This is a genomic window from Streptomyces sp. UW30, from assembly GCF_008042075.1.
Classification (GTDB): Bacteria; Actinomycetota; Actinomycetes; order Streptomycetales; family Streptomycetaceae; genus Streptomyces.
This window is the reverse complement of the sequence record NZ_RDBN01000005.1, coordinates 1,262,029-1,309,612: the sequence shown is the minus strand read 5'-3', so window position 1 is coordinate 1,309,612 and position 47,584 is coordinate 1,262,029. Positions and strand designations below refer to the sequence as shown.

Annotated in this window: 37 protein-coding genes and 1 pseudogene; 10 read left to right on the top strand and 28 right to left on the bottom strand. The window is 70.3% G+C overall.

Going from position 1 to position 47,584, the window contains the following annotated elements; translation table 11 throughout:
- The 4 genes from EAO75_RS47095 to EAO75_RS07620 form a co-directional block, all read right to left on the bottom strand.
- On the bottom strand, positions 1-1,190 hold a 1,190-nt coding region (locus EAO75_RS47095; RefSeq protein ID WP_261989172.1), incomplete at its 3' end, for an ATP-binding cassette domain-containing protein.
- Positions 1,191-1,352: 162 nt separating this feature from the next.
- Complete coding sequence (locus tag EAO75_RS07630; protein WP_126395568.1) at positions 1,353-2,111, bottom strand: NUDIX hydrolase; 759 nt, start codon at positions 2,109-2,111, stop codon at positions 1,353-1,355.
- 254 nt (positions 2,112-2,365) lie between these two features.
- On the bottom strand, positions 2,366-4,282 hold the full coding sequence (locus EAO75_RS07625; RefSeq protein WP_147994336.1) for a glycogen debranching N-terminal domain-containing protein: 1,917 nt from the start codon (positions 4,280-4,282) through the stop codon (positions 2,366-2,368).
- A gap of 659 nt (positions 4,283-4,941) precedes the next feature.
- Positions 4,942-6,624 carry a DUF4192 domain-containing protein gene (locus EAO75_RS07620; protein WP_147994180.1) on the bottom strand — a complete coding sequence of 561 codons (1,683 nt, stop codon included), beginning with the start codon at positions 6,622-6,624 and terminating at the stop codon, positions 4,942-4,944.
- Positions 6,625-6,776: 152 nt separating this feature from the next.
- Here EAO75_RS07620 and EAO75_RS07615 point away from each other — a divergent pair, with 152 nt between their 5' ends.
- A complete protein-coding gene (locus EAO75_RS07615; protein ID WP_147994179.1) occupies positions 6,777-8,942 on the top strand; it encodes a RecQ family ATP-dependent DNA helicase in 2,166 nt (721 codons plus the stop codon).
- A gap of 313 nt (positions 8,943-9,255) precedes the next feature.
- Positions 9,256-9,891 (top strand): hypothetical protein, encoded by a 636-nt coding sequence (locus EAO75_RS07610; RefSeq protein WP_147994178.1) that lies wholly within the window; start codon positions 9,256-9,258, stop codon positions 9,889-9,891.
- A gap of 408 nt (positions 9,892-10,299) precedes the next feature.
- Here EAO75_RS07610 and EAO75_RS07605 read toward each other — a convergent pair whose 3' ends face one another.
- From EAO75_RS07605 to EAO75_RS07595, 3 genes are all read right to left on the bottom strand, one after another.
- Complete coding sequence (locus tag EAO75_RS07605; RefSeq protein ID WP_147994177.1) at positions 10,300-10,941, bottom strand: hypothetical protein; 642 nt, start codon at positions 10,939-10,941, stop codon at positions 10,300-10,302.
- Between the two features lie 68 nt (positions 10,942-11,009).
- Positions 11,010-11,711 carry a ribonuclease HII gene (locus EAO75_RS07600; RefSeq protein ID WP_147994176.1) on the bottom strand — a complete coding sequence of 234 codons (702 nt, stop codon included), beginning with the start codon at positions 11,709-11,711 and terminating at the stop codon, positions 11,010-11,012.
- 82 nt (positions 11,712-11,793) lie between these two features.
- The gene (locus tag EAO75_RS07595; RefSeq protein WP_147994175.1) at positions 11,794-12,417 is read right to left on the bottom strand and encodes a TetR/AcrR family transcriptional regulator; all 624 of its coding nucleotides are present in this window, start codon (positions 12,415-12,417) and stop codon (positions 11,794-11,796) included.
- Between the two features lie 187 nt (positions 12,418-12,604).
- Here EAO75_RS07595 and EAO75_RS07585 point away from each other — a divergent pair, with 187 nt between their 5' ends.
- The gene (locus EAO75_RS07585; RefSeq protein ID WP_147994174.1) at positions 12,605-14,152 is read left to right on the top strand and encodes an MFS transporter; all 1,548 of its coding nucleotides are present in this window, start codon (positions 12,605-12,607) and stop codon (positions 14,150-14,152) included.
- A gap of 348 nt (positions 14,153-14,500) precedes the next feature.
- On the opposite strand, the gene EAO75_RS07580 is transcribed toward EAO75_RS07585, so the two are convergent.
- The 3 genes from EAO75_RS07580 to EAO75_RS07570 all read right to left on the bottom strand — a co-directional run bounded on the left by EAO75_RS07580 (position 14,501) and on the right by EAO75_RS07570 (position 16,806).
- Positions 14,501-15,412: an ADP-ribosylglycohydrolase family protein gene (locus EAO75_RS07580; protein WP_147994173.1), complete on the bottom strand. Its 912-nt coding sequence runs from the start codon at positions 15,410-15,412 to the stop codon at positions 14,501-14,503.
- Between the two features lie 12 nt (positions 15,413-15,424).
- The gene (locus EAO75_RS07575; protein ID WP_147994172.1) at positions 15,425-16,084 is read right to left on the bottom strand and encodes a histidine phosphatase family protein; all 660 of its coding nucleotides are present in this window, start codon (positions 16,082-16,084) and stop codon (positions 15,425-15,427) included.
- 119 nt (positions 16,085-16,203) lie between these two features.
- Entirely contained in the window at positions 16,204-16,806 is a 603-nt protein-coding gene (locus tag EAO75_RS07570) for a DUF4937 domain-containing protein (protein ID WP_147994171.1), read from the bottom strand.
- Between the two features lie 156 nt (positions 16,807-16,962).
- On the opposite strand from EAO75_RS07570, the gene EAO75_RS07565 reads away from it, so the two are divergent.
- Complete coding sequence (locus EAO75_RS07565; RefSeq protein ID WP_147994170.1) at positions 16,963-17,496, top strand: TerD family protein; 534 nt, start codon at positions 16,963-16,965, stop codon at positions 17,494-17,496.
- A gap of 159 nt (positions 17,497-17,655) precedes the next feature.
- On the opposite strand, the gene EAO75_RS07560 is transcribed toward EAO75_RS07565, so the two are convergent.
- A complete protein-coding gene (locus EAO75_RS07560; RefSeq protein ID WP_147994169.1) occupies positions 17,656-20,547 on the bottom strand; it encodes a vitamin B12-dependent ribonucleotide reductase in 2,892 nt (963 codons plus the stop codon).
- Positions 20,548-20,713: 166 nt separating this feature from the next.
- Positions 20,714-21,283 (bottom strand): transcriptional regulator NrdR, encoded by a 570-nt coding sequence (nrdR, locus tag EAO75_RS07555; protein ID WP_147994168.1) that lies wholly within the window; start codon positions 21,281-21,283, stop codon positions 20,714-20,716.
- 563 nt (positions 21,284-21,846) lie between these two features.
- Here nrdR and lexA point away from each other — a divergent pair.
- The gene (gene lexA / locus EAO75_RS07550; protein ID WP_093911680.1) at positions 21,847-22,626 is read left to right on the top strand and encodes a transcriptional repressor LexA; all 780 of its coding nucleotides are present in this window, start codon (positions 21,847-21,849) and stop codon (positions 22,624-22,626) included.
- A 199-nt stretch (positions 22,627-22,825) separates the two neighbouring features.
- Here the strand turns inward: lexA and EAO75_RS07545 are convergent, their stop codons facing one another.
- The 7 genes from EAO75_RS07545 to EAO75_RS07515 form a co-directional block, all read right to left on the bottom strand.
- Positions 22,826-24,814 (bottom strand): ATP-dependent DNA helicase, encoded by a 1,989-nt coding sequence (locus EAO75_RS07545; RefSeq protein WP_147994167.1) that lies wholly within the window; start codon positions 24,812-24,814, stop codon positions 22,826-22,828.
- A 477-nt stretch (positions 24,815-25,291) separates the two neighbouring features.
- Positions 25,292-26,170, bottom strand: coding sequence for a GNAT family N-acetyltransferase (locus EAO75_RS07540; protein ID WP_261989170.1), 879 nt, complete (start codon positions 26,168-26,170; stop codon positions 25,292-25,294).
- Positions 26,171-26,209: 39 nt separating this feature from the next.
- Entirely contained in the window at positions 26,210-28,141 is a 1,932-nt protein-coding gene (locus EAO75_RS07535) for an IucA/IucC family protein (protein WP_261989192.1), read from the bottom strand.
- 395 nt (positions 28,142-28,536) lie between these two features.
- Positions 28,537-30,291, bottom strand: a complete 1,755-nt coding sequence (locus EAO75_RS07530; protein ID WP_147994165.1) for a diaminobutyrate--2-oxoglutarate transaminase family protein — start codon at positions 30,289-30,291, stop codon at positions 28,537-28,539.
- A 264-nt stretch (positions 30,292-30,555) separates the two neighbouring features.
- Positions 30,556-31,005 (bottom strand): hypothetical protein, encoded by a 450-nt coding sequence (locus EAO75_RS07525; protein WP_147994164.1) that lies wholly within the window; start codon positions 31,003-31,005, stop codon positions 30,556-30,558.
- A 97-nt stretch (positions 31,006-31,102) separates the two neighbouring features.
- Complete coding sequence (locus EAO75_RS07520; protein ID WP_147994163.1) at positions 31,103-31,315, bottom strand: hypothetical protein; 213 nt, start codon at positions 31,313-31,315, stop codon at positions 31,103-31,105.
- A complete protein-coding gene (locus EAO75_RS07515) occupies positions 31,312-32,691 on the bottom strand; it encodes an APC family permease (protein WP_147994162.1) in 1,380 nt (459 codons plus the stop codon). Before EAO75_RS07515 ends, EAO75_RS07520 begins: the two co-directional genes overlap by 4 nt.
- Positions 32,692-32,764: 73 nt before the next feature.
- On the opposite strand from EAO75_RS07515, the gene EAO75_RS07510 reads away from it, so the two are divergent.
- The 3 genes from EAO75_RS07510 (at position 32,765) to EAO75_RS07500 (ending at position 36,839) form a co-directional block, all read left to right on the top strand.
- On the top strand, positions 32,765-33,778 hold the full coding sequence (locus tag EAO75_RS07510) for a GlxA family transcriptional regulator (protein WP_147994161.1): 1,014 nt from the start codon (positions 32,765-32,767) through the stop codon (positions 33,776-33,778).
- Between the two features lie 414 nt (positions 33,779-34,192).
- A complete protein-coding gene (locus EAO75_RS07505; RefSeq protein ID WP_147994160.1) occupies positions 34,193-35,413 on the top strand; it encodes a trypsin-like serine peptidase in 1,221 nt (406 codons plus the stop codon).
- A 223-nt stretch (positions 35,414-35,636) separates the two neighbouring features.
- Entirely contained in the window at positions 35,637-36,839 is a 1,203-nt protein-coding gene (locus EAO75_RS07500; protein WP_147994159.1) for a trypsin-like serine peptidase, read from the top strand.
- A 119-nt stretch (positions 36,840-36,958) separates the two neighbouring features.
- Here the strand turns inward: EAO75_RS07500 and hflX are convergent, their stop codons facing one another.
- The 6 genes from hflX to miaA all read right to left on the bottom strand — a co-directional run bounded on the left by hflX (position 36,959) and on the right by miaA (position 45,388).
- A complete protein-coding gene (gene hflX, locus EAO75_RS07495) occupies positions 36,959-38,452 on the bottom strand; it encodes a GTPase HflX (RefSeq protein WP_147994158.1) in 1,494 nt (497 codons plus the stop codon).
- Between the two features lie 188 nt (positions 38,453-38,640).
- Complete coding sequence (locus tag EAO75_RS07490) at positions 38,641-40,224, bottom strand: M1 family metallopeptidase (RefSeq protein WP_147994157.1); 1,584 nt, start codon at positions 40,222-40,224, stop codon at positions 38,641-38,643.
- A 129-nt stretch (positions 40,225-40,353) separates the two neighbouring features.
- Positions 40,354-42,525 carry a RelA/SpoT family protein gene (locus tag EAO75_RS07485; RefSeq protein ID WP_147994156.1) on the bottom strand — a complete coding sequence of 724 codons (2,172 nt, stop codon included), beginning with the start codon at positions 42,523-42,525 and terminating at the stop codon, positions 40,354-40,356.
- A 297-nt stretch (positions 42,526-42,822) separates the two neighbouring features.
- Positions 42,823-43,692: a diaminopimelate epimerase gene (gene dapF, locus EAO75_RS07480; RefSeq protein ID WP_147994155.1), complete on the bottom strand. Its 870-nt coding sequence runs from the start codon at positions 43,690-43,692 to the stop codon at positions 42,823-42,825.
- A gap of 145 nt (positions 43,693-43,837) precedes the next feature.
- On the bottom strand, positions 43,838-44,341 hold the full coding sequence (locus tag EAO75_RS07475) for a hypothetical protein (protein ID WP_147994334.1): 504 nt from the start codon (positions 44,339-44,341) through the stop codon (positions 43,838-43,840).
- A gap of 108 nt (positions 44,342-44,449) precedes the next feature.
- Positions 44,450-45,388 carry a tRNA (adenosine(37)-N6)-dimethylallyltransferase MiaA gene (miaA, locus tag EAO75_RS07470; protein ID WP_147994154.1) on the bottom strand — a complete coding sequence of 313 codons (939 nt, stop codon included), beginning with the start codon at positions 45,386-45,388 and terminating at the stop codon, positions 44,450-44,452.
- A gap of 182 nt (positions 45,389-45,570) precedes the next feature.
- Here miaA and EAO75_RS07465 point away from each other — a divergent pair, with 182 nt between their 5' ends.
- Together EAO75_RS07465 and EAO75_RS07460 are read left to right on the top strand one after the other, a co-directional pair.
- Positions 45,571-45,861: a hypothetical protein gene (locus EAO75_RS07465; RefSeq protein WP_147994153.1), complete on the top strand. Its 291-nt coding sequence runs from the start codon at positions 45,571-45,573 to the stop codon at positions 45,859-45,861.
- Positions 45,862-45,885: 24 nt separating this feature from the next.
- Positions 45,886-46,155: an antitoxin gene (locus EAO75_RS07460; RefSeq protein WP_147994152.1), complete on the top strand. Its 270-nt coding sequence runs from the start codon at positions 45,886-45,888 to the stop codon at positions 46,153-46,155.
- 85 nt (positions 46,156-46,240) lie between these two features.
- On the opposite strand, the gene EAO75_RS07455 is transcribed toward EAO75_RS07460, so the two are convergent.
- From EAO75_RS07455 to EAO75_RS07445, 3 genes and pseudogenes are all read right to left on the bottom strand, one after another.
- Positions 46,241-46,963 (bottom strand): class III extradiol dioxygenase subunit B-like domain-containing protein, encoded by a 723-nt coding sequence (locus EAO75_RS07455; RefSeq protein ID WP_147994151.1) that lies wholly within the window; start codon positions 46,961-46,963, stop codon positions 46,241-46,243.
- Between the two features lie 10 nt (positions 46,964-46,973).
- The gene (locus EAO75_RS07450) at positions 46,974-47,264 is read right to left on the bottom strand and encodes a hypothetical protein (protein WP_147994150.1); all 291 of its coding nucleotides are present in this window, start codon (positions 47,262-47,264) and stop codon (positions 46,974-46,976) included.
- A gap of 45 nt (positions 47,265-47,309) precedes the next feature.
- A pseudogene (locus EAO75_RS07445) lies at positions 47,310-47,584 on the bottom strand (tRNA (N6-isopentenyl adenosine(37)-C2)-methylthiotransferase MiaB); the annotation flags it as partial.

Below are 47,584 nucleotides of genomic sequence, written 5' to 3'. Positions count from 1 at the left end.
AGGTCGGGCAGGTCGTCGWCGGGCGAGACGGACGAGACGGACGAGCGCGAACCGTCGGCCTTCGACGAAGGCTCGTCCTCAGCCTCCTGCGGACCCGCAGCAAAGGGCTCGCGCGCTGCGGTCCCGGCCCGCTCGCCGCCGGCCGTCCGCGGCATCTCGGACGTCGCCGCAAGATCACCGGCCGCGGCCTGCCCGTCGCCCCGCTTCGGCGCGCGGGTGACCCTGCGCCTGCGATCGCCGACTGCGTCGCCGTACGTATCCTGCGGCGCCTCGTCGGTTCGCGGCTCGATCGAGTCGGGGTCCGGCTCGGTGTCCGGCCCCATGTCCCCGATCTCGTCGGCGAGTTGATGTACGAGGATGCCGTTGCGGAAGGCGATCTCGCCGACGTCGGCGCAGTTACTGCCGTACACCGAGAGGCGGTTGCCGCTCTCTCGTACGACCTCGACGGAGCGGTGGGCGGTGCGCGCCTGCTTGGTGAGCAGGGCGGCGAGGCGCGAGGCGTGGGGGGTGCGGACGGCGACGCGGGGGCGCAGGCGGGTGCGCGCGAACTCGGCGGCGTCCTGGTCGGCGATGAGCCTGCCCCGCTCCAGCGTGACGACGTGGTCGGCGGTGCGTGCGGCCTCCTTGGAGTCGGCCGTGGTCAGCAGGACCGTGCCACCCTGGGCCGCGTGTGCGCGCAGCGCGCCGTGCAGCCAACGGCGCTCGCGGGTCGTGAGCCCGTCCGCGGGATCGTCGAGGACGAGCGTGTGTGGATCGGCAAGGAGCGTGCAGGCCAGACCGAGGCGGCGGTCCATGCCGCGCGAGAGAGTGCCGAGGCGTTCGTCGCGCAGGCTGACGAGGCCGACCACCTCCAGGACCTCGTCGGCACGCCGGGCCGGCACACCCGCCGCAGCGCACAGCATGCGCAGATGACCGCGCACCGAGCGCGCCGGATGCCCGGGGACATCGCCGAGGAGCACGCCGACCTCCCGCGACGGATGCGCCATGCGGTGCAGGGGGCGTCCCCTGAAGAAGGTGATACCACGGCCCTGTTGGAGTTCGAGCATGAGTCTGAGCGCCGTCGTCTTGCCCGCTCCCGCCGCTCCGAGCAGCGCGGTGACGCGTCCCGCACGAGCCTCGAAGGACACATCGTCGAGGGCGGGGGGAAACTCCTTGCGAGGGTTGCTGGTCAGTCCGATCGCCTGGATCACCCGCAGCAAGATAGCGCGCTATGTCCGTTTTTTCCGGTAGGGCAAGGCCCGCTACGCCGACGGTAATCCGCCCGGTCGGGCCCGGTTCGTCTTTCGGCCCCGGCCCCGGACACGTCGAACCCACCCCCGGACCGGTGTTGTGTTGCGCCTCCGGCTCCCGCGTCAGACCTCGGGGCGCAGCATCGGCGGGTTGAGCAGCGTGGCTCCGCCTGCCCGGAAGAGCTGAGCGGGGCGGCCTCCCTGACGGGTGGTTGTACCGCCGGTGGGGACGAGGAACCCCGGCGTGCCCGTCACCTTGCGGTGGAAGTTGCGCGGGTCCAGCGCCACGCCCCACACCGCCTCATAGACGCGGCGCAGCTCCCCGACGGTGAACTCGGTCGGGCAGAACGCCGTGGCCAGCGACGAGTACTCGATCTTCGACCGGGCGCGCTCCACACCGTCGGCCAGGATCTGCGCGTGGTCGAAGGCGAGCGGCGCGACCGGTTCGCCGTCGCGGCCGTATCCGCCCTGCTGCAACAGCTCGTCGACCGGAGCCCAGCGGGCATTGCTGGCGTCGCCGCCCGCGCGGGGCGCCGGCAGATCCGGGGCCAGCGCCAGGTGGGCAACACTCACCACCCGCATCCGCGGATCCCGCTTGGGGTCACCGTAGGTCGCGAGCTGCTCCAGGTGAGCGCCGTTGTCCTGGACGGGGACGGCGGGGTCGTGGGCCCGCAGCCCGGTCTCCTCGGCCAGTTCACGCGCGGCGGCCTGCGCCAAGTCCTCGTCGGCCCGCACGAACCCGCCTGGCAATGCCCAACGCCCTTGAAACGGCGGTTCCCCCCTGCGCACCGCCAGCGCGCACAGGGCATGGCGGCGCACGGTCAGCACGACCAGGTCCACGGTGACGGCAAAGGGCGGGAAGGCTGACGGGTCGTAGGGCATGCGGCGATCATAGTCGTCTGCCTGACGATAAACACTCCCTTCGTCGAGCCCAGCGGCTGTTGATCCAATTCGGGTCCGGTGTGAGCGTCACCGGCCCTGGACGCGGCTTTGTCCGCTCGTGCGGCGCGTGTGTCGCGTGCGGTCACGTCACGCGTCGTACGTGGTCCCGTCGTGCATCGTGCGAGGTCAGGGCATGTTCTCGTGCCAAGTCAGGTCACGTGTCGTACGGGGGTCGCGCCATCCGCCGCACCCCTTCACGCTCGCAGCTGCAGCCCGCCGGCCGCCTCCTCGACCATGGCGAGACCGAGCCGGCTGACGCGTACGGCGAAGGGTGCTCCGGCAACCCGAAGGCCGGTCAGGACGATCTCGCCCAGCGGCGCGGCGCGCATGGGCCGCAGAGTGACCGTCCCCGCCGGGGCGTCCGGGCGTATGCCGGCGAGCGTGGCGAGCAGCAGCACCCCGGCTGCCGCGGACGTGGCCGCCGGGCGGCAGGCCGCCGGGTGCGGGAGGGGAGCGCCTCCTTCGCTGCGCGCCTCCCCCGCGTACATGTCCGGGAGCCGGTGGCCGAACGCCTCTGCGGCCGCCAGTACGCCCCGCAGCAGCGCGCTCGCCTCTTTCTCGTAGTCGGCAGCGGCGAGGCCGGCCACGGCGACCGCCGTCTCATGGACCCTCACGGCGCCGCTGCGGTGGCCGAAGGGGTTGTGCCCAGCCTCTTTCGCGCTCAGTCCACGCAGTCCCCAGCCCGAGTCCATGGCCGGACCGCCGAGCAGCCGGGCGACTTGCTCGGTCTGCACCTTGTCGAGCAGACCGGGGGCTTGTTCTCCCCCGCCCAGCAGGCCGGTGTCGAGGAGGTGGGCGGCAGCGGCCCCCAGGTACGGCACGGGGCGTCCGTCCGGTGTCCGGGCGGCAGCTGGCCTGCCACCGCCCAAGTCGTCGAGCCAGAAGTCCGCTCGGAACGCCGTCCGAAGTGCCCTGGCCCAGTGCCGCAGCTCGGCACCTCCCGGTCTGCCGCAGGAGTCGAGCAGATCGGCGCCGAGCAGCGCCGCACGGTGGGCATGAGCCTGGGTCTCGCAACGGACGGGACCGCCGGGATGCGGGTCGGGCAGATACGTGCCGTCGCCCACGGTGGTCCGCAGCCAGCTCAGGCACCGCTCAGCCGTCGGCAGGAGTTCCTCGGCCTCGGGTTCGGGCAACCCCCAGCGTCTGGCTTCCGCGAGCAGCGCGGGGAAGAGCAACGTGGCCTCCGTGCCGGTGCATCCCGGTGGCAGATGCGTTCCCGCGTCCCGTCTCGGTCCGGGGATCATGCCGGACTGCGGTCCCTTGTCGCGGAGTTGGGTGCGGGCGAGTGTGCGCAGAGTGCCCGCGGCGAGCCGGGTGCCCAGGGGCAGGGTCATCCGGGCGGCGGCGAGGGCCTCGGCCGGGGCCAGTCCACAGCGCCAGGGCGCCCCGGCGGCCAGGTGAGTGTCGGAGGGGTGGGCGGGGTCGCGCAGGAGGAGACCCTGAAGGTCGTCGATGCTCGTCCGCAGCAACGCCTCGACTCTGGGATCGTCGCCCGCCGCCCGCGCGGGAGCCAGCGGGCTGGTCGCCACCCGGCCCACGGCACGCACGGGTCCGGCTCCGTCCGGTCGCACCCGCAGCTCGATGTTCGCGGTGCCTCCAGGGGGCAGCTCGAACTCCCAGCGCAGCAGCCCTGCCGAGGCCAGCGCGTCGGTGGGCGGCGGGTCGGCCGTCACCGTCGAGTTCCCTCTGGCTGACGACCAGCGCAGGCCGGAGTCGTGAACGCTGGCCGGCAGCTCCGGTCCGGTGTTGCCGCACGCGATGGCACCGAGGTCGGCAAGGTCCGTGGCCAGCGCGACCTCGACCGGCAGACGCAGGGGGCGGACGGCCGCGCTGCGCAGGGTGATCCGCTCGGTGCCGTCCGCGTGACGAGTGCGCTCGACGACGACGTCCGGGTCGGGGCCGTCCTGCGGGGAGGTGCGCAGCGTGCCCACGAAGCGGACACGGTCGGCCGCGGTCATCCGGGCCTGGACCGCGAGCGGTTCACGTCCGGCGACGCGAACCTGGCAGCGCGAGAGCAGGCGCCGCCCTGCGCGGTAGAACCCGTCGAGACCTCGGCCGGTCAACTGGCCCTGCTCCGTGGAGATGGCGAGGCCCGGGAGGGCGACGCAGATCAAGGCGTTGTGGGTGGGGGGTAGTGCGGCGGAGCGACGGGCGGTTGGTGGCTGAGTGGGGGAGCCGGCGCGTTGAGCTGGTTGAACCGGAGTGGACTTGGATTGATCTGGAGGGGCTGTGACCTGTGGTCCGGAGAGGGCGCTCCGGGGCGGGTACGGTCGCAGTTGTGCGTGGTCGGCGTCTGGCGATGACGTCGGGGCCTGGATCGTTGTTGACGCGGGTGAGGGGCTCGGCCTTGTCGGCCTTGTGGGCTGCTGTAGGAGTCGGGCCTGCTGTTCCTGTGGGTCAGGGGGACCGGCTTTATCCGGTGTGCGCCACCAGGTAGGTCGTGGAATCCGGCCACGAGGCGGTCCCGTGTCCTGCCGTTGGGACGGCACCGGCCCACTGGCTGTCGAACGATCGGCGGCGGCCGGGGAGGTCGGAGTCGGCTGTGGCATCGTGCGGCTTCCTCTGCGCTCATCGCGCCGCGGGTCAGTGCGGCGCCGGCTGGGGGATCCGGAGTGACAGGGGCGGTTCGACGGCACGGCCGGCCCAGGCGTTCCGCCACTCAGGTGAACGGGGTGGGATCCCTCCAGGTCACGCCCGGCATGAGGTAACCCGGTCGAGGCGGGGGCTCGTTCAGCTCGATGACGCTCTTCAGGGCTCTGCACGCGACGGCTCACGTTTCCCCCTCCACGCCCGCGTGCCCGGGGCGCACGCCGTCGGTGCCGGGCCCGCTCCGACGCACGGCTCCCTTCTTCGAAGCGCGCGCAGGGGTCTTCGCCGTGCGCTCAGCGGCGCTCTTCGAGATTCCTGGCGCGTTGCCGCCAGGCCGCGGGCCGCCCGGATGTGCACCGGACGCCGGACGCCGCCCCGGGCGCGAAGCACTCGTCCCACGCTTTCGCCCGAGGGCCCTCGTGACCCGGTGGAGACCGCTGGTCGAACCCGTGGAGTGCCGGGACCGGCGATGGTCCCCCGCGTCAGACTCCGACGCGCGCTTCGTCACGTCATCCCGCACCGGCTCCTCCACATCTCCCGGCCTGCCTGGCCGACCCGCATCCGTCGTCTCACGCCCGACGCGCTCGGAACGCAGGCAGCGGCGGATCGACTCGACGTCCAGCCCTTCGTTGCAGGCTTGGTGCAGCAGACGGGCGAAGAGATAGTCGGCGTCGGCGCCGAGCGCCATGGCAAAGGCCTCTCGGGCCTCCAGCTCATCGCCGGTGGACCAGGCGACCCAGCCGGCCAGGGTGAGAGGCGCCGCTCCGTGCTCCCGGTACGGCCCGACGCAGCGGCGGGCAAGTGCTCGCCAGAGCCGTAGGGCGGGAGCAGCCTCGTCGCCCTCCATCCACTCGGCCAAGCGGTCGCGTGTCGCTCGGTCCTGCAGGCCCAGAATCAGCCTCGCGGCTTCCTCGTGACCGAGCAGTTCGTCGTCACGGCGATCCGCGGTGAGCGTTCCGGACGCGGCCGGCGTCGCGGCGAACCGGGCCCAGAGGCTCTCGGCCAGTTCCAGCGTCTCCTCCGCCACGCCCGCGCGTTCCTCGTCGTCGAGGATCCTGGGGACCAGCGCCATCCCGGCGTTGTCCAGAGCGCGCTCCTGCTCGACGGCGGCGGTCTCCCAAGGCAGCAGCCTGGCCCGCAACTCGCTCAGCGTGCCCCGCACCTGAACTCCGGCATAGGCCGCCGCGGCCGCCAGCACCGACGTACCGGGCAGGCCCATCGGCCGTCCCTCCGCCGGACAACACTCCGTCCTGTCGCAGCAGTACGACCAGAACCGACCGCCCGAGATGCACAGCGCCTCGACCACCGGCACGTCCAGGCTGCCGCACGCCAGCCGCGTCCTTTGGGCCAGCGGTCGCAGTCGCTCCATCACCTGCCGACCCGTCTCGCCCTGGGCCGGTTCCTGGCAGAGGAAGACAACGATCTGTTCCGGCCGGGCTCCCCTGCGCTCGCTGCCCGTCACCAGTCCGTGGGCCAGCTGTGTGGCCGCGGAGTCCCAGTCGTCCGTGCTCGCGGGAATGCCGAGCCGTGCCCGGCCGCCGAACCGGCCGCGGCCGTCCCTGTCGTGCAGAGCGGCGAGCACGATGCTGTCCTCGGGGCGGTAGCCGAGGAGATAGGGCAGGGCGTCGGCGAGCTCCGCCGGGGTGCGCAAGGTGACCTGGTGCTCGGGCAGCTGCCCTTCGTACGCCGTGCAGTCGAGTGGGTTCTGATGTGGCGCGCCTCCTCGGTTCTCGTCGTGTCCGGCGGGCAGCGCCCTCATGTCATCCGCGTCGTTCGGGTCGGTTGCGCCAGGGGCGGCATGCTGCTCCTGGCCCGTGGTGCCGTCGCTTTCGGGAGATCCGGTCGCTTCGCTGTGGTTCGTCATGCGGAGACGATCTCGCGGATCTTGAGACTCCGCTTTGCCCTGTGGATAACTCCGACCAGGGACACGACAACCCGGGTTCGGTAGAGGCGGCCCACGCCGCCGCCCGACCCGACCGGCCGCCGATGTCAGTGCGGTCCTGTTGTATGGAACCCATGGAGCACACGAGCAACGCGGATCTCCGGGCCGCCGCCGACGCGGTCCTCGCCCGCCTCGTCGGGGACGACACCGGCACGGCCCGGCTGCGCGAGGACCAGTGGCGGGCGATCGAGGCACTGGTCGCCGACAGACGCCGGGCACTCGTGGTGCAGCGGACGGGGTGGGGCAAGTCCGCGGTCTACTTCGTGGCCACGTCTCTGCTGCGGTCACAGGGCAGCGGCCCCACCGTGATCGTCTCCCCTCTACTCGCGCTCATGCGCAACCAGGTCGATGCCGCCGCGCGGGCCGGTATCCATGCCCGGACGATCAACTCCTCCAACACCGAGGAGTGGGACACGATTCAGAGCGAGATCGCCGCGGGCGACGTCGACGTGCTGCTCGTCTCCCCGGAGCGCCTCAACAACCCGGATTTCCGCGACCAGGTACTGCCCAAGCTGGCTTCGGCGACCGGCCTTCTCGTGGTGGACGAGGCGCACTGCATCTCGGACTGGGGCCACGACTTCCGGCCGGACTACCGGCGGCTGCGCACCATGCTGTCCGATCTCCCGCCCGGAGTGCCCGTGCTGGCGACCACTGCCACCGCCAACGCGCGCGTGACCGCCGATGTCGCCGAACAGCTCGGCACCGGGGGCACCTCGGACGCCCTGGTGCTGCGCGGTCCACTGGACCGGGACAGCCTGAGCCTGAGTGTGCTGCGTCTGGCGGACGCCGCCCACCGGATGGCCTGGCTCGCCGACCACCTCGATGAGCTGCCGGGCTCGGGGATCATCTACACGCTCACGGTGGCCGCCGCCGAGGAGGTCACGGCCTTCCTGCGGCAACGCGGACACACGGTCGCCTCCTACACCGGCAAGACGGAGAACGCCGACCGCCAGCAAGCCGAGGACGACCTGCTCGGCAACAGGGTCAAGGCCCTGGTCGCCACCTCCGCGCTCGGCATGGGCTTCGACAAGCCCGACCTGGGCTTCGTGGTGCATCTCGGTTCGCCCTCCTCCCCCATCGCCTATTACCAGCAGGTCGGCCGCGCCGGCCGTGGCGTCAAGCACGCCGAGGTGCTCCTCCTTCCGGGACAGGAGGACGAGGCGATCTGGCAGTACTTCGCCTCGCTCGCCTTCCCCTCGGAGGACCTCGTGCACCGCACGCTCGACGTCCTCGCGCGGTCGGACAAGCCCCTGTCGCTGCCCGCCCTGGAGCCTCTGGTCGAGCTGCGCCGCTCCCGCCTGGAGACCATGCTCAAGGTCCTGGACGTGGACGGCGCGGTCCACCGGGTCAAGGGCGGCTGGATCGCCACCGGACAGCCCTGGGTGTACGAGGCCGAGCGGTACGAGTGGGTCGCCCGGCAGCGCAAGACCGAGCAGCAGGCGATGCGCGAGTACGCCTCGACGACGGGCTGCCGCATGGAGTTTCTCCAGCGTCAGCTCGACGACGAGGGAGCCAAGCCCTGCGGCCGCTGCGACAACTGCGCGGGCGCGCGCTTCACCGCCGATACGTCCACCGTCGCTCTGGACGCCGCGCGCGTCGACCTCGGCCGAGCAGGGGTCGAGGTGGAGCCGCGCCGTATGTGGCCGACCGGTCTCCCGGCGATCGGCGTCGACCTCAAGGGGCGTATCCCTGCGGGCGAACAGGCCGCACCGGGCAGGGCCTTGGGGCGACTGTCGGACATCGGCTGGGGCAACCGTCTGCGACCGATGTTCGCGCCGCACGCCCCGGACGGACCCGTCCCCGACGACGTGGCGAAAGCAGTCGTGGGCGTCCTGGTCGACTGGGCCAAGGGACCGGGCGGCTGGGCCTCCGGGGCTCAGGACGCCGCACCGCGCCCGGTCGGCGTGGTCACCATCGCCTCCCGCACCCGTCCGCAGCTGATCAACTCACTGGGCGCGCGTATCGCCGAGATCGGCAGACTCCCACTGCTCGGTTCCCTGGAGTACACCGGAGAGGCATCCCCGGTGTCGCGGAGCAACAGCGCGCAGCGGCTGAAGGCACTCGACGGCGCGCTGACCGTGCCTGCCGCCCTGGCCTCCGCTCTCTCCGAAACCCCGGGTCCTGTGCTGCTGGTCGACGACTTCACGGAAACGGGCTGGACCCTCGCCGTCGCGGCGCGCATGCTGCGCCGGGCGGGTGCTCAAGGGGTGATGCCATTGGTTCTGGCCGTCCAGGGGTGATCACGACCGGCACGAACCTCGGCCGCCAAGTCCGGCGCATCCAGGGCGTACACCCCCATCAGGCGGTACGACCTGGTTGCTCACGGTCGCCCCATGCGTCTCGCAGTCATGCATTGGGTAGGGATATAACCCTCGCACCATCGGATATCGGTCGGTGGCCCCAATTGCTCGTTGCCGCATTCCGGTTCGACAGGAAGAATTGGGGTCCGCTCCCCGCGCGGCTCGTCCGTGATCCGGAAGGGCCCTGCTGCGGTGTGCGCTCCCCCGAATCCGACCTCGCCCGCAGTGTGGGCACGTAGCCGAAGGGAGGACCGTGACCTTCGGATTCGCTCCGTCCTCCGCAGCATCCATGTCGACGTCAGCCGACCTGTCCACCGCATCCGCCAACTCCCTGGCCCGCATGCTCGAACCTGCGGAATGGGCCGCCGCGGGCATTCCGCTGCTGCGCAACCCTCGCGAGATCGTCAGCGGTCTACACTCCCGGCACCAGCCCGGACCGGCGACGGCGATCGTCGCGGTGCTCGACGCCGAGGAGCGGTTGCGGGCAAGTGCCTCGTTCGCCCGCCGAGCGGCCCCGGCCGACGGCTGGATGTTCCGCAACGCGCTGCTCGCCCAGTTGCGCCGGGTCATCCCGCACGACCTGCGGCGCCGCACCCCGGTACGCACCGCTGTGCTGCTCTACTGCCGTGACGGCGATGCCCGTTGGACGGAGGAGGACGGCGCCTGGATGTGGGGTCTGCGTGACGCGTGCACCCTGCACGGCCTGCGCTGCGGGGCGTACATCACGCTGACCCATGACGGCTGGCAGGTCCTCGGCGAGGGTCGCGGCGGCCGCCGCCCCAACGTCGACTCGATGCCCGAGCCCTTCGCGACGTCCGAGTCACCGGTCCCCCTGCCCCGCACCGGCGGCGCGGCCTCCGAGGTCCTTCGGCGCGCGGCTGCCCGCTGAGGACGCGGAGGCCCGTTCAGGGGGCAAGCGCTCGGCCGACAGAGCGGTCGCGCCGTATGCATTACACCGTCGACACAGGTCACGCCGAACGACGCATTCGATTCGACGGCAGAGACAATTCGACGGCAGAGACACAAGACGACCAGAGCTGACCGGAGCGGCCTACGGCCCAGCTGTCCGAGCACCGTGAACGGCCACGCGACGGGCTCCGTTCGACTGGGCTCGGAAGACGGTCCACGACGGCTCCGCCGTACATGGACCCACTCCCCCGAACCGACGGGGCCTGAGCACGGCGAGCTCTTCACTCGTCCGCGCATGGCAAAAACCCCGCCGTGCAGAGACGCCGCATCAGCGGCGCCCCATCCCCCGGTGTCCTGCGGAATGTCCCCCGGACGAACCGGAACCGGATCAGACGCCCGCGCCCAGCACCGAGTTGATCCGCTGCGGGTCACCGCAGACGATCAGCAGGGCACCGGCCCGGCCGAGAGCCAGGGGCAGGGCGCCGGCCGCAGCGGTGTCAGGACCGCCGTTGACGGCCACGACGACCACGGGGCGCACCGCGGCACGGCTCAGGGTGGAGGCGTCGGCGTAGAACACGTCGTCGCCGGCGTCGTGCTGCGCCCAGTAGGAGGCTTCTCCGAAGGACAGCTCGTGGGTGGCCCACGGGTGCTGTTCGCCGGTGGTGATCACCAGCACCTCGCCGGGAGAGCGACCCGAGTCCAGCAGCAGGTCGACGGCTTCCTCGGCAGCGTCGAGCGCTCCCTCGGGCGAGGCCGGGATCAACTGGATCTGCGGGGCCGCAGTCGCCGGAGCGGGGGCGGTGGAAGCAGCGGGGCCCGGCTGTCCGGGCTTGGCTACGGCCGCATCCCGCGGTGCACGTTGCACCGGCGGCGCGGGCCGCACGGGCCCGGGTCGGCCGGGACGCGACGGAGCCGCGGGGCGCGGGCCGGGTACGGGACGAGGGGTCGGCGCGGTGCGGCCACTGGCCGGCGTGGCGCGGGGACCCTGGGCACTCTCGTGAATCTGAGGCTCCTCGGGAATGAGAGGCATGAGCTGATGTCTATCAAACGCTGGTACGGCTCGCGTCGGCGGGTGGCACAAGAGTGCGAGCGGAATCGTCAGAAATCGAAGCCGAGCTGGCCCTCGATCTCCGGAACGCTTCCGTCCACCCAGGTGCGGGCCTTCTTGAGGTGTTGCCACTGGGGCAGCGCATCAAGATACGCCCACGACAACCGGTGGTACGGGGTGGGTCCCCGCTCCGCCAGTGCGGCCTTGTGCACGGGCGACGGATACCCGGCGTTGTCCGCAAAACCGAAGTCTGCATGGTCGATACCCAGTTCGGCCATCATTTTGTCGCGCTGAACCTTGGCAATCACCGAGGCCGCCGCGACCGCCACGCACGACTGGTCGCCCTTGATCACCGTACGGACCTTCCAGGGAGCCCCGAGGTAGTCGTGCTTCCCGTCGAGGATCACGGCGTCGGGGCGGGCCGGAAGGGCTTCCAGGGCACGCACTGCTGCGAGCCGCAGCGAGGCAGTCATCCCCAGCTTGTCGATCTCCTCAGCAGAGGCGTGCCCGAGGGCGTACGACGTGACCCACGTCCGCAGCTTGGCGGCGAGCTCGGTGCGTCGCTTGACGGTGAGCAGCTTGGAGTCCGTGAGACCTTCCGGAGGACGACGCAATCCGGTGACCGCTGCGCAGACGGTGACAGGCCCGGCCCACGCGCCGCGCCCTACCTCGTCGACACCGGCAATGATCTTCGCTCCGGTCGTGGCTCGAAGGGAGCGCTCGACGGTGTGAGTAGGCGGTTCGTACGGCATGGCGCCCTTAGCCTACGCCGCCCGGAACCCGCTTCGACACCCTGGTTCACCGAAGTGATCTCCGCACCGGAGCCGCGATGCGTCAGACGCCTGTCGGGCGAAGCAGGGGAAGCATGAGCTGGTCGATCATCTCCTCCAGATCCCGATCTCCCCATTCGCTCCCGCACATCTTTGAGCGGTACATCATCATCGCCGGAATGGCGTCGAAGACATAGCCGTTCGCCGCGTCTTCTCGCACCTCTCCTCGCTCAATGCCACGGGTGATGACCTCGCGGAGCAGCGCGATCGTCGGCTCGACGACCCCCTCGAAGATCACTCCGTGAAAGCGCTCGGCTTGGAGGGTGTCGCATTCGTGAATCACCGACCGCAAGGCGAATCCTGGGCGCGAGAACATCGCCTCACGCGCTTGCCGGCACAGCACCAGCAGATCCTCGCGCACGCTCCCCAGGTCGGGGGCCGACTCGAAACGGGGCAGTCCCGCACGCAGCGCGTCGGCGACCAGGTCCTCCTTGGACGCCCAGCGGCGATAGACGGCGGCCTTGCCGGTCTGCGCGCCGGCGGCAACACCCTCCATAGTGAGGCCGTTCCAGCCGACGGTACTGAGTTGCTCCAGTGCGGCATCGAGGATCGCGCGTTCGAGCACGGCGCCGCGCCGACGGGGGGAGGCCGCCTGAGCGGGGGCGGCCGTCCAGCGCGAGGTAACCATCTGAGCGTCTCCAACAAACAGGGGAAGCGGGGATTCCGGGGACACGGGACTCACCACACGGCAACTGCGGGGGACATGCCGCGTGACGACAATACGAGTGAACGCTYGCGTTCACTACTGGGGACTCACTACGGTTGACGCGACAGTGAACGCRAGCGTTCACTAAGGCACTTGTGGGGGACCCATAGTGACAACCTCTCAGTTGATCAAAGATCAGAAACCAGGTGCGGCCCGCCGGCAGGGACATCCCGGCATCGCGCTCACCGTCATCGCGGCCTGCCAACTCATGGTGGTACTCGACGCGACGATTGTGAACATCGCGCTCCCGCACATTCAAGACGCTCTCAAGTTCAGCACGACCGACCTCACCTGGGTCGTCAGCTCCTACACGCTCACCTTCGGCGGTCTGCTGCTTCTGGGCGGCCGCGCCGGTGACATCCTGGGACGCCGTCGGGTCTTCATGACCGGCATCCTGCTGTTCACGCTCGCCTCGCTGCTCGGCGGACTCGCTCAGGAGCCCTGGCAGTTGCTGGCCGCGCGTGTACTCCAGGGCATGGGTGGCGCGATCGCGTCGCCGACCTCGTTGGCGCTCATCACCACCACGTTTCCCGAAGGACCGGAACGCAACCGCGCGTTCGGTGTCTTCGCCGCCGTCTCCGCGGGTGGTGGCGCCATCGGCCTGCTCGCGGGCGGCATGCTCACCGAGTGGCTCGACTGGCGATGGGTGCTCTTCGTCAACGTGCCCATAGGCATCGCGATAGCCGTGCTCGCGCCCCTGTACATCAGCGAGTCCGAACGGCACACCGGCCGCTTCGACATAGCGGGCGCGGTGACCTCGACGGCGGGCATGGCGTCCCTGGTCTACGGCTTCATCCGCGCGGCGGACGAGGGCTGGCGGGACAGTCTGACCATCGGGTCCTTCGGCGCCGCGGTGGTCCTTCTGCTGGCCTTCGCGTTCATTGAGTCGCGGGCCAAGGAGCCCATCACCCCGCTCCGGATGTTCGCCGACCGCAACCGTTCGGGCACGTATGTGATCATGCTCAGCCTCGCTGCGGCGATGTTCGGCATGTTCTTCTACATCGTCCTCTTCGTGCAGAACGTGCTGGAGTACAGCCCGATCGAGGCGGGTCTCGCCTTCCTGCCCGTGACCGTCGTGATCGCGCTCGGCGCGGGCCTGTCGCAGCGCTTCCTGCCGGTGCTCGGACCCAAGCCGTTCATGCTCGTGGGGTCGGCCCTCGTGGCGATCGGGCTGGCCTGGCAGACCCTCCTCACCTCCGACAGCTCGTATGTCGGTGGGGTGCTCGGCCCGATGCTGCTGTTCGGCTTCGGCATGGGTCTGAACTTCGTGACGCTGACGATCACCGCGGTTTCGGGGGTCGCCCAGCACGAGGCCGGTGCCGCGTCCGGACTTCTCAACGCCACACAGCAGGTGGGGGGTTCGCTCGGCCTGTCCATCCTGACGACGGTGTTCGGCTCGGCCAGCAGGGACGAGGCCGAGAAGCAGCTGCCGAAGTTCATGGCGGAGGGGTCGGCCGAGCAGAAGGCGGAGTTCACCCAGACGCACCAGCTGCCCGGCCGATGGGGACATGAAGTGCTCACCCAGGGCATCTCGATGGGCTTCGTGGCGGCAGCCGCGATGGCGGTACTCGCCCTGGCCACCGCGTGGTTGGTGATCCGGGTCCGTAAGAGCGATCTGGAAGCCCTCTCCGGGACGGCGGGTCCGATGGCCGGCTGACACGGCCGGGCCCGCGAAGGGCCGCGGATGGCCGGATCGAGTCCGGGGGACAAACGGCGAGGACGACGAGCCGGCCATCCGCACCGCCCTCAAAGCGAGCGCCCTCGGGCGGTGCCCGATGGGGCGGGAAAGCCACAGCCCGCTCCACGCGGCAACTGCCGCGACGATCAACGCGCCGAGCACCGACATGAACCCCATGACTCCACCCCCTGCGCCCCTCGTGTGTCACCTGCGCATGCGGCCCCAGCGGACGCACACCAACTGCCACGACAACGGACCGGCGATCACGCAGAGTTCCCGAGCCGCACGGAAAGTTATCGAGGGGTCCGGCAGGGCAGTAGAACCGCGCTACGCCGACGTCGGCGTCGGCACCCACTCGGGCAGCGCCTCGGTCCGCTCCACCCACTCGGCCGGCACCGACCCGGCCTTCCCCGAGCCGATCACGCCGCCCACGATGGCGCACGTGGTGTCCACGTCGCCGCCCACCTGCGCGGTCGTCCAGAAGGCTCGCTCGTAGTCGCCCAGGGCCCGGGCAGCCGACCAGAGCGCGAAGGGCACGGTGTCGTGGGCCGTCGTACGCCGCCCGCAGCCCAGCACCGCCGCGACCGTGGCGGCGTCGCCGTAGTCGAGCATGTCCCGGGCGCGCCGCAGACCCGCCCCGACCGCGCTCTTCGGAACGAGTGCAACGACGTCGTCGAGGAGCGCTTCAGGGCTGGGCGGACCGCCGGGGGCGGCGGCCAGCGCGGCAGCCGCGGCGACCGCCATGGCGCCGACCACGGCCTCACGGTGCTGATGCGTGGGATAGGCGGAGATCTCGGCCTGGTGGGTCGCCTGCTCGGGGTCGTCCGCGTACCAAGCCCCGAGGGGTGCGATCCGCATCGCAGCGCCGTTGCCCCAGGAGCCCCGACCGTTGAAGAGCGCGGACGACAGCTCGCGCCAGTCCCCGCCCTCCCTGACCAGGCGCAGCAGCCGGTTGACCGCGGGACCGTAGCCCCGGTCGAAATCGTGGCGCTCGGCGAAGGAGCGGGCGAGAGCGTCCTGGTCGATGCGATGGTGGGCGGCCAGCACGGCGACCACCGAGCAGGCCATCTCCGTGTCGTCCGTCCACTGCCAAGGGCCGGGCGGGAGCTCGTGACGCTTCAGCAGCGGATAGTTCACCGGCACGAAGAACTGCGAGCCCAGGGCGTCACCCACCGCCAGTGCGCGCAGACTGGCGAGGGCGCGGTCCAGGCGCCCTTCGGGAGAGGAGTCAGCGGTCATCGCCCTGCCACTCTATCCGGTGATCCCGTACGGTTCCGGATCACGCCAGCGTTCGAACGGCCGGTCGATCGTGTACTTGCCGTCGTCCCCGAGAACGAGCATCCGCATCTCCGCGTTCCCCGGATTGGACAGCGACTCGAAGTCCGCGACCGTCCAGTGGAACCAGCGCATGCAGAACAGCCGCATGGCCAGTCCATGGGTCACGAGCAGCACGTTCGGCGGGTGGTCCGGTGCCTCGAAGCTGCGGTACAGGCTCTCCAGGAAGTTGCCGACCCGGTCGTACACGTCGGCTCCGGACTCGCCCTGGGCGAAGCGGTAGAAGAAGTGGCCGTAGGCGTCCCGGTAGGACTTCTGGAGTCGTACGTCGTCGCGGTCCTGCCAGTTCCCCCAGTCCTGCTCCCGCAGGCGGGGCTCCTCGCGCACCCGTATGAGCTCTGGGTCCAGGTGGAAGGCCCGCAGCGTCTCGTGCGTACGGCGGTAGGGCGAGACGTACACGCTGACGCTCTCGCGGCCGAACAGCTCGCGCAGGCGTTTGCCCGTCTCCTCCGCCTGCCTCCAGCCCTGCTCGGTAAGGGCCAGCGCGTGGTCGGGCTCACGCTCGTAAACGGTGTCATCAACATTGCCCGTTGACTCCCCGTGCCGGACAAGGACGATGCGCCGTGGTCGTGCCATGCCGAAACCCTAGATCGGCCGACGCCCGATCGAGCACTCGTACGGGCTCCATACGGCGTAGGTCACACATTTCCTGCACCACCAGCCACAGTGAGGCGCACGAGTAGCGGGTCCGGATTTCAAACTGTCCAGGTCGCTTCGAGCTCCACAATGTCACCCGTAAGGGCCGCGACATCCGCCTCGGTCTGGGCGCGCAGCGCCAGTCGCTCCACGCGCTCGGTGCGGTATTTGCCGTGTTCCGCGGCCGACCGCCACATCGACAGCACCAGGAACTCCGGGCCCGGAGCCTCGCCGAAGAGTCCGCGGACCATGCCCGGGGAGCCGGCCATGGCGGGGTTCCAGACCTTCTCCTGCATCAGCATGAAGTGCTCGGCGCGTTCCTCGTGGACACGGCAGTGGGCCACCCGGACGAGGTCCGCGTCGGTGAAGCGCGGCTCGAAGCCGGTCTTCACGTCGAAGCGGTAGTCGAAGAGTTTGACCTGCATGTCCTTGTAGGTGCCCGACTGGGCAGCTGCCAGCCGGTCATGGGAGCGGGCCATGAAGGAGTCGTAGAAGGAACGGCTCTCCCAGAACGAGAAGGTGTGCGCCACCCCCTGCCGCCCCCGAGCACCGGAACCGTCGTGGCCGGTCGCACGGTTCCCCAGAAGCCCCGCCCATTTTCGCTGCCCCCGCTCGAAGCCGCGGCGGTCCACCACGGTGCAGCGAATCCACTTGACCAGCACCGCGCCATGGTAAGGCCAGTCAGCGTGGCGCCGGTCACGGTCGGCCCGACAGGTCCCCGGCGCGCGTACCCGCGCGCGTGGCAGGATGGACAACCGGCCTTGTCCACGGGGCAGTTCAGGCTGGCAGCATTCGCGTTACGGGGAAGGGGAAGCCTGGTGAACGCCATCAACAAGGGGATCCGGAAAGTCGAGATCTCGCTCAAGTGGGATCCGAGTCCGGCCGGGCAGCCGCCCACCGATCTGGACATAGTCGCCGCGACCTATCTGACCAGCGATCCTTACGGCGATCCCGACTACGTGGTGCACTTCGACAGCCGTTCTCCCGACGGCACCATCTATCTCAACCGGGACAGCAAGGACGGCAAGGGGTTCGGCTGGGACGAGGTGATGACCGTGGAGCTCGACCGGCTCGACGGCCGGTACGCGCGCGTGCTGGTCGGCGTCGTGATCCAGCAGCGCCCTGCTGAGCGCACCTTCGTCAGCGTCGTCAAGCCGGCTCTGCGGATCCGCGAGGGCTACACCGTCATGGCCGAGGACGACTTCGGCGGAGTGCTGGGCTCTACGGCGGCCACGATCGCGGAGTTCGTGCGCGAAGGATCGAGCAGCTGGGCGTTCCACCCGGGCATCTACGGTTTCGAGGACGACCCGGCGACGTTCACAGCGGTCATGGGCAGTACTCGTCAAACCTGAGAGTCGCCCGCACGCGCGCGTGGCCGTACGCGCCCACACGCGGGACGGACGTACAGCGAAGAGGGGCGCCGACCTGTCGTCGGCGCCCCTCTTTTGCGCAACCTGCCGTCAGTGCCCTTCAGGGGCTATTCGACGGTCGGGGCGAAGCCCCGCACGGTGTCAGCTGCAGCCGCTGGTCGAGCCGCAGCCCTCGCAGATGTAGCAGGAGCCGGCCCGCTGCATCTTCGTGCCGCAGGAGAAGCACAGCGGGGCGTCGGCCTGGATGCCCAGCTGCATCTCCACCAGCTCGGCGCTGGTGTGAGCCTGCTGCGGAGCGGGCGCCGCCGAAGCCTCGGCCTTGGGGGCGGCGACGGCCCTCAGCTCCTGTGCGCGCGGCGCCGACTGGGCCAGTCCCTCGACGTCCACCTCGTCATCGGAGGGCTCGTACGAACCGGTCTCCAGGTGGCGCTGACGCTCCTCGGCGGAGTGGATGCCGAGCGCGGAGCGCGTCTCGAAGGGCAGGAAGTCGAGCGCCAGGCGGCGGAAGATGTAGTCGACGATCGACTGCGCCATCCGCACGTCCGGGTCGTCCGTCATGCCGGCCGGCTCGAAGCGCATGTTGGTGAACTTCGAGACGTACGTCTCCAGCGGCACGCCGTACTGGAGGCCGACGGAGACCGCGATCGAGAAGGCGTCCATCATGCCCGCGAGGGTGGAGCCCTGCTTGGACATCTTCAGGAAGACCTCGCCGAGACCGTCGTCCGGGTAGGAGTTGGCGGTCATGTAGCCCTCGGCGCCGCCGACGGTGAAGGACGTGGTGATGCCGGGACGGCCCTTGGGCAGGCGCTTGCGGACCGGGCGGTACTCGACGACCTTCTCGACCGCGGTACGGATGGTCTCCTCGGCCTTCGCGGTGACCTCGGCCTTCTCCTTCTCCTTGGTCTTGGCGGAGAGGGGCTGACCGACCTTGCAGTTGTCGCGGTAGATCGCGAGCGCCTTGACGCCCATCTTCCAGGCCTCGAAGTAGATCTCCTCGACCTCCTCGACGGTCGCCGACTCCGGCATGTTGACCGTCTTGGACAGGGCGCCGGAGATCCACGGCTGGATCGCGGCCATCATGCGGACGTGGCCCATCGCGGAGATGGAGCGCTCGCCCATGGCGCAGTCGAACACCTCGTAGTGCTCGTGCTTGAGGCCGGGGGCGTCGACGACATTGCCGTTCTCGGCGATGTGGGCGACGATCGCCTCGATCTGCTCCTCCTGGTAGCCCAGGCGGCGCAGGGCCTGCGGGACGGTGCCGTTGACGATCTGCATCGAGCCGCCGCCGACCAGCTTCTTGAACTTGACCAGCGCGAGGTCGGGCTCAAGACCGGTGGTGTCGCAGGACATCGCCAGACCGATGGTGCCGGTCGGGGCGATGACGGACGCCTGGGAGTTACGGAAACCGTTCTTCTCACCAAGGCGCTGCACGTCCTGCCAGGCCTCCGTGGCGGCGGCCCAGATCGGCGTGTCGAGGTCGTCCATGCGGACGGCCACGGTGTTGGCGTCGGCGTGCTGCTTCATGACACGCAGGTGCGGAGCCGCGTTGCGGGCGTAGCCGTCGTACGCGCCGACAACCGCGGCGAGTTCGGCGGAGCGCTTGTACGAGGTGCCGGTCATCAACGAGGTGATGGCACCGGCGAGGGCACGGCCGCCGTCCGAGTCGTACGCGTGGCCGGTCGCCATCAGCAGGGCGCCGAGGTTGGCGTAGCCGATGCCGAGCTGGCGGAACGCGCGCGTGTTCTCACCGATCTTCTGGGTCGGGAAGTCCGCGAAGCAGATGGAGATGTCCATCGCGGTGATGACGAGCTCGACGACCTTCGCGAAGCGCTCGACCTCGAACGACTGGTTGCCCTTGCCGTTGTCCTTGAGGAACTTCATCAGGTTCAACGAGGCGAGGTTGCAGGACGTGTTGTCCAGGTGCATGTACTCGCTGCACGGGTTCGAGCCGTTGATACGGCCGGACTCCGGGCAGGTGTGCCAGTGGTTGATGGTGTCGTCGTACTGAATGCCGGGGTCGGCGCAGGCCCAGGCAGCCTCGGCCATCTTGCGGAACAGGGCCTTGGCGTCGACCTCTTCGATGACCTCGCCGGTCATGCGGGAGGTGAGGCCGAACTTGCCGCCCGTCTCGACAGCCTTCATGAACGTGTCGTTCACGCGGACCGAGTTGTTGGCGTTCTGGTACTGGACGGACGTGATGTCGTCGCCACCCAGGTCCATGTCGAAGCCCGCGTCACGCAGAGCGCGGATCTTCTCCTCTTCCTTCACCTTGGTCTCGATGAAGTCCTCGATGTCCGGGTGGTCGACGTCGAGGATGACCATCTTGGCGGCGCGGCGGGTGGCGCCACCCGACTTGATCGTTCCTGCGGAGGCGTCCGCACCGCGCATGAAGGAGACCGGACCGGAGGCATTGCCGCCGGAGGACAGCAGCTCCTTGGAGGAGCGGATGCGGGAGAGGTTCAGGCCGGCGCCGGAGCCGCCCTTGAAGATCATGCCCTCTTCCTTGTACCAGTCGAGGATCGACTCCATGGAGTCGTCGACGGACAGGATGAAGCAGGCGGAGACCTGCTGGGGCTGCGGGGTACCCACGTTGAACCAGACGGGGCTGTTGAAGCTGAAGATCTGGTGCAGGAGGGCGTACGCCAGCTCGTGCTCGAAGATCTCGGCGTCTGCGGGCGAGGCGAAGTACTTGTAGTCCTCGCCGGCCTTCCGATACGTCTTCACGATGCGGTCGATGAGCTGCTTCAGGCTCACCTCGCGCTGCGGGGTGCCGACGGCGCCCCGGAAGTACTTGCTGGTGACGATGTTGACCGCGTTCACCGACCAGAAGTCGGGGAACTCGACGCCGCGCTGCTCGAAGTTGACCGAGCCGTCGCGCCAGTTGGTCATGACGACGTCACGGCGCTCCCAGGCCACCTCGTCGTACGGGTGCACGCCGGGGGTGGTGTGGATGCGCTCGACACGCAGTCCCTTGGCCGCCTTGGGGCCCTTGGCGCGGGAACTCCGTGCCGGACCGCTCGCCGTCTCTGTCATGCCGCCTCCCTGTACGGGCTAAAACGCCCTGAAGTGCCCCGATGTTCCCCGTGGCACGTGTTCTGTCTGGTGCTGCGGGCACCCTCTGATCGCCGCCCGCAACAGGTCTTCTGTCGCCGCCCTCTCGACCGGATTCCGGGGTCTGACGTCCGGATCCGGCCCGCCCTCAGTCGGCGGCGTTGGCGGGCACGGGGACCTGTGCAGTCCCTCCGGACCCGCGGTCGTTCTCCTGGCCCCCCGTGGCTGCGTCCACATCGTCTTCGCGGTCTTCGTCGTCCGCGGCGGGGTGTCCCGTCGTCTCCCTGAGTTCCGCGATCGCGGCCTCGAAGTCCTCGAGCGAGTCGAAGGCCCGGTAGACCGAGGCGAATCGCAGATAGGCGACGAGGTCGAGCTCCTGCAACGGGCCGAGTATGGCCAGCCCCACGTCGTGGGTGGTCAGCTCGGCGCTTCCGGTGGCCCGCACCGCCTCCTCGACCCGTTGGCCGAGCTGGGCGAGCGCGTCCTCGGTGACAGGCCGTCCCTGGCATGCCTTGCGCACACCGTTGATGACCTTGGTACGGCTGAACGGCTCGGTGACTCCGGACCGCTTGATCACCATCAGCGAGCATGTCTCCACCGTCGTAAAACGACGGGAGCAGTCAGGACACTGGCGGCGCCTGCGGATCGACGTGCCGTCGTCGGTAGTACGGCTGTCGACGACACGGCTGTCGGGGTGCCTGCAGAAGGGACAGTGCATAACTCCCAACCCTCCTCACAGCAGACTCAATAGCCTCGCTGGGCCTCATGGGCCCCGCGAAGCAGCCCCAAGCATAGGCGATCTCCGAGGGTCCGAAGACCGGGGGGACCACAACTTCTGGGCTGCTGCTGCAATCCAACCACTAGATGTGGGGATTGGCTCATACATCCAAGCCGTTCGCGCGTGTCGCACAGGCACGGCATGTGCCGTACGGCCACGCCCACTCGCCGCACACTCCTATGCACAGCCGTATCGCTGCAGCACATACGGAGATAGCGTGAGCGCCGCACGGAGGGGACGTAGGACTCCCGCACAGATGAGGGTCGGTTCCCGGTTGAGCTGATCTCGGATGGCAGACTGGGGCAACAACCCACGAGGTCGCCACCCCGGCGGTGAAGAGTACAACAATGGGCCCTTTTGCCCGCCGGCCAGCTCGTCAGCCATACACCCCGACACGCGATCACGTAAGCCGATCCGCGATTTTTCACTCGAACGTGTGTTTGGCGCAACCTTTCGAAAGCAACTACCGTTGTGCAGCAGGGAGACCATCGAGAGGGGCCGACGTGACCACCACCGCAGACAGTGCCACCATCACTGCCCAGGACCGCTCCCAGGGCCGACTCGAGCCGGTGCATGCGATGAACGAAGCCATGAATCCCGAGGGACACAAGCGCTCCCTGCCGGGTCGACCTCCCGGTATCCGGGCGGACAGCTCAGGGCTCACCGACAGGCAGCGCCGCGTGATCGAAGTCATCAGGGATTCCGTGCAGCGCCGTGGCTACCCGCCGTCGATGCGGGAGATCGGCCAGGCGGTCGGCCTGTCCAGCACATCCTCGGTCGCGCACCAGCTGATGGCACTGGAGCGCAAGGGCTTCCTGCGCCGCGACCCGCACCGCCCGCGCGCGTACGAGGTGCGCGGCTCCGACCAGGCCGCGTCCGTGCAGCCCACCGACACCGCCGGCAAGCCCGCCGCGTCCTACGTCCCGCTGGTCGGCCGCATCGCCGCCGGCGGCCCCATCCTCGCCGAGGAGTCGGTCGAGGACGTCTTCCCTCTCCCCCGCCAGCTGGTGGGCGACGGCGAGTTGTTCGTGCTCAAGGTTGTCGGTGACTCGATGATCGAGGCCGCGATCTGCGACGGCGACTGGGTCACGGTCCGCCGTCAGCCGGTCGCCGAGAACGGCGACATCGTGGCCGCGATGCTCGACGGTGAGGCCACCGTGAAGCGCTTCAAGCGCGAGGACGGCCACGTCTGGCTCCTCCCGCACAACTCCGCGTACGAGCCGATCCCCGGCGACGACGCGACCATCCTGGGCAAGGTGGTGGCGGTGCTGCGGCGCGTGTGACGGCTGCGGCGGGCGAACCCGAAAGGCGTCGCCCTCTGACCGGGCCCCGGGACCCCTGCGCCGGTTCCGGGGCCCTGTGCTGTGTCAAGGCTTGTGCCGTTTGGACGCAGCAGGGTCGCGGGGACCCGGCGTCAGCGGACTTTGCATCGGTGGTTAGCCTGTCGCGGCGCCGCGACAGGCTAACCACCGATGCCCGTGGCTACTCTGCCTCCGCCTTCGCCTCCGCCAGCTTCGCCGACGCGTCGATCGCGGTCAGCGACTTGCGGACCTGGTTACGGTCCGTCGTGTACCAGAAGTCGGGCAGTGACGTCTTCAGATAGCTCCCGTATCGCGCGGTAGCCAGCCGCTGGTCCAGTACGGCAACCACACCGCGGTCCCCCGATGCCCGTACGAGGCGGCCGGCGCCCTGGGCCATGAGCAGCGCGGCGTGGGTGGCGGCGACCGCCATGAAGCCGTTGCCGCCGGCATCCTCCACCGCCTTCTGGCGGGCGCTCATGAGCGGATCGTCCGGGCGTGGGAACGGGATCTTGTCCATGACGACCAGCTGGCAGCTGGGGCCGGGTACATCCACGCCCTGCCAGAGCGAGAGCGTGCCGAACAGGCAGGTCTTCGGGTCGGCCGCGAAGTTCTTGATCAGCTCACCGAGCGTCTCCTCGCCCTGAAGGAGGATCGGGAACTCGGGGATGCGGGAACGGAGCTCCTCCGCGGCCAGCTGGGCGGCCCGCATCGACGAGAACAGGCCGAGCGTGCGGCCGCCGGCCGCCTGGATCAATTCGGTCAGCTCGTCGAGCATGTCCACACGGTCGCCGTCCCGCGCAGGGCGCGACAGGTGTTTGGCGACATAGAGGATGCCCTGCTTGCGGTACTCGAAGGGCGAGCCGACATCGACTCCCTTCCACTGCGGGACGTCGTCGCCCTCCGTGCCCTCCGGAGCGAGCCCGAGGGAAGCACCGACGCCGTTGAAGTCGCCACCGAGCTTCAGAGTCGCAGAGGTCAGGACGACGGAGCGGTCCGCGAAGAGCTTCTCTCTCAGAAGGCCCGACACCGACATGGGAGCCACGCGAAGGGACGCCCCGAAGCGGTCGTGACGCTCGTACCAGACGACGTCCCACTCCGAGCCGTTGGTGATCCGCTCCGCCACGTCGTGCACGGACTCGACCGAGGCCAGGGCCTGCTTGCGGACCGCGTCCTCGTCCTGGACGGACTTGTCGCGGGTCGCGCCGATCGCGGAGATCACAGTGCGGCAGGCGTCACGCAGCGCCATGAGGGCGTAGGCGAGATCTTCCGGGATCTCCTCCAGGCGGCCCGGCAGGGCCAGCTCCATCAGCCGTTCGAAGCCCTCGGCGGCGGTCTGGAGCTGGTCGGCAGCCTTCTCGTTCGCCAGCTTCGCGGCGCGACGCACGGCGCGGTTGACCTGACCCGGGGTGAGTTCGCCGGTGGCGACTCCGGTGACACGGGAGACCAGTTCGTGCGCCTCGTCGACGATCAGGACTTCGTGCTGCGGGAGGACCGGGGCGCCCTCGATGGCGTCGATCGCGAGCAGCGCGTGGTTAGTGACGACGACCTCCGAGAGCTTGGCCCGCTCACGGGCCATCTCGGCGAAGCATTCCGCGCCGTACGCGCACTTCGAAGCACCGAGGCACTCACGCGACGACACCGACACCTGCGCCCAGGCGCGATCGGAGACGCCGGGCGCCAGGTCGTCGCGGTCGCCCGTCTCCGTCTCGTCCGCCCAGTCACGCATCCGCAGCAGGTCCTGGCCCAGCTTGCTGGTGGGTGCGGCGGCCTCGAACTGGTCGAAGAGGCCCTCCTCCTCGTCCTGCGGGACTCCCTCGTGCAGGCGGTGCAGACACAGGTAGTTCGACCTGCCCTTGAGCATCGCGAACTCGGGGCGGCGGCGCAGCAGCGGATGCAGCGCCTCGACGGTGCGGGGCAGGTCCCGCTCCACGAGCTGGCGCTGAAGGGCCAGGGTGGCCGTCGCGACGACGACACGCTCCCCGTGCGCGAGCGCGGGCACGAGGTAGCCCAGCGACTTTCCGGTGCCGGTGCCGGCCTGGGCCAGCAGATGGGTACCGCCGTCGATCGCCTCCGCGACGGATTCGGCCATGGTCACCTGGCCGGGGCGCTCCGTGCCGCCTACGGCGGTGACGGCGGCATGCAGGAGTTCGGGGAGTGAGGGCTTTGTCATAGCGCGACCACCCTACGGCCCGGCACTGACAAATGAGCGACCACGGTGGGGACGGGGGCTGGATCAAGACCGGAGGTGCCTCGGACGGGGATCGGGGCGGTTCGGGTGGGTGCGGGATTGGTTCGGTCGAGGTCAGAGAGGGATCTGTTCGAGGTCAGGGATGGTTCGGTCGGGGTCAGGAACAGTTCGGGTGGGTGTGAGGTCGGCTTGAGGGTGGGTGTGGGGTCGGTTCGGTGCAGTCGGATGGGCGCCAGTTGTGATCAAGGTCGGTCAGCTCCGGCCAGATCGATTCGGGAGCTTGTGGCGAGCACCGTGCAGTCCGCTGCAGTCCGCTGCAGTCCGCCCTGCGCACCGCGCGATTCGAGCAAATCGACCCGGTATTGGGAGAGATCGACTCGGCCTGAATTCGGTTCGCCAGAAGTGGGAACCGGATCGGCGCGAGCGGTGTACCAATTGTGACGACGTTGCGACGCAGCGTCACATCAGATGACGCAGGCTCCGGTCTCGGATCATGAGGGCGGCCCGCTTGGCGGGCAGGTCGATCTCGGCAGAGAACCGGAATCCGGCGGTCAAGAAGGCGGCGACGGAAGGGGTGTTGCGAATGTCCGGTTCGGCGACGACACGAGCACAGGCGGGCCGCTTGTCGAGTGCGAGATCGGCGACGGCTCGGAGAAGGGTTCCGCCGAGGCCCCGCCCTCGATCGCCCACGGCACCGATAAGAAGGTGGACACCTGTGTCATGGGGCCTGGCCGGGTAGTGGCGGGCCAGCGGGTCGAGGTCGGCTCGGTAGATCTCCCAGTAGCTCATCGGTGTTCCCTCCAGCAGGCCCATGCACGGGACGCTGCGTCCGTCGTCACCGAACAGCTGGGACCGCAGATGCTCCTCGATGGCGTTCTCCGGTCCGGCGAGGCCCCAGAACGCCGTGACGGCGGGGTCGTTCATCCACCGGCTGACGATCGGAAGGTCTCGCTCGATCCGCACGGGGACGAGGTGCAACACCCCTGCCGGTGTGCTGACCGGTCCCCAGTCGGCGACGGTGCCGAGCAGGTCGTCAGTCTTCGGGACGGTGGAAGGAGATGTAGTCCGAGTCGCACACAGGCCGGGGCCTTCGCCTGGGCCAGCGCCAGCGCCAGCGCCAGCGCCAGCGCCAAGGCTTCGTCTGCCGCCGACACCGGCGTCTTCCATGAAGAGCGCCACGAATTCGTCGGGCAGGTGCAGGTCCAGCGTGTCCTCAGTGTCTGCACCCGCGTCGGCAGCCGGGCCGATACGGCTCTCACGAGTGGGCGGACTCGTGGCGATGCCGTGGTCGAAGGCCGCGCCGGCACCTGCGTTGGCACTCGCGTCGGTGGGAGGCACAGGGACGCTCCTCTCAGGAAGCGGGATGGGGCATGTTCCTCAGGAATGAAGGGGGTTGGCGATGGTGACGTAGACGGACTGGGTGTCGACCGGGCCTACGAGTTCGTCGAGGCCGTGCATACGGGTCAGGAGGTTGGCCTTGCAGCGCAGGACCGGTGAGTCGAGCAGGCGGGCAGGCAGCGACGTCCGCAGCCGGGTGGGACCGGAGGCCACTTCGCTGAGGAAGCGCCGGAAGGCGGCGAGTAGCAGCTGTTCGTCGACGAGGCGCTGGGAGCCGAAGGCGCCGATGAGACCCAGCACGTTGTTGATCGCGAGGTAGTACGCGAAACGCTCGTCAGCGACCTCGTCCGAGACGAACGTGTCGCTGTGCTCGCCGATGCCGGGCAGCCGGGCCTCCAGGTCTGCGCGCCGTGACTCGCGGAAGTAGTAACCCTGGTTGTCGCGGTATCGGCCGCCCGAGGGCCAACCGTCACCGTCCAGCAGGAGCAGGGTGTTCTGCTGGTGCGCCTCCAGGGCGACGCCGGCCTCGGCATCAAGCCACAGCACTGGGCGTACGACATGTTCGAGGTAGCGCAGGAACCACTCCGCGGCAACGGCCCCTCGGGGGCGACCGGTTTGGGCCGCGAGACGGGTGACCAGCTCGGCGAGACGGGACCGATGAGGCTCCCTGTCCATCGGGCGTCGGGCTGTGATGCCGAATTGCGAGTGAGGGAAGTGAGGGAGAGGTGAGACGAGCCCGGCTACGCAGGACACATCGTCGGCAGGCCGGAAGGGGTTATGCCGGATCATCACGTCCAGACCTGGCACCGGGCCTCCGTCCCGCCCGTCGACGGCGAGCCAGGCCGGGTCGCGAACGATGTCGAATGCCGGGTGCGCGGCCTGCCACTGGGTCGAGAGACCGCTGCGCATGAGTCGGTGGACCTCCACCCCGCGGTGCAGTTCCTTGCGGAGGTTCTCGCGACGGGAGTTGGTGATGCGCAGGCCCAGCGACAGCTTGAGCATGGCCGGGGCGCCGGACTGGTGGACGGTGCGTACGGAGGAGGTGGGATGCCAGGGCTTGCCGTGGTCGCCGAGGTCGACAAGCAGTCCGGCATCGAGCAGGGCGGCGGTCGCGGGGCGGTTCCTGACCTCGCGCAGTTGCCAGTGATGGAGCGGCAGGGCTGCGTAGTCGGCGGGCAGCGGCAGGTCCGGGCCAGCAAGTCGCGCAGTGAGCTGGGGCGCGGGGACGGGGCGACCTCGTTCGGTCCATGCCGAGTCGGTGGCGAGCAGGGAGGGGGCGACAGCCAACCAGTGCAACGGGAAGGAGCCGCGCAACTCGGGTGAGTACAGCCGGGCTTCAGTCTCGGAGAGGCCTTCGCGACTCTTCGGCGTCGGGTGGTGCGGGTGTCCGAGCAGGAGCGCTTGCTCGGCTGCGAGGAACAGGTCGGGGCTGTTGGCCAGGTTGTCCCGGCGATCCCTGATGAAGGTGACGGTTCGCTGGGTGGAGTCGGCTACGCGGGCGACGAGGTCGGTGGCGGCGGATGTCGGGGGGACTGCGAGGGCTGTGGGTGTCGATGCGGAGGAGGTCCGGGGCACGCCGTCGGGCACCGAGATGGATGGAGCGGGATCGTCGATTGAGGGGAGGGAGGTGGTGGAGTCGCAGACGGCGGGCTCGGAGTGAGAGAGCAGCGTCTCCCTGGTGAGGAGCGCGGCGAGGGTGACTGCGTCGATCGGCGGGGACTGGTTCGGGGCGTCGGCCAGGTGTGGGAGGCCGAAGCGGTGCCACCCCGTCGGGGACCAGTAGTGGACCGGGGTCAGCAGGGCCATGCCTGTGGCAGGCAACGGGATGCGGAGGACTCCGTCGTGGGGTGGCGGGACGTTGGTCTCGCGTACCCAGCAGCGGAGCAGGTTCTCCACGGCGGCGGCCTGGGCTGCAGTGTGCGGGTCGGGGTGCTCCAGGAGGTCGGAGGAGACGCCGTACAGCCGCTCGATGGGTGGGGCGCCTGCCTGCGTCTGCGTGCGGAGCGGTGCCTGCACGGGAGCGGCTCCATCAGCCGACGCAGGGTCCTGCGGGGCGTCTCCTCGCTGCGGTGCGGCGGGACGGCGGACGGCAGTTGTGGGGGTGCTGTTCAAGGCTGGTCCTCTTGCGGTGGTCCTGGCTCGCGCGCCGACGGCGGCTGGGTGCGCTGTGCGTGGGGGGGCGCGGACTGGAGAGCCGCGTTCCGGAGGTACGGATGGAGGGGGTGTGTCAGTTGGAGGCAAGGTTGCGAGGGGGCGTGATGCTTCGTTTTGTAGCGAGCGGTCGTCGGGGGCTGGCGAAGCTGACAGGCGACGGCGTGAGTGAACAGATGCGTGTACGCGCTGACGCGCCCCCGACTACGGGCTCGCTATCCCGCCCGGTCGGCCTGGCCGGCTCGATCAGCGGGATCCACTCGGTCCGCGACGTCAGCCCGGTCCGCGACGTCAGCCCGGTCCGCGCCGCCGGCCAGGTCGACACGTCGGCGCTGTCCTGCGTGCGGGCGTTGCAACCGGCCATGACCGATCTGGCCGCGGGATACCGCGTCCACCGCGTCGGCGAGTCGGTCGAGTACCGCGGTCGCCTGCTCGTCGCTGATGGTCAGGGGCGGGAGGAGCCGTACGACGCTGGAGTGGCGGCCGCCGAGTTCGATGATCAGGCCACGTCGCAGGCACTCGCGCTGGATGGCGGCCGCGAGTTCGGGGGCGGCAGGGCGAGGATGGCGATCCGGTCCTTGCATCGACGTCGCTGCCGTCGGTGCGGTCCCCGCCGTCCGGCCGACGTGGGCGACGCCAGCCGGCGAACCGCCCGCAGTGTGGACAGGGGCGAGGTCCATGAGGCCCCCAGCCCGCCCGGGATCAGCCGGAGCGCCCGGCATCGCATGGTCACCCGCTCCCCCACGCCAGTCCGGAGCGGCAAGCATCTCGCCCTGACCCGCCGGAGCCGCCGCCCGCTCCACGTCACGCTCGGGTTCGGCCTCCGGCTCCACCACCTCGACCCCGATCATCAACCCCCGCCCGCGCACATCCCCCATGCAATCGAACTCTGCGGCCAGACCCCGGAGTTGGTGCAGCATCCGCGTGCCCAGGTCGGCCGCGCGCTCGGCGAGGCGGTTCTCGCGGACGTAGGCGAGGGTTGCCATGCCGGCGGCCATGGCGAGTTGGTTGCCGCGGAAGGTGCCGGCGTGGGCGCCGGGCTGCCAGGCGTCGAGGTCGTCGCGGTAGACGATGACGGCCAGGGGCAGGCTGCCTCCGATGGCCTTGGAGAGGACCATCACGTCGGGGGTGACGCCGCTGTGCTCCACCGCCCAGAAGGAGCCGGTGCGCCCGACTCCCGTCTGGACCTCGTCGGCGATCAGGGGAATGGACCGGTCGGCCGTGATCTGCCGCATGCGGCGCATCCACTCGTCCGGGGCCGGGATCACTCCGCCCTCGCCCTGGACGGGTTCGAGGATCATCCCGGCGGGGCGGCGGACGCCCGACTTGGGGTCGTCGAGGACGGACTCGGTCCAGCGGGCGGCGAGTTCGGCGCCGTGTGCGCCGCCGACGCCGAAGGGGCAGCGGTAGTCCTGCGGGTAGGGCAGGCGCGCGACCCGTACGTCGAAGGCGCCCCCGGATGCCTCGAGCGCGCCGGCGGTCATCCCGTGGTAGGCGCCGCTGAAGGCGACGATGCCGGTGCGTCCCGTCGCGGCCCGGACGAGCTTGAAGGCGGCCTCCACGGCGTCGGTGCCGGCCGGTCCGCAGAACTGCACGCGAGCGTTGTCGGCGAGTCCGGGTGGCAGGGTGTGGAACAACTCGGTGATGAAGGCGTCCTTGACGGGCGTCGCCAGGTCGAGGACGTGCAAGGGCGCACCCGAGTCGAGGACCTTGCGGATGGCTTCCAGGACCACTGGATGGTTGTGTCCGAGCGCCAGCGTCCCGGCGCCGGAGAGGCAGTCCAGGTATCGGCTGCCGTCCGCGCCCTCGATGGTCAGCCCACGTGCACGCACCGGCACGATGGGCAGGGCACGGGCGTAGGTTCGCGCCGCCGACTCGCGGGCCGACTGCCGTCGCAGGATCCCCTCGTGTGCGGCGCCCACCCCCGCCGACTCGGACGTACCCTCGCGCACAGATTCGGTCACGGCCATGGCTCCCTGTCCTCCCGCTGTCCAGGGGCGAGCAGGTGTTTCGCATCCTCGCCCGACCCGACATACGAAGCCCCGCGAGTGTCCACTCGAAACTCCGGGGAACTGGGCACAGGGGGCCGCTCACGGACGGCAGGCCCCCCACGGCTACCAACCCCGGACCGGTCACCGGGTTACGGGTTGCTTCGAGATCATTGCCGAGTCGAAACCGTCGGCGGTCAGGGCACAACCGCGGTCGCTGGGCGCCCGATGTGCACGGTTTGGCGGCTATCCGGTCGTCGCGGACGCGGCCCCGCTTCGAGCGTCGCCGCCGCGAACGGGTCGCCTCGCGGCCATGGGGGTTGCGGACGGCCCCCGCCGTCCCGCGAGGTGGCGTGGCAACTTCGCCAGTGACCTTCCCTCGCTGCCGAGGGACGCCACCAGTGTCCGCTCGTCCAGGCCGCTTTCGTCGAGCAGTCGGCGCGCCCAGCTTCGTCCGAGGTTCTCGTGGGCCATGAACGCCGCCGCGTCCCGGGCGCCGTGAAGAGTGTTCGCGATGGCGTCGTCCCAGGGCAGGAACGTGCGCGGACACAGCCGGTACAGGGTTTTGGCCGCTGCGGTGGGACCCAGTGATCGGGGGCGGCCGGGCGTGCCGACGGGCAGGTTCGCCAGGTCGGCGTAGTACTCGCCGAGCAGGGTGATGTCCTCGTCGCTCAGCCGGGCGAAGGGCAGCTCCATCGGGACCATCGCGCCTGCCCAGCGCGCCGCCCAGTCACGGATTCCGGCGTCGAACAGGTCCGTATCGCCGTTCCGGGGGTAACGGATGCGGCACCCCTCAGGAGTTGAGCCGGCGCAGCAGCGCCGTTCGGTGCTCCCGTATCGCCAGGTCCGGCGTGGGCGCGGCGGTCTCGGGTGTGGCCGTCCTGTCGACTCCCGGCAGTTGGTCGACTCCCGGCAGTTGAAGGAACCGGGTCACCTCGGTCCCAAGGTGCGCCAGATCGGGCCCGTAGGACCCCACGGGCACGCTGGTCAAAGGTCTGTCGGTCACGAGTTTCTCTCCGTGACGTCCGAGGACGCCTCGACTGAGGGGGCGGCGACCACGGCCGGAGGCGGGCCGTCCGGTGTCGGCGCGGCGGCCGTCGCCCGGTTGGCCCGTCGGCCGCCGAGCTTGAGGTAGAGCAGGGCGGCTCCGGTGACCGCGAGGGGCCACAGGAGGTACCGGCCCGACATGAGCAGCATGATCACCACGGCCACGAGCGCGACGATCGCGGCCGCGCGGGCCTTGCCCCGCTTCGGCAGCAGTCGCAGGGCGGCGGCCACACCGACCGCGTACACCGTCACGAAGGAGCCCGTGGTCAGGAGCACCAACGGGCGGGCCCCCACGTCGGCCAGGGTCACGGCGCCCAGCGACAGCAGAGCGAGCGACGAGACGACGCTGAGGCTGCGGCGCGGCACCTCGCCGGCCGTGCTGCCGCGGGTGAGCCAGGCCGGCAGCGCCCCGTCCCGGCCGAGGGCGGCGCCGAGCTTGGCGGCGCCCGCGAAGTAGGCATTCATCGCACCGAGGGTGAGCAGGAGTGCCGCGACCGCGGCGAGCAGGCGGGCGTTGCCGCCGATCCCCTGGGCCATGAGTTCGCCGAGCGGCGCTTCGGCCCGGGCGGCATCGGGCCCGAGCACGGCGATGACGGCGAACGCGACCGCCAGGTACAGCACGCCGACGATCACGACCGCGGCGGTCGTCGCCCGCGGCAGGTCACGGCTCGGAGTGCGGAACTCGCCCGCGAGGTGGGTGATCGCCTCCCAGCCGGCGAAGCTCCACACCAGCAGGGCCGCGGCGGGCGCGATCGCCGTCCAGCCGTGCGGTGCGAAGGGCCGCAGGTTGTCGGCGCTCGCGTGCGGCAGCGACAGGGCCACCGCCACCAGCAGCAACGCGACGAGCAGCCCGGCCAGGGCGAATTGGAACCGTCCGGTCACGCGCACGCCCACCGCGTTGGACGCGGTGACGACGATCATCAGCCCGACCGCCGTCACCGTGGTGGTGGTGCGTCCGCCACCGAGTGCCGCGGACACGTAGGCGCCGCCGAACAGGGACGCCGCGCTCGCTCCCGGAGGGACCGCTAGGTAGAAGCACCAGCCGACCACGGCGGCCGTACGGTCGCCGAACGCCAGGCGTGCGTAGTGGGACACCCCGCCGGCGTCCGGGTGCCGTGCGCCCAGTGCAGCGAAGGTCGCCGCCAGCGGGGCCGACAGCAGCACGAGCGCGAGCCACGCGAACAGCGAGGCGGGACCGGCGGCCTCGGCGGCGAGTGCGGGCAGGGCGATGACGCCGGTGCCGAGGACCGCGCCCACATACATCGCCGTGCCCTGGACCGCGGTGAGGCGGCCCGTTGGCCGGCTCGTCTTCGTTTCGATCGTCTCGGAGCCCATGACAAGAGAGGGTTCCCGAGCATGATCAGCGGGCACAAGCGGCAGAAATGACAGGGTGCGCTAAATTTCTGCCATGGAGCGACATGTTGTGGCCGTCGCCGTGACCGACGGTGCCCCGACGTTCGAACTCGCCGTTCCGTGCGAGGTGTTCGGCACCGACCGCAGCGACCTGGTCGATCCCTGGTACGAGATGCGGCTGACTGCGGCACAGCCCGGACCGCTGCGTACGGCGACCGGACTCGTCGTGCCCACCTCGCACGGGCTGGACCAGCTGGCCGAGGCCGACACCGTGGTCGTGGCCGCGTGTCCGCGGGCCGTGCAGCTCGATCCCCCCGCCGAGCTGCTGCAAGCCGTACGCAGGGCCCATGAGCTGGGCCGGCGCATCGTGTCCATCTGCTCCGGCGTCTATGTGCTGGCCGCGGCAGGGCTGCTCGACGGGCGGCGGGCGACCGCGCATTGGATGCATGCGATGGACTTCAGCCACCGTTTCCCCGACGTCGAGTTCGACCCGACGTCCCTCTACATCGAGGACGGCACGATCCTCACCTCGGCCGGCACCGGATCCGGCATCGACCTCTGCCTCCACCTGGTCCGTCAGGACTTCGGCTCCGCGGTGGCCAACGAGGTGGCCCGGCGTATGGTCGTACCGCCGCACCGCGAGGGCGGTCAGGCCCAGTACGCGCGGCCGCCGGTCCGGGTGCGCAGGACGAGCGACACCCTCGCGCCCGTTCTGGAGTGGGCCCGCCACCATCTGCACGAGCAGCTGACGGTGCCGCAGCTCGCCCGCGAGGCGGGACTGAGCGAGCGCACCTTCGCCCGCCGGTTCCGTGAGGCCCTCGGCACGACGCCCCTGCAGTGGATCCTCCAGGAACGCGTCCGGCTCGCCCAGGAGTTGCTGGAGACGACCGACGACGCGGTCGAGAGCGTCGCGCAACGCACCGGCTTCGGCAGCGCGACCAACCTCCGCCACCACTTCGGCCGGCTCACCGGCGTCTCACCGCAGACATACCGCCACGTCTTCCGCCACCGGGCGGCGCAGCAGGGACGCGGGCCGTCCGCATCCTCATCGGGGGCGCGCACCGGATGAGGGGACGGCCGACAAGATGAGGGGACGGCCGACAAGGCGAAAGCGGTCACAGCATCCGCACCTACCTGCCGGCCGTGCCCACGGGCGAGCCACCCGGAATGGCGACCGCCACCGACTACGACGCCGAGCTGCTGACCGCCGAGGGCTCGACGCCCCGTGAATCCGTGGCACCGTGACACCCGCAATCCCGTCCCCCAAGCCCCCGATTCGGCGTCCCCTCACACAAGTTGCCAGTTCAGACGCCTCGTAGCGAAACCGTTGCCGTTCCGTCGGAACTCCCCCACAGCGACCGCATAGTGTGTGGTGCCGTCCCAACGCGCCGTGACAGCACGCCGGACCAGCGAGCGATCAGCAAGCGATCAGCAAGCCTCACGGCCGCGGCACCACACACGTCACCTCAGGGGGAGACAGATCATGCGATCGATACGGCCGTCGTTCACCGCCCGTCGAGGGAGGAGCGCGCGCCGCAGGACCTCCCCGCTGCCCCTGGTCGCGCTCGCCGCGGCGCTGGCGCTCACCGTCACCGCCTGCGAGTCGGGCGACGCCGAGGCGGGCGGCGAGGCCAGTGCGTCCGCCGCGGCCGGCGGCGAGGGCGAGATCACGATCCCGGACGACATCAAGGACAAGCTCAAGGAACACGGGATCGACCTCGACAAGTGGAAGGACGGCGCCTGGAAGAACTGGGACCGGGACGACTGGCTGCGCGAGGCGAAGGACTACATCAACCCGATCATCGAGGGCCTGTGGGACCCGGACCGCATGCGTGAGGCGGAGGACCCGGACCGGGGCGTCGACGACAGCGACCTCTCCGGTGACCAGGGCGTGACCGACCCGACGCCGCAGCCGGTGGACGCGCAGGCCGTGTCGCCCGCGTACCACGCCAACGCCCCCGAGGCGGGCAAGGTGTTCTTCGACTCCCCCGAAGGCACGATGGTCTGCTCGGCGACGGTCGTAAAGGACCCGGCCAACCCCGGCAAGTCCAACATGGTGTGGACGGCCGGCCACTGCGTGCACGCCGGCAAGAGCGGCGGCTGGTACCGCAACATCGCGTTCGTCCCGTCGTACAACGACAAGGCCATGGGGGCGGCCGCGATGAAGGGCGCCACCAGGGAGCAGGTCGCCCCCTACGGCGTCTGGTGGGCCGACTGGGTGCAGACCTCGGACCAGTGGATCAAGCAGGGCGGTCCGACGGGCGGGGACGGCGCGCCGTACGACTTCGCCGTGCTGCATGTGAAGCCGGAGGCCGGCGGCGACGGCAAGTCCCTGGAGGAGATGGTCGGTTCGGCCCTCCCGGTGGAGTTCAACGCGCCGGCCGTCCCGGACGTGGAGAGCATGAAGGCGGTCGGCTACCCGGCCGCGGCGCCGTTCGACGGCGAGAAGCTGTACCAGTGCGAGGACAAGCCCGGCCGGCTGTCGCTCACCGCGTCGGACCCGACCATGTACCGCATCGGCTGCACCATGACCGGCGGTTCGTCCGGTGGTGGCTGGATCGCGGCGGGCTCGGACGGCAAGCCCGCGCTCGTGTCCAACACCTCGATCGGTCCGGTGGATTCGGGCTGGCTGGCCGGTCCGCGGCTGGGCAAGGAGGCCAAGGCGGTCTTCGACGGGATGGGCGAGAAGTTCGCCACTCAGTGACGATCACCGAAGCCCGGAGTTGACAGCACCGACGGCGGTGGGACGGTGGGGAGAAACCTTCACCGCCTCACCGCCGTTCGCTCTCAAGTCCACGGGCATAGTGGGATGTCGCGTCCGAGGGGCCGCACAGGAAGGGCCGCACCCGGCCCCCCGGCCCCCGCGCGCCGCGCACATGTCATCAAGGTGCCAAGCAGCAGCACGCTTCAACGGGGGTTTCCGCACCATGCGTTCCACACCTACGCCCGCAACTCCACGCCGCAGGCGGCGCTTCGTCCTGACCGCCACCGGCCTCGTCGCCGCGCTGGCGCTGACCGCGACCGCCTGTGACGGCGCGGCCGACTCGGCCGGCGACCGGGCCGACGCCGCCGCCTCGCAGGCCGCCGAGGCCGGTGACGGCAAGATCCAGATCCCGGCCGAGATCGCGGACAAGCTCAAGGAGCACGGGATCGACCTCGACAAGTGGAAGGACGGCGCCTGGAAGGACTGGGACAAGGACAAGTGGCTCAGCGAGGCCAAGGACTTCGTCAACCCGGTCATCGAGGGCCTGTGGAAGCCTGACCGGATGCAGTCCGCGAAGGAGGCCAACAAGACGGTCACCACGCAGGACGCCTCGGCCGACCAGGGCGTGAGCGACCCGGAGCCGGCCCCCGTCCAGGCCACGCCCGAGAAGACGCCGTACCACGAGAACGCGGCGCCCGTCGGCAAGGTCTTCTTCGACACCCCCGAAGGCCCGGCGGTCTGCTCCGGCACGGTCGTCAAGGACGTCAACCACCCCGGCAAGTCCAACCTCGTCTGGACGGCCGGCCACTGTGTGCACGCCGGCCAGGGCGGCGGCTGGTACCGCAACATCGCCTTCGTCCCGGCTTACAACGACCTCGGCAAGTCCCAGGCGGAGCTGGGCAACGCCACGCCCACCGAGATCGCGCCCTATGGCAACTGGTGGGCCGACTGGGTCTCGACCTCGAACGAGTGGATCCAGGGCGGCTCGGAGACGGGCGGCGCGGGTGCCGCGTACGACTACTCGGTGCTGCATGTGCAGCCGGAGGCCGGCGCGAAGTCCCTGGAGGAGACCACCGGCGCGCTGGACGTCGACTTCTCCGCCCCGTCCGCGACGGAGGTCGCCACGATGGGCGCCTGGGGCTACCCGGCGGCGCCGCCGTTCAACGGCCTGCAGATGTTCAAGTGCGCCGACCGACCGGGTCGTCTCTCGCTGAGCCCGGCCCTGCCGACGATGTACCGCATCGGCTGCACGATGACCGGCGGTTCGTCGGGCGGCGGCTGGTTCCGGGTGCTGAACGGCAGGACCACGCTGGTGTCCAACACGTCGATCGGCCCGCAGGACAACACCTGGCTCGCGGGCCCGCAGCTGGGCACGGGTGCCGAGTCGGTGTACCAGTACATGAGCAAGACGTACGGCGGCCGCTGACCGCCGCGCACAGACAGCACGGAAGGCCCGCTCCCTTGCGACAGGGAGCGGGCCTTCAGCAGTTCTACGACGCTCAAGCAGTCGGCATACGACGGCTCAAGCAGTCGGCATACGTCGGCTCAGGCGGTCGGCGCCGGAACGTACGGCGTGAGATCCGCCGCCAGCTCCTCGTGCACCCGCACCTTGAGCAGCGTGCCCTCCGGGGTGTGCTCCTCGGAGATCACCTCGCCCTCGGTGTGGGCGCGGGCGACCAGCTTGCCGTGGGTGTACGGCACCAGCGCCTCGATCTCGACGGACGGCCGGGGCAGCTCGTTGTCGATCAGGGCGCGCAGCTCGGCGATGCCCTGGCCGGTGCGGGCGGAGACCGCGATGGAGCGCGGCTCGATCCGCATCAGCCGCTGAAGCGTCAGCGGGTCGGCCGCGTCCGCCTTGTTGATCACGACGACCTCCGGTACGGCGATCGCGCCGACGTCCCGGATCACCTCGCGCACGGCGGCCAGCTGCTCCTCCGGGTTCGGGTGCGAGCCGTCCACCACGTGCAGGATCAGGTCGGACTCGCCGACCTCCTCCATGGTGGAACGGAACGCCTCGACCAGGTGGTGCGGCAGGTGCCGGACGAAACCGACGGTGTCGGCCAGCGTGTACAGACGGCCGCTCGGCGTCTCGGCCCGGCGCACGGTCGGGTCCAGGGTCGCGAACAGGGCGTTCTCGACCAGCACGCCCGCGCCGGTGAGGCGGTTGAGCAGGGAGGACTTGCCGGCGTTGGTGTAGCCCGCGATCGCGACCGAGGGCACCTTGTGGCGCTTGCGCTCCTGGCGCTTGATCTCGCGGCCGGTCTTCATGTCCGCGATCTCCCGGCGCATCTTCGCCATCTTCTCGCGGATCCGCCGCCGGTCCGTCTCGATCTTGGTCTCACCGGGACCACGGGTGGCTAGGCCGCCGCCCTTGCCGCCGCCCATCTGCCGGGACAGCGACTGACCCCAGCCTCGCAGCCTCGGCAGCATGTACTGCATCTGCGCGAGCGCGACCTGCGCCTTGCCCTCCCGGGACTTGGCGTGCTGGGCGAAGATGTCGAGGATCAGGGCCGTACGGTCGATGACCTTGACCTTGACGACGTCCTCGAGGTGGATGAGCTGGCCCGGGCTGAGCTCACCGTCGCAGATGACGGTGTCGGCGCCGGACTCCAGGACGATGTCCCTGAGCTCGTCGGCCTTGCCGGAGCCGATGTAAGTGGCCGCGTCGGGCTTGTCGCGGCGCTGGATCACGCCGTCGAGCACGAGAGCGCCCGCGGTCTCCGCCAGCGCCGCGAGCTCCGCCAGCGAGTTCTCCGCGTCCTGCGAGGTCCCCGAGGTCCAGACACCGACGAGCACGACCCGCTCCAGACGGAGCTGGCGGTACTCGACCTCGGTGACGTCCTCGAGCTCGGTGGAGAGGCCCGCCACACGGCGCAGAGCCGCACGCTCGGAGCGGTCGAACTGATGGCCGTCCCGCTCTCCGTCGATCTCGTGGCTCCAGGCGACGTCCTCTTCCATCAGGGCATCGGCCCGGCGGCCGTCGGCATAGGTCTGCGTGAAGCTCTGCGCGTCCTGGGAAAAGGAAGAAGAGGAGGTCATTGGGTCCTTACGTCGATCGGGAATCCACTGGTGGCGACGGTGGCAGCGGCGCTGCGGAACCGATCCGCGGCACCAGGAAACCTGGTCCGTCACTGCTCACAACGCACGAGCGCCCCGGGAGATTCCCCGCGGGCCGTGCCGCGCCGACCCGAAGATGGTCGCACGGCACGGCCCGTCTCGTCACCGCCTTATTTCCCGGCTGATTTCCCAGCCGACTTCCCTGTCGCCTTCCCAGCCGACTTCCCTGCTGACTTCCCGGTCGTCTTCGTGGGTGCCTTCTTGACCGCCTTCGGGACGTCCACTGACTTCCACTCCGGCTGACCGGGCATGGGCGGGGTCTTCTCGCCGTACAGCCAGGCCTGCAGGAACCCGTCGAGGTTGCGTCCGGAGACCTCCTCCGCCAGCGCGACGAAGTCCGCGGTCGAGGCGGCACCGTCGCGGTGACGGCTCACCCAGGTGCGTTCCAGACTTTCGAAGGCCGCTCGGCCGATCTCCTGGCGCAGGGCGTAGAGCACCAGGGCCGCACCGTCGTAGACGTTGGGCCGGAAGATCCCGGTCTTCTTGCCCGGCGAGGGCGCCTTGGGCGCCGCGGGCGGTCCGCCGGCCGCGCGCCAACGGTCGGACGCGGCGTACGCGGCCTTCATCCGCGCCTCGAACGGCCGGCCCGCCGTCTCCGCCGCGTACAGGGCTTCGTACCAGGTGGCGTGCCCCTCGCTGAGCCACAGATCGGACCAGGTGCGCGGGCTGACGCTGTCGCCGAACCACTGGTGCGCCAGCTCGTGCACCATGATCGACTCGACGTACCACTTCGGGAAGGCGGGCTGGGTGAAGAGCTCCCGCTCGAACAGGGACAGCGTCTGTGTCTCCAGCTCGAAGCCCGTGGAGGCATGGGCCATGAGCAGGCCGTACGTCTCGAACGGGTACTGCCCGACCTTCTTCTCCATCCAGGCGATCTGCCCGGGGGTCTTCTTCAGCCACGGTTCGAGCCGCTCGCGGTCCTCGGCGGCCACGACGTCCCGCACGGGCAGCCCGTGCGGACCGTTGCGGTGCACCACCTTGGAGCGGCCGATGGACACCTGGGCGAGCTCGGTGGCCATGGGGTGCCGTGTCCGGTACGTCCAGGTCGTCGAGCCGCCCGCGCGGTCCACGTCGGTCGGGAGGCCGTTGGCGACGGCGGTGTAGCCGTTGGGCGCGGTGACCCGGATGGTGAACAGCGCTTTGTCGGAGGGGTGGTCGTTGCACGGGAACACGACGTGCGCGGCATCGGCCTGGTTGGCCATGGCGAGCCCGTCCGCGGTCCGCACCCAGCCCCCCTCGCGTTCCTTGCCGTAGACGGGGTCGCTGGTGTGCCGCACGGTGATCCGCATCCAGCTGCCGTCGGGCAGCGTCTCCCCGGGCGTGACCACCAGGTCCTCACCGGCGCTGCGGAACGACGCGGGCTCCCCGTCGACCTCCACGGACTCGACCTTGCCGTGGGCGAAGTCCAGATTGACCCGCTCCAGATCCTCGGTCGTCCACGCGTCGATGGTGGTGACGGCCTGGAGGGGCTTGTCGTTGGCGCCGGGGTAGGTGAAGGCGAGATCGTACGACGCCACGTCGTAGCCGGGGTTGCCCAGCTGCGGGTAGAGACGGTCACCGATGCCCAGGGGCGTGGCGGGAGCGCCGGCGGCGAGCAGGCAGAGGGAGACGGCGGTGGCGAGCATCGCGGGCACCTTGAGGCGCCGGCGGGAACGCGGGGCGCGCTGAGCCTCGTTGGGGGGGTTGAGCAGCATGAACCAGGGCTATCAGCGCACAAGCACAGGACGTCGACGACGCGCGCCCGCCACACTCGAACGGGTATATCAGGTGGGTGCACGCCCGAGCGGTTGTGCAAGGCAGGTGCGCGTCACGCGACCGCGCCCTCACGCCCCCTGCATCTGCGGCTGAGCCCTGGTCACGTCGTACACACCGGCCACGTTCCGCATGGCCCGCATCAGTCCCGGAAGCATGGCCGCGTCCGGGAGTTGGACCGTGTAGGTGTGGCGCACCCGCTGCTGGGTCGGCGGCTCGACCGTCGCCGAGACGATTTCGGCGCCCTCCTGAGCCATCGCTTCCGTGAGGTCGGCCAGGAGATGCGGGCGAACGAACGATTCGGCGACCAGCGTGACCCGGCACTCGGCGGTGTCCCCCCAGCGCACACCGACCTCCGCGCGCCCCGCGCCCTTCATACGTGCCACCGCGGCGCACTCGACGCGATGAACCGTCACCACTCCCCCGCGCACGGAGAATCCGGTGACCTCGTCGGGCGGCACGGGCGTACAGCAGCCGGCGAGACGCACACTCGCACCGGCCCGGTCGACGAGAACGTTGGCGGCGGACCGGCCTCCCGGCCGCACGACCGACCCCTCCCCTGCGGCTGCCGGGCTCGTGGGCCCCTCCGCCTCACCCCGGAAGGCCACCCCGGCGTCCTTCGCCTCCACCGCTCCCTGTGCGGGATGCGCGGCCAGCCACCGCTGGATGGCGATCCGCGCGGCAGGCGTGTGGGCGTGCTCCAGCCACTCCCTGGACGGCTCCGAGGCCGGGTCCTGCCCCATGAGCAGCTGAACGGTGTCGCCGTCCCGCAGCACTGTGCTGAGCGTCGCCAACCGCCCGTTGACACGCGCCCCGATGCACGCGTGCGCGTCCTCCCCGTACTGCGCGTACGCGGCGTCCACACAGGTCGCGCCCTCGGGCAGCCCGAGCGTGCCGCCGTCGGGTCGGAAGACGGTGATCTCGCGGTCCTGGGCGAGGTCCTCACGCAGCGTGGACCAGAAGGTGTCCGGATCCGGCGCCGCCTCCTGCCAGTCGAGGAGCCGCGACAGCCAGCCGGGCCGCGTGGGGTCGGCGCGCTCACCGTCACCGGCCACGGCCTGCTCCTCGGCGGAGGGGGTGTAGGGATTGCCGAGCGCGACGACACCGGCCTCGGCGGCCTTGTGCATCTGGTGGGTACGGATGAGGACTTCGGTGACCTGACCGTCCTCACGGGCGACGGCGGTGTGCAGCGACTGGTACAGGTTGAACTTGGGAACCGCGATGAAGTCCTTGAACTCCGAGACGACGGGCGTCATACAGGTGTGCAGCTCGCCCAGCACGCCGTAGCAGTCGGCGTCCTCGTTCACCAGCACCAGCAGCCGCCCGAAGTCGGCCCCGCGCAGCCGCCCGCGCTTGCGGGACACGCGGTGCACGGAGACGAAGTGCCGCGGCCGGATGAGAACTTCGGCCGGGATGTCGGCTTCGCGCAGGACCCCGCGCATCTGCTCGGCCATCTCCGCGAGCGGGTCGTCGGTGCGGGAGGCGTTCTCGACGATCAACTCCCGTGTGTGCTCGTACTCCTCGGGATGCAGGATCGCGAAGACCAGGTCCTCCAGCTCCGTCTTGAGCGCCTGCACGCCGAGCCGCTCCGCGAGCGGAATGAGCACGTCCCGGGTCACCTTGGCGATGCGGGCCTGTTTCTCGGGGCGCATCACACCGAGCGTGCGCATGTTGTGCAGCCGGTCGGCGAGTTTGATCGACATCACGCGGACGTCGTTGCCGGTGGCGACGAGCATCTTGCGGAAGGTCTCGGGCTCGGCTGCGGCGCCGTAGTCGACCTTCTCCAGCTTCGTCACGCCGTCGACGAGGAAGCGCACCTCCGCGCCGAACTCCTCCCCGACCTGATCGAGCGTCACGTCGGTGTCCTCGACGGTGTCGTGCAGCAAGGACGCCGTCAAGGTCGTGGTCTCGGCGCCGAGTTCGGCGAGGATCAGGGTCACCGCGAGGGGGTGTGTGATGTACGGCTCACCGCTCTTGCGCATCTGGCCGCGGTGCGAGGACTCCGCCAGCACGTAGGCGCGGCGCAGGGGTTCGAGGTCCGCGTCGGGATGGTGGGCGCGATGGGCGTCGACGACATGGCCGATCGCGTCGGGCAGCCGGTCGCGTGAGGCGGGGCCGAGCAGCGCCGCCCGGCCGAGGCGGCGCAGATCGATGCGGGCGCGGGTCTTCCTGCGCGGCACGACAGGCGGCACAGCGCCTGCTACCGGGCCTGGCGTCGCGGAATTCGCGGCCTCCGCACTCATGGGCACCTCCGGCTACGTGGACCGGCGGACGGGGTACCCCATGGCGGACACGGCTCAGGGGATGGTGACTTGTCCCCCGTCCGGGCCGGTGCTTGATGCTACCGAGCCCATCACGTGCGACTGACCGCCTCTCGCCGAGCGTGAAACGGATCACCCATTCGAGCGAGGGTTTGCAGGTTTACGGTTTTGCGCCACGCGACCAGCCGCGGTTCGCGATTTCCAACGCCTGCAGGGCGTCAGAACCCCTACTCCCCAGCCACGGACGCCTCAGGGCCGCACTTCCCAGCCTCCGACCACTCAACGAGCGATGGTTTCCAGCCACTCCGCATCGAGCTCACCTTCGGCCACGATCACGGCGGGACCGGTCATCTCGATCTCGCCGTCGGGCCGCTCGGTGATCACGAGGGTGCCGCCGGGCACGTCCACGGTGTACGTCGCGGGGGCACCGGTCACCGACGGGTCGACGCCGTCCCGGCGCGCGGTGGCCACAGCGACGGCGCAGGCACCCGTGCCGCACGACCGGGTCTCGCCGGCGCCGCGCTCGTGCACGCGCAGGGCGACATGGCGCGGGCCGCGGTCGACCACGAACTCGACGTTGACCCCGTCCGGGTAGGCCGAGGCCGGGCTGAACGGCGGCGGGGAGTACAGATCGCCGGCGTGCGCGAGGTCGTCCACGAAGGCGACCGCGTGTGGGTTGCCCATGTTCACGTTCCGCGCGGGCCAGCTGCGCTCGCCGACGCCGACCGTCACGTCGCCTTCGGGGAGGCGGGCCTTGCCCATGCCGACGGTGACGTCACCGTCCTTGGCGATGTGCACGCTCTTCACGCCGCCGCGTGTGGCGATCTTGAGGTCACCCTCGGTCGCGTGACCGGTGCGCTGGAGGTAGCGGGCGAAGACGCGTACGCCGTTGCCGCACATTTCCGCGACCGAGCCGTCGCCGTTGCGGTAGTCCATGAACCACTCGGCCTCGGCCGCCATGTCCTTGGCCTCGGGGTGCGCCGCGGACCGCACCACGTGCAGCAGTCCGTCACCGCCGATGCCCGCGCGGCGGTCGCACAGGGCGACGACGGCGGCCGGGGGCAGGTCGATGACGTTCTCCGGGTCCGGGACGATCACGAAGTCGTTCTCCGTGCCGTGACCCTTGAGGAAGGCGATCCGCGTGCTCATTCCTCGATCGTACGGGAGCACTCCGCCGGTAGGGCCAAGGGAGAGGGAGAGTGCGCGACGGCGGGTCTGCGCGGTCGGATGTGGCTGATCACGCCCACGCGGCGAAGCCGCATGTCGACACAGACCCAGGCCCCTGGCGGACGCCTCAGCGCAGCCTTGCCACGCGCCACACGGCCAGGGCGACGACGGCGGCCACCACCACGACGTAGCCGATCACGACCCGCCAGTCCGGCCTGCGCCCGGCGCCCCGCTGCGGCAGCCCCGGCCAGGTGTAGCCGACCCGGCGGGCGGCCATCATGCCCCAGCCGGCCGCGCAGGAGCAGATGAGGAGCCCCAGCATGGCGATCACGGCGCCGCTGTCTCCGAAGTCGAAGGCCAGCGGGAAGGCGAACATCAGGGAGCCGACCGCGGCCAGGCCGACGATGGGCGCGAGCTGCCAGATGCGCAGTCGGCGCTGCGGGCGCAGCTCGACCTCGACCTCCGGGCCGCCGGCGTACATCTCCTCGGGCTCGGGACCGTCGTCGGTGACGCCGACCTCGGTCTCGTCGAGCCCGTCCGGGCTCAGAAGGTCGCCTTCCGGATTCCGCTCACCCGTGTCGGTGGTGACGTTCTCGGTGCCTTGTGCGGTGTCGCGAGGGCCGGCCTCCATCGCCACGCGCCCTCCCAACTCGGACTCCACTTGGTCGATCGAAGCTCGATGATGGCATGGCGCCGGAGGCCCGGACGGCGGCCGGAGCGTCCCGATGCCATCACGTGATCAGGCTGTAACCGGTCGTTCGACCAACGCCAGTGCGAGATGCGGAAGTTCTGTGAGATCTGCCGCAGCCCCACTGAGCCAGTGCACCCGCGGGTCGCGCCTGAACCATGAATCCTGGCGGCGCGCGAAGCGCTTGGTGGCCCGTACGGTCTCGGCCCGCGCCTCTTCGAGGGTGCACTCCCCGGCGAGCGCCGCGAGCACCTGCTGGTAGCCGAGCGCGCGCGAGGCCGTACGCCCCTCGCGCAGCCCCTGCGCCTCCAGTGCGCGGACCTCCTCCACGAGCCCGGCGTCCCACATCCGGTCCACCCGGCGCGTGATCCGCTCGTCCAGCTCGGGGCGCGCCACATCGACGCCGATCTGGACGGTGTCGTAGACCGAGTCATGGCCGGGGAGGTTGGCCGTGAAGGGCTGGCCGGTGATCTCGATCACTTCGAGGGCCCGGACGATACGACGGCCGTTGCTGGGCAGGATCGCCTGCGCGGCCCCGGGGTCGGCGGCGGCCAGGCGGGCGTGCAGCGCCCCGGGGCCGCGCAGCGCGAGCTCCTCCTCCAGCCGGGCCCTGACCTCGGGATCGGTGCCGGGGAACTCCAGGTTGTCGACGGCCCCACGGACGTACAGCCCCGAGCCGCCGACCAGGATCGGCCAGCGTCCCTCGGCGAGCAGCGCGTCGATGCGTTCGCGCGCGAGCCGCTGGTACTCGGCGACGGAGGCGGTGACGGTGACGTCCCAGATGTCCAGGAGGTGGTGCGGGACTCCCGCGCGCTCCTCGGGCGTCAGCTTGGCGGTGCCGATGTCCATCCCTCGGTAGAGCTGCATGGAGTCGGCGTTGACGACTTCGCCGCCGAGTTGCCGGGCCAGGAAGACGCCCAGATCGGACTTTCCGGCCGCGGTGGGTCCGACTACGGCGATGACGCGCGGGGAGGGGGGTGCACTGCTCACCGCCCCAGTCTCGCAAACCTCACACGGTGGTCTCGAACGAGTTACGTGACGGCACGCGCGCGGGGTCGTTGCGTGTTGCGAGGTTTTCGCCGCCGGTTTCACGGAGGCGGCCATCCGGGGGCGCGAACGGGCGCACCGGACGACGCGGGATTTCACCCGCACTAGTAACGTATGGAGTGGATATGGGCGTTTTCGCACGGCTTTTCCGGCGGTCGAAGACCACGGAGGAGGCGTCAACTGTCGAGGCCCAGGCCGCCACACAAACGGCCGAGCCGGCAGCGCAGGAGGCGGCGGCAGAGGTGACGGGGTCGGCCGAGGCCAAGGTCGAGGCTGAGGCCGAGGCTGCGGAGGCGGCCCCTGCGGCGGCGGTGGAGTCCGTCGAGGCCGACGGTGAGGACGGGGTCGAGATCCCCAAGCAGCAGTCCGCCGACGATGCCGCCGACAGCGAGGCCGGTGAGGGCGCCCGGACGTAACTGCCCCGCGCGGGAAGGTGAACGATGGGTCTGAAGGATAATTTGAAAGCCAAACTCGCCCCGGCCAAGGACAAGGTCTCCGACTTCGCGCAACGGCACGAGGGCAAGGTCCACCACGGCATCGAGCGGGCCGCGAAGGCCGTCGACGCACGGACCAAGGGCAAGTACAGCGACAAGATCCACACGGGCACGGGCAAGGCCAAGGGCGCCATGGACCGACTCGCGCACAAGGGCGACGACACGGCGACCGGCGACAGCAGGCCGCCGTCGGACTCACCCCCGCCGACCACCTGAAACGGCACATCGACGGACGGCCGCGGAGCTTCACGGCTCCCGGCCGTCCGCCGTTTGTCCTTCCGGCGCGGCTCCCGGACGGCGTCTACGACCAGGTCGCGACCAGGTAGCCCACCCCGTACGGCGCGTCCTCGTACAGCAGGGCGCCCGACAGGCCCGCCTCCTCGGCGGCGCCGGCGAGGACCTGCCAGGGCGCCCGCCCCGAGGCCATCAGCTCGTGCGCGAGCTCGGTGTCCAGCGTCTTGAGGGCTGCCACGTCCGCCTCGCCCAGGGCACGCGCGACGGACGCGTCGAAAGGTGCCGCCCGGTCGTCGAGATAGCCGGGCGCCTTGAGCGTGCGGCAGGCGCTGGCGTCGCCCATCACCAGCAGCGCCACCCGCTCGGCCCGGAGGGCAACGTCCCTCCCGATCTGGATACACCGCTCGGGCGTCAGCGGTTCCCCCACGACGAGTCCCTCGATCGGGGCGTCCGACCACTCGGTCCGCCCGAGCAGCCACGCGGCGACGGCGAGCGACGTCGGAAGCCGACGTGCCGAGGGCACGGGGGCGTCACCATCGGCTCGCCCCAGCCATACATCGACGTCCACGCCGAAGCCCCGGAACGACCCCAGTGCTCCCGCGGCGTATGCCCCGTGGTCGCGCTCCTCGCCGGGCCCGACGACCACCAGCAGGTCCGGCCGGGCCGCCGCGAGCAGTCCGAGCGCATCCGTGCAGGCGGTACGCGCGGCGTCCAGCTCTGGCGCGGCGCCCGCTGAGACGTCGGGCACGAGGAGCGGCGGACAGGGGCAGACTGCGGCGGCGGCAAGCATGATCGGGAGCCTACTGCCAGGGGTTCGGCTCCGGGTCGGTGCTCCACACCTGTTCAGCCAGTTGGAACAGGACGCGATGGGTCGACATCAGTCCCTCGACGTGCGCGTAGTACGCGTCCCCGGCACCGACCCGGAACACCTCGCGCCGCTGCTGGCGCAGTCCGCCACGGTGTTTATGGGTGCAGGCGATCTCGTACAGGCGGGCGCGGGCCTGTTCCAGGGTGCCCTCGAAGCGGGCCGCCTCCTCGCACCGGTACTGCTCGCCGGAACCGGACTGTACGACCACGACCCATCGCGGCATGCCGCGCCCCCCTTTTCCTGCTCGCCCCGCCCCTGTCGCGCGCGCTCAGTGTGCCGCGCAGCCGCCCGTCGCCGCCGGCAGCGGCTCGGGGACGCCGATCTTCGGCAGGCCGAGCAAGACACCGGCCGGCTTGGCGGCCTCGGCGGCGTTGCGCTTCTCCCAGGCGTCCCCCGCACGCGTGCGGCGCACGTCGAGGACGGCGCCCTCGGCGAGGAGGTGGTGCGGGGCGGCGTAGGTGATCTCGACGGTGACCACGTCGCCGGGGCGGACCTCCTGGTCCGGCTTGGTGAAGTGGACGAGGCGGTTGTCGGGGGCGCGGC

Coding starts and splice junctions, on each gene's coding strand:
- EAO75_RS07630 (WP_126395568.1), bottom strand. CDS start 2,111: ATGCCCTACGACCCGTCAGCCTTCCCGCCCTTTGCCGTCACCGTGGAC.
- EAO75_RS07620 (WP_147994180.1), bottom strand. CDS start 6,624: ATGACGAACCACAGCGAAGCGACCGGATCTCCCGAAAGCGACGGCACC.
- EAO75_RS07615 (WP_147994179.1), top strand. CDS start 6,777: ATGGAGCACACGAGCAACGCGGATCTCCGGGCCGCCGCCGACGCGGTC.
- EAO75_RS07605 (WP_147994177.1), bottom strand. CDS start 10,941: ATGCCTCTCATTCCCGAGGAGCCTCAGATTCACGAGAGTGCCCAGGGT.
- EAO75_RS07600 (WP_147994176.1), bottom strand. CDS start 11,711: ATGCCGTACGAACCGCCTACTCACACCGTCGAGCGCTCCCTTCGAGCC.
- EAO75_RS07595 (WP_147994175.1), bottom strand. CDS start 12,417: ATGGTTACCTCGCGCTGGACGGCCGCCCCCGCTCAGGCGGCCTCCCCC.
- EAO75_RS07580 (WP_147994173.1), bottom strand. CDS start 15,412: ATGACCGCTGACTCCTCTCCCGAAGGGCGCCTGGACCGCGCCCTCGCC.
- EAO75_RS07575 (WP_147994172.1), bottom strand. CDS start 16,084: ATGGCACGACCACGGCGCATCGTCCTTGTCCGGCACGGGGAGTCAACG.
- EAO75_RS07560 (WP_147994169.1), bottom strand. CDS start 20,547: ATGACAGAGACGGCGAGCGGTCCGGCACGGAGTTCCCGCGCCAAGGGC.
- nrdR (WP_147994168.1), bottom strand. CDS start 21,283: ATGCACTGTCCCTTCTGCAGGCACCCCGACAGCCGTGTCGTCGACAGC.
- EAO75_RS07545 (WP_147994167.1), bottom strand. CDS start 24,814: ATGACAAAGCCCTCACTCCCCGAACTCCTGCATGCCGCCGTCACCGCC.
- EAO75_RS07530 (WP_147994165.1), bottom strand. CDS start 30,291: ATGGCCGTGACCGAATCTGTGCGCGAGGGTACGTCCGAGTCGGCGGGG.
- EAO75_RS07525 (WP_147994164.1), bottom strand. CDS start 31,005: ATGGAGCTGCCCTTCGCCCGGCTGAGCGACGAGGACATCACCCTGCTC.
- EAO75_RS07515 (WP_147994162.1), bottom strand. CDS start 32,691: ATGGGCTCCGAGACGATCGAAACGAAGACGAGCCGGCCAACGGGCCGC.
- EAO75_RS07510 (WP_147994161.1), top strand. CDS start 32,765: ATGGAGCGACATGTTGTGGCCGTCGCCGTGACCGACGGTGCCCCGACG.
- EAO75_RS07505 (WP_147994160.1), top strand. CDS start 34,193: ATGCGATCGATACGGCCGTCGTTCACCGCCCGTCGAGGGAGGAGCGCG.
- EAO75_RS07500 (WP_147994159.1), top strand. CDS start 35,637: ATGCGTTCCACACCTACGCCCGCAACTCCACGCCGCAGGCGGCGCTTC.
- hflX (WP_147994158.1), bottom strand. CDS start 38,452: ATGACCTCCTCTTCTTCCTTTTCCCAGGACGCGCAGAGCTTCACGCAG.
- EAO75_RS07490 (WP_147994157.1), bottom strand. CDS start 40,224: ATGCTGCTCAACCCCCCCAACGAGGCTCAGCGCGCCCCGCGTTCCCGC.
- EAO75_RS07485 (WP_147994156.1), bottom strand. CDS start 42,525: ATGAGTGCGGAGGCCGCGAATTCCGCGACGCCAGGCCCGGTAGCAGGC.
- dapF (WP_147994155.1), bottom strand. CDS start 43,692: ATGAGCACGCGGATCGCCTTCCTCAAGGGTCACGGCACGGAGAACGAC.
- EAO75_RS07475 (WP_147994334.1), bottom strand. CDS start 44,341: ATGGAGGCCGGCCCTCGCGACACCGCACAAGGCACCGAGAACGTCACC.
- EAO75_RS07465 (WP_147994153.1), top strand. CDS start 45,571: ATGGGCGTTTTCGCACGGCTTTTCCGGCGGTCGAAGACCACGGAGGAG.
- EAO75_RS07460 (WP_147994152.1), top strand. CDS start 45,886: ATGGGTCTGAAGGATAATTTGAAAGCCAAACTCGCCCCGGCCAAGGAC.
- EAO75_RS07455 (WP_147994151.1), bottom strand. CDS start 46,963: ATGCTTGCCGCCGCCGCAGTCTGCCCCTGTCCGCCGCTCCTCGTGCCC.
- EAO75_RS07450 (WP_147994150.1), bottom strand. CDS start 47,264: ATGCCGCGATGGGTCGTGGTCGTACAGTCCGGTTCCGGCGAGCAGTAC.